General features: G+C 41.6%; 39 protein-coding genes and 3 pseudogenes (1 of these 42 only partly in view). 14 read left to right on the plus strand and 28 right to left on the minus strand.

Annotation, left to right across the window (positions count from 1 at the left end; genetic code table 11):
• On the plus strand, positions 1-5,340 hold the 3' portion of the coding sequence (locus V7K48_RS17370) for an ATP-binding sensor histidine kinase (RefSeq protein ID WP_335074516.1). Its footprint begins 99 nt before the window's first position; 5,340 of the gene's 5,439 nt are visible here — the last part of the coding sequence; the start codon falls outside the window, past its left edge; it ends in the stop codon at positions 5,338-5,340.
• 5 nt (positions 5,341-5,345) lie between these two features.
• Here the strand turns inward: V7K48_RS17370 and fabD are convergent, their stop codons facing one another.
• The 4 genes from fabD to V7K48_RS17390 form a co-directional block, all read right to left on the minus strand.
• Positions 5,346-6,227, minus strand: coding sequence for an ACP S-malonyltransferase (fabD, locus tag V7K48_RS17375; RefSeq protein WP_335074517.1), 882 nt, complete (start codon positions 6,225-6,227; stop codon positions 5,346-5,348).
• Positions 6,228-6,394: 167 nt separating this feature from the next.
• Entirely contained in the window at positions 6,395-7,387 is a 993-nt protein-coding gene (locus V7K48_RS17380) for a beta-ketoacyl-ACP synthase 3 (protein WP_335074518.1), read from the minus strand.
• Positions 7,388-7,499: 112 nt separating this feature from the next.
• On the minus strand, positions 7,500-8,522 hold the full coding sequence (gene plsX, locus V7K48_RS17385) for a phosphate acyltransferase PlsX (protein ID WP_335074519.1): 1,023 nt from the start codon (positions 8,520-8,522) through the stop codon (positions 7,500-7,502).
• A 239-nt stretch (positions 8,523-8,761) separates the two neighbouring features.
• Positions 8,762-10,243 carry a leucyl aminopeptidase gene (locus tag V7K48_RS17390; protein WP_335074520.1) on the minus strand — a complete coding sequence of 494 codons (1,482 nt, stop codon included), beginning with the start codon at positions 10,241-10,243 and terminating at the stop codon, positions 8,762-8,764.
• 416 nt (positions 10,244-10,659) lie between these two features.
• On the opposite strand from V7K48_RS17390, the pseudogene V7K48_RS17395 reads away from it, so the two are divergent.
• Positions 10,660-12,259, plus strand: a pseudogene (locus V7K48_RS17395) (protein kinase domain-containing protein).
• 393 nt (positions 12,260-12,652) lie between these two features.
• On the opposite strand, the gene V7K48_RS17400 reads toward V7K48_RS17395, so the two are convergent.
• The gene (locus tag V7K48_RS17400) at positions 12,653-13,822 is read right to left on the minus strand and encodes an EcsC family protein (RefSeq protein WP_335074521.1); all 1,170 of its coding nucleotides are present in this window, start codon (positions 13,820-13,822) and stop codon (positions 12,653-12,655) included.
• A gap of 708 nt (positions 13,823-14,530) precedes the next feature.
• Between V7K48_RS17400 and V7K48_RS17405 the strand changes: the two genes are divergently transcribed.
• A complete protein-coding gene (locus tag V7K48_RS17405; protein ID WP_335074522.1) occupies positions 14,531-15,439 on the plus strand; it encodes a hypothetical protein in 909 nt (302 codons plus the stop codon).
• A 146-nt stretch (positions 15,440-15,585) separates the two neighbouring features.
• Here V7K48_RS17405 and V7K48_RS17410 read toward each other — a convergent pair whose 3' ends face one another.
• Positions 15,586-16,413 carry an alpha/beta fold hydrolase gene (locus V7K48_RS17410; protein ID WP_335074523.1) on the minus strand — a complete coding sequence of 276 codons (828 nt, stop codon included), beginning with the start codon at positions 16,411-16,413 and terminating at the stop codon, positions 15,586-15,588.
• A gap of 72 nt (positions 16,414-16,485) precedes the next feature.
• A complete protein-coding gene (locus tag V7K48_RS17415; protein ID WP_335074524.1) occupies positions 16,486-17,211 on the minus strand; it encodes a lysophospholipid acyltransferase family protein in 726 nt (241 codons plus the stop codon).
• A gap of 380 nt (positions 17,212-17,591) precedes the next feature.
• Here V7K48_RS17415 and metG point away from each other — a divergent pair, with 380 nt between their 5' ends.
• From metG to menH, 5 genes are all read left to right on the plus strand, one after another.
• The gene (metG, locus tag V7K48_RS17420; RefSeq protein ID WP_335074525.1) at positions 17,592-19,196 is read left to right on the plus strand and encodes a methionine--tRNA ligase; all 1,605 of its coding nucleotides are present in this window, start codon (positions 17,592-17,594) and stop codon (positions 19,194-19,196) included.
• 167 nt (positions 19,197-19,363) lie between these two features.
• Positions 19,364-19,993 carry a LabA-like NYN domain-containing protein gene (locus tag V7K48_RS17425; protein WP_335074526.1) on the plus strand — a complete coding sequence of 210 codons (630 nt, stop codon included), beginning with the start codon at positions 19,364-19,366 and terminating at the stop codon, positions 19,991-19,993.
• Entirely contained in the window at positions 19,993-21,201 is a 1,209-nt protein-coding gene (gene lptC, locus V7K48_RS17430; protein ID WP_335074527.1) for an LPS export ABC transporter periplasmic protein LptC, read from the plus strand. The genes V7K48_RS17425 and lptC overlap by 1 nt, the downstream gene beginning before the upstream one ends.
• 81 nt (positions 21,202-21,282) lie before the next feature.
• The gene (locus V7K48_RS17435) at positions 21,283-21,684 is read left to right on the plus strand and encodes a metal-sensitive transcriptional regulator (protein WP_335074528.1); all 402 of its coding nucleotides are present in this window, start codon (positions 21,283-21,285) and stop codon (positions 21,682-21,684) included.
• Between the two features lie 346 nt (positions 21,685-22,030).
• Positions 22,031-22,849 carry a 2-succinyl-6-hydroxy-2,4-cyclohexadiene-1-carboxylate synthase gene (gene menH, locus V7K48_RS17440; protein WP_335074529.1) on the plus strand — a complete coding sequence of 273 codons (819 nt, stop codon included), beginning with the start codon at positions 22,031-22,033 and terminating at the stop codon, positions 22,847-22,849.
• Positions 22,850-22,863: 14 nt separating this feature from the next.
• Here the strand turns inward: menH and V7K48_RS17445 are convergent, their stop codons facing one another.
• Positions 22,864-23,514: a glycoside hydrolase family 24 protein gene (locus V7K48_RS17445; protein ID WP_335074530.1), complete on the minus strand. Its 651-nt coding sequence runs from the start codon at positions 23,512-23,514 to the stop codon at positions 22,864-22,866.
• Positions 23,515-23,851: 337 nt separating this feature from the next.
• Between V7K48_RS17445 and V7K48_RS17450 the strand changes: the two genes are divergently transcribed.
• Positions 23,852-24,193, plus strand: coding sequence for a hypothetical protein (locus tag V7K48_RS17450; RefSeq protein ID WP_335074531.1), 342 nt, complete (start codon positions 23,852-23,854; stop codon positions 24,191-24,193).
• Positions 24,194-24,325: 132 nt separating this feature from the next.
• Positions 24,326-24,475: a hypothetical protein gene (locus V7K48_RS17455; protein ID WP_335074532.1), complete on the plus strand. Its 150-nt coding sequence runs from the start codon at positions 24,326-24,328 to the stop codon at positions 24,473-24,475.
• Between the two features lie 310 nt (positions 24,476-24,785).
• Here V7K48_RS17455 and V7K48_RS17460 read toward each other — a convergent pair whose 3' ends face one another.
• Positions 24,786-25,442 (minus strand): NAD(P)H-binding protein, encoded by a 657-nt coding sequence (locus tag V7K48_RS17460; protein ID WP_335074533.1) that lies wholly within the window; start codon positions 25,440-25,442, stop codon positions 24,786-24,788.
• Between the two features lie 178 nt (positions 25,443-25,620).
• On the opposite strand from V7K48_RS17460, the gene V7K48_RS17465 reads away from it, so the two are divergent.
• Positions 25,621-26,295 (plus strand): DUF1997 domain-containing protein, encoded by a 675-nt coding sequence (locus tag V7K48_RS17465; RefSeq protein ID WP_335074534.1) that lies wholly within the window; start codon positions 25,621-25,623, stop codon positions 26,293-26,295.
• A 58-nt stretch (positions 26,296-26,353) separates the two neighbouring features.
• On the opposite strand, the gene V7K48_RS17470 is transcribed toward V7K48_RS17465, so the two are convergent.
• Positions 26,354-26,824, minus strand: coding sequence for a DUF4079 domain-containing protein (locus tag V7K48_RS17470; protein WP_335074535.1), 471 nt, complete (start codon positions 26,822-26,824; stop codon positions 26,354-26,356).
• A gap of 410 nt (positions 26,825-27,234) precedes the next feature.
• Here V7K48_RS17470 and V7K48_RS17475 point away from each other — a divergent pair, with 410 nt between their 5' ends.
• Positions 27,235-28,518 carry an ankyrin repeat domain-containing protein gene (locus tag V7K48_RS17475; protein WP_335074536.1) on the plus strand — a complete coding sequence of 428 codons (1,284 nt, stop codon included), beginning with the start codon at positions 27,235-27,237 and terminating at the stop codon, positions 28,516-28,518.
• Positions 28,519-29,093: 575 nt separating this feature from the next.
• Here the strand turns inward: V7K48_RS17475 and V7K48_RS17480 are convergent.
• From V7K48_RS17480 to metH, 17 genes and pseudogenes are all read right to left on the minus strand, one after another.
• Positions 29,094-30,485 carry a PP2C family protein-serine/threonine phosphatase gene (locus tag V7K48_RS17480; RefSeq protein WP_335074537.1) on the minus strand — a complete coding sequence of 464 codons (1,392 nt, stop codon included), beginning with the start codon at positions 30,483-30,485 and terminating at the stop codon, positions 29,094-29,096.
• 1,236 nt (positions 30,486-31,721) lie between these two features.
• Positions 31,722-33,395 carry a signal recognition particle-docking protein FtsY gene (gene ftsY / locus V7K48_RS17485; protein WP_335074538.1) on the minus strand — a complete coding sequence of 558 codons (1,674 nt, stop codon included), beginning with the start codon at positions 33,393-33,395 and terminating at the stop codon, positions 31,722-31,724.
• Between the two features lie 113 nt (positions 33,396-33,508).
• Complete coding sequence (nusB, locus tag V7K48_RS17490; RefSeq protein ID WP_335074539.1) at positions 33,509-34,150, minus strand: transcription antitermination factor NusB; 642 nt, start codon at positions 34,148-34,150, stop codon at positions 33,509-33,511.
• A 122-nt stretch (positions 34,151-34,272) separates the two neighbouring features.
• Positions 34,273-35,037, minus strand: coding sequence for a DUF502 domain-containing protein (locus V7K48_RS17495; RefSeq protein ID WP_334979163.1), 765 nt, complete (start codon positions 35,035-35,037; stop codon positions 34,273-34,275).
• 999 nt (positions 35,038-36,036) lie between these two features.
• Complete coding sequence (locus tag V7K48_RS17500) at positions 36,037-36,945, minus strand: glycosyltransferase family 2 protein (RefSeq protein ID WP_335074540.1); 909 nt, start codon at positions 36,943-36,945, stop codon at positions 36,037-36,039.
• Positions 36,946-37,070: 125 nt separating this feature from the next.
• Positions 37,071-37,907 carry a hormogonium polysaccharide biosynthesis protein HpsJ gene (gene hpsJ-B / locus V7K48_RS17505; protein WP_335074541.1) on the minus strand — a complete coding sequence of 279 codons (837 nt, stop codon included), beginning with the start codon at positions 37,905-37,907 and terminating at the stop codon, positions 37,071-37,073.
• Between the two features lie 518 nt (positions 37,908-38,425).
• Positions 38,426-39,044: pseudogene (locus tag V7K48_RS17510) on the minus strand (TIGR04282 family arsenosugar biosynthesis glycosyltransferase).
• 32 nt (positions 39,045-39,076) lie between these two features.
• Positions 39,077-39,610, minus strand: a complete 534-nt coding sequence (locus V7K48_RS17515; RefSeq protein ID WP_335074542.1) for a GspH/FimT family pseudopilin — start codon at positions 39,608-39,610, stop codon at positions 39,077-39,079.
• Positions 39,610-40,641 (minus strand): glycosyltransferase, encoded by a 1,032-nt coding sequence (locus V7K48_RS17520; RefSeq protein WP_335074543.1) that lies wholly within the window; start codon positions 40,639-40,641, stop codon positions 39,610-39,612. The genes V7K48_RS17515 and V7K48_RS17520 overlap by 1 nt, the downstream gene beginning before the upstream one ends.
• Positions 40,634-41,632 (minus strand): hormogonium polysaccharide biosynthesis glycosyltransferase HpsE, encoded by a 999-nt coding sequence (gene hpsE, locus V7K48_RS17525; RefSeq protein WP_335074544.1) that lies wholly within the window; start codon positions 41,630-41,632, stop codon positions 40,634-40,636. Before hpsE (V7K48_RS17525) ends, V7K48_RS17520 begins: the two co-directional genes overlap by 8 nt.
• Before the next feature lie 16 nt (positions 41,633-41,648).
• Positions 41,649-42,617: a hormogonium polysaccharide biosynthesis glycosyltransferase HpsE gene (gene hpsE, locus V7K48_RS17530; RefSeq protein WP_335074545.1), complete on the minus strand. Its 969-nt coding sequence runs from the start codon at positions 42,615-42,617 to the stop codon at positions 41,649-41,651.
• A gap of 195 nt (positions 42,618-42,812) precedes the next feature.
• Positions 42,813-43,514 carry a prepilin-type N-terminal cleavage/methylation domain-containing protein gene (locus V7K48_RS17535; protein WP_335074546.1) on the minus strand — a complete coding sequence of 234 codons (702 nt, stop codon included), beginning with the start codon at positions 43,512-43,514 and terminating at the stop codon, positions 42,813-42,815.
• Between the two features lie 73 nt (positions 43,515-43,587).
• Positions 43,588-44,610, minus strand: coding sequence for a hormogonium polysaccharide secretion pseudopilin HpsC (gene hpsC / locus V7K48_RS17540; protein WP_335074547.1), 1,023 nt, complete (start codon positions 44,608-44,610; stop codon positions 43,588-43,590).
• Between the two features lie 286 nt (positions 44,611-44,896).
• Positions 44,897-45,634, minus strand: a complete 738-nt coding sequence (gene hpsB, locus V7K48_RS17545; protein WP_335074548.1) for a hormogonium polysaccharide secretion pseudopilin HpsB — start codon at positions 45,632-45,634, stop codon at positions 44,897-44,899.
• 30 nt (positions 45,635-45,664) lie between these two features.
• A complete protein-coding gene (gene hpsA, locus V7K48_RS17550; protein ID WP_335074549.1) occupies positions 45,665-50,290 on the minus strand; it encodes a hormogonium polysaccharide biosynthesis protein HpsA in 4,626 nt (1,541 codons plus the stop codon).
• A gap of 705 nt (positions 50,291-50,995) precedes the next feature.
• Positions 50,996-51,304: pseudogene (locus V7K48_RS17555) on the minus strand (endonuclease domain-containing protein).
• A 259-nt stretch (positions 51,305-51,563) separates the two neighbouring features.
• The gene (metH, locus tag V7K48_RS17560; protein WP_335074550.1) at positions 51,564-55,097 is read right to left on the minus strand and encodes a methionine synthase; all 3,534 of its coding nucleotides are present in this window, start codon (positions 55,095-55,097) and stop codon (positions 51,564-51,566) included.
• 736 nt (positions 55,098-55,833) lie between these two features.
• On the opposite strand from metH, the gene V7K48_RS17565 reads away from it, so the two are divergent.
• On the plus strand, positions 55,834-56,463 hold the full coding sequence (locus V7K48_RS17565; protein ID WP_335074551.1) for a DUF4126 domain-containing protein: 630 nt from the start codon (positions 55,834-55,836) through the stop codon (positions 56,461-56,463).
• A gap of 6 nt (positions 56,464-56,469) precedes the next feature.
• Positions 56,470-56,628 carry a hypothetical protein gene (locus tag V7K48_RS17570; protein WP_335074552.1) on the plus strand — a complete coding sequence of 53 codons (159 nt, stop codon included), beginning with the start codon at positions 56,470-56,472 and terminating at the stop codon, positions 56,626-56,628.
• A 315-nt stretch (positions 56,629-56,943) separates the two neighbouring features.
• Here V7K48_RS17570 and V7K48_RS17575 read toward each other — a convergent pair whose 3' ends face one another.
• Positions 56,944-57,555: a TetR/AcrR family transcriptional regulator gene (locus V7K48_RS17575; RefSeq protein WP_335074553.1), complete on the minus strand. Its 612-nt coding sequence runs from the start codon at positions 57,553-57,555 to the stop codon at positions 56,944-56,946.
• Between the last annotated feature and the right edge of the window lie 116 nt (positions 57,556-57,671).

Here is a 57,671-nt window from a genome sequence, read left to right on the forward strand (position 1 = left end):
TCCTTAAGAGTAGTGATTAAACTGCTGAAAAATCCATATCCGGGTTTTGGCGAATTGGTGCAGTTTCGCAATCAGTACACCATTGCCAAAAATCTCAACTCACCCCTAATCATCCAAACCTACTATCTAGAACCTTACCAAAATGGCTATATGTTAGTCATGGAAGACTTTGGGGGAATTTCCTTGAAAGAATGGGGAGTAGGCTTCGGCTTCTCTACGAGACGCTACGCGAACTCTCAGCTGAACGGAAGTAGGGAGTGGGAAGTGAGGGGAAGCGTAGAATCTCTGATCGAGTTTTTACAGATAGCGATCGCACTATGCAATATCTTAGATATACTATACCGCGAGCGGATTATTCATAAAGACATCAAACCCAGCAATATTTTAATTAATCCCAAAACAAAAGAAGTAAAATTAATTGACTTTAGTATTGCATCTTTACTACCACGAGAAACTCAAACGCTGATCAGTCCCAATGTGTTAGAAGGGACACTCGCTTATATTTCTCCAGAACAAACTGGAAGGATGAATCGGGGGATTGATTACCGCACAGATTTTTATTCTTTAGGTATAACTATTTACGAATTACTAACAGGAAAATTACCCTTTCAATCAAACGATGTGATGGAGATGGTGCATTGTCATATTGCAAAACTTGCCGCCCCTTTGGAGCAATTCCAAATTCCGCAAGTGATTTCAGATATCGTCATTAAATTGATGGCGAAGAATGCTGAAGATAGATATCAGAGTGCATTAGGAATTAAATTTGATTTAGAAAATTGTTTAACTCAACTTCAGTTAACTGGCAGAATTGAGAGTTTTTCAATTGCCCAAAGGGATGTGTGCGATCGCTTTATTATCCCTGACAAACTTTATGGACGAAAAACAGAAGTAGAAATTCTACTGCAAGCATTTGAAAGAGTTAGCCTCGGCGCAACAGAAATGATGCTGGTTGCGGGTTTTTCCGGTATTGGTAAAACCGTTGTAGTTAACGAAGTTCATAAACCGATTGTGCGTCAACGGGGTTATTTTATCAAAGGGAAATTTGACCAATTTCAGAAAAATATTCCTTTTTCGGCATTTGTACAAGTTTTTCGGAATTTGATGGGGCAATTGTTAACTCTAAGCGATGCAGAAATTCAACAATGGAAAAGCAAGATTTTAGAGGCGATAGGTGAGAACGGACAAGTAATTATTGAAGTAATTCCGGAATTATCAAGAATTATTGGTCAACAATCAGCTGCTCCAGAATTATCAGGAAGTGCGGCCCAAAATAGATTTAATTTATTGTTCCAAAAGTTTACCCAAGTTTTTACAAGTAAAGAACATCCATTAGTGATATTTTTGGATGATTTGCAATGGGCAGATTCGGCATCGCTGAAATTGCTACAATTGTTGATGGAACAGACAGGACATTTATTAATCTTGGGTGCGTATCGGGATAATGAAGTATCACCAGCTCATCCGTTCATCTTAACTGTAGATGAGATCGTCAAAACTGGGGCAGTGGTCAATACCATTAGGCTGCAATCATTAAGTCTAGTTGATATGAATCAATTGGTGGCGGATACGTTGAATTGCGATCGCTCCCTGGCTCAACCGTTGACCGAACTGGTATACCAAAAAACCAAGGGTAATCCCTTTTTTGCGACTCAGTTTCTCAAGGCACTCTATGAAGAGGAACAAATTACTTTTGACTGGGAAGTACGGCATTGGCAGTGTGATATTGCCCAAGTCAGAGCTTTAGCGATCACCGATGATGTTGTTGAGTTTATGGCACTGCAATTGCAGAAGTTGCCGACACAAACTCAGGATGTATTGAAGTTGGCGGCTTGTATTGGAGCAGAGTTTGATTTAGCGACATTGGCGATCGTGTCCCAGCAGTTTCCTGAAGATACGGCTGCTGCACTGTGGAAAGCATTACAAGAAGGTTTAATTATTCCGAATACGGAAATCTATAAGTTTTTTATTCAGTTTGACAGTACGTCGGTTTCTGATGCAGCAGCTAATCCAACTTATCGCTTTTTGCACGATCGCGTTCAGCAAGCGGCGTATTCCCTGATTCCAGAAGAGCAAAAGCAAATCACCCACCTCAATATTGGACGTTTGCTGCAACAAGCAACCAGTGCAAGTCAACAGGATAAGCAGATTTTTGCGATCGTTAACCACCTGAACAAGGGGATATCTCTGATTGAGGATGAGACAGAGCAACACAAACTCGTGCAGTTAAACTTGATGGCTGGACAGAAAGCTAAAAGTGCAACGGCTTATGGAGCGGCTTTAAACTATTTCAACACGGGCATTTCTTTATTGAGGAGCAATTGCTGGCAGAGCCACTACACTCTTGCCCTCGTTCTGTATGAAGGTGCAGCTAATTGTGCTTTCTTGGGCGCTAACTTTGAACAAATGGAGCAGTTCGCTGAAGTTGTACTCACTCATGCCTGCTCTTGGCTTGATCGGGTTAATGTTTACGACACGAAGATTCGGGCTTGCATGGCTCAAAACCAGCTTTTAGAAGCGTTGCAGTTGGCGCGGGAAGTACTAGAAACTCTGGGGGTGCATTTGCCAGAACAGCCTACCCCGGCAGACATTGGGCAGGCACTCCAGCACACCCAAATCCAACTCAGCAATAGATCGATGGAATCTTTGCTGTATTTACCGGAAATGACTGCGCCGGACAAAAAAGCCGCAATGATAATTCTATCCACCATCATGTCGCCTGCCTATCAAGCTGCCCCAAACCTGATGCCCTTGGTGGTTTTTGCCCAGTTCGATCTATCGGTGCAGTATGGAAATGCTCCAGACTCAATTCATGGCTACAGTCTGTATGGGTTAATGTTGATTGCCATATTAGGTGATATTGAAGCGGGCTATTGCTTTGGGCAGCTGGGGATAAACCTTGTGCAACACCTTCACTCACCCAAGCTTGTTGCTACAGCCCTTTTTGACTTTAACTGCTTCTTCAAACACTGGAAAGAACCTGCAAAAACCTCCCTGGCAGGACTACTGCAAGCTTATGCCAGTGGATTAGAAGTTGGTAATCTCAATCTTGCAGCACTCAGCCTGCTAGTGTATGACCATAATACTTATTTTACTGGTTACGAACTATCTTCGCTGAAGCTAGTGATGGAAGAACATCGCAAGGTAATGCAGCAACTGCGCCAGCATACCTATCTCCACACACAAAGTCTTTACCATCAGGTAGTCGTGAATCTGTTGGGGGCGTCAACAGAGCCAGCTCGGTTGGTTGGCGAATACTGCGATGAGCGTGAAATAATTCAGCTTTACCAGAAAACGGGTGAAGTAACGGCACTGCACCAAGTTTATTTGAATAAGCTGATACTTTGCTACCTGTTCCAAGACTATGAACAAGCGTTGGAAAATGCCAATAAAGCAGCCCAGTATTTGCGTGGAATGGCAGGACTGATGAGTGTTCCGCTTTTTTACTTCTACGATGCGCTAGTACAATTAGCGCTTTATCCAGATGCCAGCGAAACAGACCGATCAAGCATTCTAGAAAAGGTTGCTACCAACCTGGAAAAACTCAGTGGGTGGGCAGCTTATGCACCGAGTAATCAGGCTCACCGCTGCGCCTTGATTGTCGCCGAACGGTGTCGGGTCTTGGGGGCTAAAGCCGAAGCAATAGAAAACTACGATCGCGCGATCGCCCTTGCCAAAGAACACGAATACCTTAACGAAGAAGCTCTCGCCAACGAACTCGCCACCAAATTCTATCTCGAATGGGGCAAAGAACGTATTGCCAAAGATTATTTGATTGAAGCCTATTATGCTTATTCTCGGTGGGGAGCAAAAGCCAAAGTTACTGATCTAGAACAACGCTATCCCCAATTACTTCAAGTCATTTTGCAACAGCAACGACTCAACCTCAACCCTCAAGAAAGTCTTGGCTTTCATGAGACTTTCTCATCTACTCGCACGAATACCACTGGCAGCACTAATATTTCTGACGTTTTAGATTTTACCTCTGCCCTGAAAGCAGCTCAAGCTATTTCTAGTTCTCTGGAATTAGATACACTCATTGCCAGTCTCACCCGGATTATCTTAGAAAACTCTGGTGCCAAAAAAGCTGTACTGCTGCTTCCTCAAGAAAACACTTGGCAAGTCCGAGCAATTACCTTGATTCATCATCAGAAAATACAAACCATACTTGACCCACAATTACTAGATACTTGTCAAGATATTCCCATAAAAATTATTAATTATGTCAAACATACTCAAGAAACCATTGTTATAAATAATTGTCAAACAGATATTCCTGGGGTGATTGAGGAATATATGCTAGAGCATCAACCCAAAAGTATTTTATGCACACCAATTATTAATCAAGGGCATTTGGCAGGTATTCTCTACTTAGAAAATAAACTCACAAGCGAGGTATTTACTAACGAACGTCTGCAAGTTATCAATCTACTTTCTTCCCAAACTGCAATATCCCTAGAGAATGCTCGACTTTATCAACAAGCTGGGCAAGCATTACAAGATTTACAACAGGCACAATTACAAATCGTCCAAAGTGAGAAAATGTCGGCACTGGGTAACTTAGTAGCAGGGGTAGCACATGAAATGAATAATCCTTTAGGATTTATTTATGCCAGCCTTCAACAAGCGAAACCTAGTCTTACGGATATTGTTGAACACTTGAAACTCTATCAAGTAAGTCTTCCCAATCCCGATGCTCAAATTATCAGCCATGCCAAAGAAATCGACTTGGATTATAGCTTAGAAGATTTACCAAAGATGATTGATTCTATGACAATGGCGTGCGATCGCCTTCACAACATTAGCACTAGTTTAACAACTTTCTCTCGCGCTGATAAAGATTACAAAGTGCCGTTTAATATCCATGAAGGCATTGATAGCACAATTTTAATTCTCAAACATCGCCTGAAAGCAAACGAACAACGTCCAGCAATTGAAGTGATAACTGACTATGGCAATTTACCTAAAATTGAGTGTTTTGCTGGACAATTGAATCAGGTATTTATGAATATTCTGGCAAATGCCATTGATGCGCTGGATGAATCAAATATGGGACGGAGTTTTAAGGAAATTAAGTCCAATCCCAACCGAATTACAATTAAAACTTCAATTGAAAATGAAGGCGTAAAAATTGCTATTGCTGATAATGGCAAGGGAATGAATGAATCAGTGAAAAAAAAGGTTTTTGACCACTTATTTACTACAAAAGGTGTGGGTAAAGGGACAGGATTAGGATTAGCGATCGCTCGTCAAATCGTTGAAGAAACCCACAATGGCAAATTGAGTTTTAACTCTGTTTTAGGTCAGGGTACAGAATTTTTAATTGAAATGAAGTCCTAAAAAAACTAAACAGATAAATCAGCAGCACTCTGGATATTTTTTAATATTAAGTCAGGGCTACTACGTTTAATCAAACCAGTTAGGACTTTACCAGGGCCAATTTCCACTACTTGCTGGATGCCGTTAGCTGGTAATTGCAGAGAAATTTCTCGCCACCTTACAGAACCAGTCATTTGTTTATTCAGGCGCTGCTTTAAAATCTCGGCATCAATAGACGGAATTGGTTCTACATTAGACAACACAGGCACAATAGCTGGTTGAAATTTCACAGATTCTAGAATGTTTTGAAATTGGGCAGCCGCTGGTGCTATTAAATGTGAGTGAAATGCTCCAGAAACTTTTAGAGGAATAGCACGCTTTGCTTTAACTTGAGTCATCACTGCTTGAACAGCCTCAGTCGTACCTGAAATTACCACCTGAGTCAAACTATTGTCATTTGCTAACACCACATCAGGCGTTTGGGCAATCACTTTTTCCAACTGTTCGCGGTCAAAGTTCATCAAAGCCGCCATCATCCCACCGACGGCATTATCCATAAGTTCTGCACGACGCTTTACTAGATATAAACCAGCTGACCACTCAAAGACACCCGCAATGTAAAGGGCAGTATATTCTCCTAAACTGTGTCCAGCAACTAAATCTGGCTGGTGTCCTCGTTCTCGAAGAAGGTCAGCAAGAATGCTTTCTACCACATAAAGAATTGGCTGGGTATATAGCGTCTGTGATAACTTCTCTTCTTGAGTTTGACAGATTTCTGTTACAGACCAGCCCAAAATTGCCTCAGCCTGAGCAAATTTGTCTTTAGCAGCGGGTATATCTAATAAATCCATTCCCATTCCCAGCGCTTGAGAACCTTGTCCAGGAAACACCCATGCAGTTTTAGTCATTGGTCAAGAGTCAGTGGTCATTGGTCATTAACAAAGAACAAAATATTCATCGAATTTTAGATTTTAAATTTTAAATTTTGGATTGAATAATCCAAAATTTAAAAAGGTCTAAGAGCAAGCAAATTTAAACGCGAGAACAAATATAAAATCTAAAATCCAAAATTGAGTCACCTTCCCCATTTAAAAATTGCCGCACCCCAAGTAAGACCGGCACCAAAACCGGATGTAGCAACGATGTCATTGGGTTTAATTTTACCTTGCCGCACTGCTTCATCTAAAGCTAAGGGGATGGAAGCAGCAGAGGTATTGCCGTACTGGGCGAGATTACTTATAACTTTATGCTCTGGGACATTCAGGCGTTGGGCAACGGCATCGATAATCCGCTGATTGGCTTGATGCAACAGCAGCCAATCTATTTGGTCAACACTGAGGTTGGCTTGAAACAAAGCTTTATCTATAATTTCTGGCACTTTTTGGACAGCAAAGCGGTAGACTTCTTTGCCATTCATAGTAATCGGTTGGTAAGTACCTTTAGTAATATTTACACCAGTGAACAGTTCTTGAGAAGCACCTGCATAGGCAAGGTTGAGGTAATGGTTTTGAGTGCCATCACTTTTGAGTGCAAATCCCAATAAGCGATCGCTTTTGTCAGCCTGCAATACTACTGCCCCTGCGCCATCACCAAACAATACACAAGTGCCCCGATCTTCCCAATTTACCCAGCGAGAGAGGATATCTGCCCCGATCAAAAGTACATTTCGGTAAACGCCTGTTCTAATATATTGGGCTGCTGTAACCAGACCAAACACAAAGCCGGAACAGGCAGCGGTCAAGTCAAAGGCCACTGCGTTGGTGGCTCCTAATTGAGCCTGTACTTGACAAGCACTACCAAATAGATCATCAGGTGTGGAAGTGGCTAGTAGAATCAGGTCTAGGTCTTCTGGTTTAATTCCTGAAGCTGCGATCGCCTGACTGCTGGCGGCAGTAGCGAGTTCACTCAAGGACTCAGATGGCAGCGCTAATCGCCGTTGACGAATTCCCGTTCTTGTGGTAATCCACTCGTCTGATGTTTCAACTATTTCACTCAATGTCTGGTTGTGTAGGGAAGTTGCTGGTACTGCCGAGCCGCTTCCGGTAATTGCTATGCCTAAATTTTGCACTCCTAATCTCCCAAGCTATCAGCTTTTTGTCTTTTGTCCCTTGCCCTTGTCTTTTGTCTTTCGTCCTTGCAAATGACAAATGACAAATGACTCATGACTTATAACTGAATCGCTAACCGCTCTCGCGCTCTAGGATATATTGGGACTGAATTCGTTGTAGTACCTGGTTGTCAACAGCTTCTTTTGCCATCCGAATTGCATTAAAAATTGAAGGAGCTTGTGAGCTACCGTGACCGATAAAACAGACTCCTGCCACGCCTAACAGCAAAGCACCGCCATGTTCTGCGTGATCCATCCGCTGCTTTACCCGCTTCAGGTTGGGTTTTAAGAGTGCTGAACCGATTTGACCGTGCAATCCTTGGGGTAATTCTTCCCGCAGAATTTGCAGAATCACTTCTCCAACGGCTTCGGCAAATTTTAACAATACATTACCCACAAAGCCGTCACAGACAATTACATCAAAGCGACCGGAAAGCACATCACGCCCTTCGGCATTGCCAATAAAATTAATTTGGGAATTTTCGCGGAGCATTTGGTGGGCGCGGACGGTTGTATCATTGCCTTTAGAGTCTTCTTCACCGATATTCAACAAACCCACCTTAGGTTCGGTTGTACCCAAGACATACTGACTGTAAGCCGAACCCATGACGCCAAACTGCTCTAAAAACTTGGGACGGCAATCTACATTCGCGCCGACATCAAGTACCAGCACTGGCTTCCCAGCAATAATCGTCGGAAAAACTGTCCCGATTGCTGGGCGGTCAATTCCCGGCAATCGTCCTAAGCGGAGCAAAGCGGATGCCATAGCTGCCCCAGAGTGACCGGCAGAAAATACGGCATCTGCTTGCTGCTGCTTGACTAAATCCATCGCCACATTGATCGAAGCCTTGCGTTTGCGTCTAACTGCGTTTAAAGGCTCCTCATCCATAGCGATCGCTTCCTCAGCAGTCACGATCTCCACCTGCCCTAAATTCGTTTTTGGCGGCAAGGCAGCTTCTATTTGTTGGGGATCACCAACCAACAATACATCTACACCCAATTCTTCCCGTGCTCGCAGTGCGCCAGCAACAATTTCACCGGGTGCGTGATCCCCTCCCATTGCGTCAATTGCGATCCTTACACGAGTCGATCCCATTGCTCAGAGCTTTTAGAAACCTTACAAATTTTACCAGATGGCTTTGCCGAAAAAGCTTAACTTTCAACAGAGCCAAATTATTTCTGTTACTATTGCAACAATTTTTGCTGGCAAGCTCAAGATAGCACGAATTGTTTAGGCATGGGGGATGGGGCATTGGGCAATTCAATTTTGGATTTTGGATTTTAGATTTTAGATTAAATTTCAATCCAAAATCTAAAATCTAAAATCTAAAATTCTTACTCTCCACTCTCCAGTACCCAGTTAACTAGCGTCCGAACGCCATAGCCAGTTGCCCCCGCGCCGTTGTAGCCATTTTCTTTATCTGTCCACACTGGGCCAGCAATATCCAAATGCGCCCAAGGTGTTTCTTTGACAAATTGCTTGAGGAAAAGGGCAGCAGTAATTGCACCACCCGGACGCGGGCCTGTATTCTTCATGTCCGCGATCCCAGACTTTAGACCTTCAAAATATTTTTCTTCCATTGGCATCCGCCAAATCTTTTCCCCTGAAGTTTGGGCAGCTTTCTCTAGCTGGGAAGCTACAGCATCATCGGGAGTGTACAAACCAGCAATATCGTCACCCAAGGCAATGACATTGGCACCAGTCAGGGTGGCTAAATCGACGATCGCATCTAATCCCAATTTGTCGGCATACACCAAAGCATCTGCTAGGGTCAAACGTCCTTCAGCGTCGGTGTTGTTCACTTCAATTGTTTTGCCGTTTGATGCTGTGAGAATATCTCCAGGGTGCATGGCGTGACCGCTAATCATGTTTTCAGCCACCGCCGAGATAAAGTGAACCTCGACATCTGGCTTAATTTGAGCAATTGCTTTTGCCGCGCCCAAGGTAGCAGCTGCACCGCCCATATCCATTTTCATGGTTTCGATGCCGCTACCAGCACCTTTAATGTTGAGTCCCCCGGAATCGAAGGTTACACCTTTGCCAATAATTGCTAGTTTCTTTTTGGGTGTACCTTCTGGTTTATAAGTCAGGTGAATGAATTTAGGTGGCAACTCGGAACCTTGCGATACTCCCAAAAAAGCACCCATACCCAACTTTTCACAGTCTTCTTGCTCCAGAATTTCCACTTGTAAACCGTGATCGTTAGCGATCGCTTGAGCAGTTTCTGCTAAAGTAAGCGGTGTTACTGCATTAGCTGGCGCTGCTACTAACTGCCGTGCCATATTTACCCCGGAAACGATTTGATTGGCGCGGGTGATGGCTGCTTCTTGTCCAGCGAAACCTAGTAAATCTACGGTTTCAATTTGTGATCCGTTCTCTTCTGGTTCTGATTTAAAGCGAATATCTTGATAAAGCGCCAATTCGATACCTTCTGCGATCGCTTGGACACTTGGAGCTGGATCGTTATTCCATAATGGAAAACTCAATCCCAGAATTTTGCTTTTTTGCTTTTTTCCTACTCTGGCTACAGCAGCAGCAGCGCGTCGCAAAGTGTCGAGGTTTAGTGCATCTGGTTTACCCAAACCTACCAGAATCAATTTACGCACTGGGCTACCAGCATTTACACGAGTGAAGATGGTGCTGTTGACTTTAGCTTTAAATTCCTCTTCAGCAATTAGTTCTTTTAAGACCCCGGAAAACTTTTGATCTAAAGTAGCTAGTTCTCCGGTTAACTCTACTGCATCTTCAAATAATCCAATTGCCAAACTATCGCCTGCCCACTCTAGCAAAGGCTTATCACTAAGTTGAATTGTCATTTTGGTGGAGATTTTGTGTAAATATTCCTTCTTGTACCAGTATTGCTCAAAATTCTTGTTTCATGGTGAGGGGAGTGAGGGAGATAGGGAGCAGAGGTCAGTAGCTATAGTTTAGCGAATTAGTATAAATGGGACTTGTTAATAAGTCTTAAAAAACAAATATTTAGTACTGTTTCTTTAACAGACGCTGCACATAGCTTTATTTTCAGTATTGGTACGCAAAATTCAAAAGTCAAAAGACTTTTAGTATGGTTATTTACACTGTTTTAAGTAATAAAGTGATTGACGCATAATATACTAGCTATAGCAAAATTAACTCAGTAATGTTTAGATTGCTGCTAATGAAAAAACTTAATTGCAGAGAAAATAAATGGGACAACACCACAAAACCCCCTTGTCTTTACCAGCACTAATTTATGCAAACACTGCTAAATAACCGCTATCGAATAATCCAGACTTTGGAAAGTGGCGGATTTGGTGAGACTTTCTTGGCAGAAGATACTCAAATGCCTTCTAACCGCCGTTGTGTAATTAAACAGCTTAGACCAATTCAAAATAATCCTCAGATTTACCATTTGGTGCAAGAGAGGCTCAAGCGGGAAGCGGCAATTTTAGAAAACTTGGGCGGTGCAACTAAACAGATACCCACCTTGTATGCCTACTTCCAGCTAGATGGTCAATTTTACTTAGTTCAAGAGTGGATTGAAGGTGATACCTTAACTAGAAAAGTTAATGAGCAAGGCTCATTAAGTGAAAATACGGTAAAAGAAATATTAGTAAATTTATTAACAGTAACGGAATACGTACACAATCAGCGGATTATCCATCGAGATATTAAGCCAGATAACATCATTTTGCGTCATCGTGATCGTAAGCCAGTGCTGATTGATTTTGGCGCGATACGGGAAACGATGGGAACAGTGGTAAATTCCCAAGGAAATCCTACCAGTTCGATTGTGATTGGTACGCCTGGATATATGCCAAGTGAACAAGCAGCAGGTAGACCAGTTTATTCTAGTGATTTATATAGTTTAGGAATCACAGCAATTTATCTCCTCACGGGGAAACAGCCACAAGAATTAGAAACAGATCCATCTACCGGGGAAATTGTCTGGCACAAATACGCTCTCAGTGTGAGCCAGACAATGCTAAGAGTGATAGATCGGGCGATCTCGCCTACCATCCACGCGATCGCTTTGCCACTGCTAAAGAAATGCTTGAAGTCTTGCAATTTAGTACAGAAACCTTCCCGCCTACGGTAGCTCATATCCAACCCCCAGCCGTAACTGCAATTCCTGCAACACTTCAAAACACAGTTTCTGTTAGCCCAGCGCCTTCGTATCAACCTGCCCATCAAAATAGGGGGCACAGAGAAATATTTCTCGCCAGTCTAATTGCAGGTGGTTTGATTGGTGGTTCTATAATCATTGGTTTTGCTCTTAGTAAATCGCCTCAACCAGTGGTACAGTCAAGCGTTTTATCTGAATCTTCCCCAACCCGCGATGATGTGCAAAATACGTCGACACCTGCACAATCCCCAGTTTCCATCACTCCAGAACCTATCACAAGTAAAGAACCACAGGATCAAGAAGTATCACCTGTGCGATCGCAATTTCCCAGCAATAACGTTCCTAGCCCCACCCAAGCTGCTCAACTGTCTTCTTCAACACAGCCTCAAATCGATAGAATAACACCAGAAAAAGCTGTGCAAAATTATTTTGAGACTATTAATAAACGTGATTTTCAAACTGGATGGAATCAACTATCTCCTAGCTATCAAAATAATAAACGTCTACATCCAGATGGCTATCTTTCATATATTGACTGGTGGGGGGAAAGGTTAAAAGCGTAGATATCGAACAAGTTAGTTTGGTAGAAACAACTGCACAAACAGCTACAGTAAATGCTAAATTCAAATACTTGATGAACACTGGAAAAGTAATTCCTGGTTCTGTACGCTTTTTCCTTTTATGGGATGCCCGAAATAGCAGATGGATTGTTAGTGATACCAAATAGTTCCATCTACTTAAGTATATTGTTTTTTCCACGCCCACCTACTTATTACCTAGAGATAGATTCCTTTAGTCTCAGAACTAGCCCTTTCAAGGTGACTCATAAAATCTCTGTGTTCTTTGTACCTCTGCGGTTTAAAAGTGATTTATTGAACCGCTCCAGGCGCGGAGAACACACAGAAATGAGGAATTATTGTCCAAAAATTTTATCCACCTTGAAAAGGGCTAGTTCTGTCTTTGATACTTGTGAATGGAGCTACAACTTTTTTACCTCCTGCTTCCCAATGCCCAATTCCTAATACTTCTCTACCAGAGGCTGCGCCCTAAGCGTAGCTATGCCGCAGGCTTTACGGCAATGTCTCACAGTGAGTCTATTGAACTGCTCAGTACAAGTGCCCTATGCCCTAATTGCATTTGTATCAATGTCAAATTTGCTAGTGATCGCCTCTATTATCTGTTGCTCTGCTGGCGTAGTCTGATTGTCAAGTTGGGCAATTTTGTAACACTGAGTCAACAAGGGTATGGCAAAATCACGATTTAGCTGATTCAGCAGTATATCAAAAGACTTAACTGATTTGATATTTTGGGCAATGGTATCCAACGAGTTATGACTGAGGTTTATTGCTTGTAATTCTGGCAAAATTTCTTCCAAAGTTTTTTCTGGATGACTAGCTAGGATCATGTGAACTAAGATTTGATCCATGACGGCTTCTTGAGCGATCGCACTTTCTAGATACTTTTCACTTTCGGCTTTTAATGTTGCTAATGTCTGTGGTGATGCCAGGGAAGTTGATTTATCCAGCTTGGCTTCGTAAAATCGACAAGCAGCATACCCCAATGAATAGATCATCGTTGCATTTGAACTAGCTGCGATCGCTGCACCCGCCAAGGGTACATTTCGCAGCAAGCCTAATCCCGCAGCTTTCAACAGACGGCCTCCACCCAAAGCTAAACCAAAAATTGCCAAAATTTCACCTTTACGGGCAGGATCTTTTAAATTTAGCCCGTAGACAGATGCAATTTGATAAAGCATTTCTGACTGCAATTTGGTTGTGGCTGTTAAATCAATTGCCAACAGCGCCACTGCTACTCCTGGCAAAATACTAGTGGCTAGTCCAACTGTGCCTGCTTGAGTTGCTTTTTCTACCATGATTCGGTGAGCAATCTGGCTGGGTGATTCATTTGGATACTTTTGCTTGAGCTTGTTTACCGCCGCTTCTGCTTTTTCCAAATCAACAAGGTTCGTATCACTAATTAGCCAATTTAGATTTAACACTCCAGATAGTTTTCTAATCAGCCAATTTTCGCTGAGGCGATTCACAACCTGACCGCTGGTTTGAGTTGTTTGCTCAATTAACTTGTGTGTTTCTTTCGCTGTTGCTTCTCCCACCACTACTGCTGTATCTAAAACTGCTTTGCCAGTTTGAGCAACAGTTTCAACAAAAGACTCTAATACAGACGGTTCATTTTTTACTGATGATTGAGCCTGAATTCCTACTTCTGAAGTTTCTCTGGGTGAATTAACTAATTTGTTCGCTTCTATTTCCTGTTGAGGTTTGTTTGCCATTGCTTGATCCCATCCTGTAAAGCCTCTCTCTTTAAAGTTGTAGCGAAGTATGAGCAGCTTGACATCTCCCAACAAGTACAAGTCATAGATTAATAATTCGTGTCAGGGTTTTACAGAAAGTGATCTCATTCCCATAAAATCATCGCGTTGAGTGTGGCGTTTAAATGGTGAATCTGTACACAGACACTGTGTTTGCATTTATTTCTGAAGGCTCACCTGTCTGCTATCAACTACGACAGTATGTATGAGGACAACAAATGGTAATGACTCAAACAGCCTTGAAAGAAGTCACTGATATTATTCAATAGTCAGGCGGAGTATCAGAACAAGCAAGAGCAAATAGATTACTGCAAAGATTAAACATCATATCTGACAATCCCTCAACTGTAGCCCTAAACTTACAGCCAACTAGGAGTTTAGGGACAAATGATATGATCATTCTAGGAACAGGGGAGTAGTTGGGCATTGTGACAATCACAGCAGATGCTAAAGCCGTCAGAGCAGCACTTTCTCAGGGTGTCAAGTTCAATGTATATATCCATATACCTTGCCCTTTAACAGGAAACTAACCATGCAAATTACTATTGCACCTTGAGAACCACTATAAAAACAAAAAAGTTATGTTGAATTTTAGCTATTATCCATTCGAGTTTTCGTATGAAAGTGTTTATAAGTTGGTCTGGTAGAATGAGTTATAAGGTTGCTAGTGTGTTACGTGACTGGCTGCCTTATGTAATACAGGCTGTTAACCCTTTTGTTTCTTCTGGAGATATTAATAAAGGCGAACGTTGGAGCGATGTGCTTGCTAAAGAGCTAGAAGATACAGAATTTGGCATTATCTGTCTAACACCCTATAACGTTAGAGCACCTTGGCTAAACTTTGAAGCTGGAGCATTATCAAAGTCTATTGATCGCTCATTTTTGTCACCATTTCTCTTTCGTGTTGAGCTTTCTGAATTACAAGGACCTCTGTCACAGTTTCAATCCACAATTTATGAAAAGGAAGATGTATTCAACTTGCTATCCAGTATCAACAAGAAGTTAAGCATTGAGAGAAGGTTGGAGCATGAAATTCTCAGAAAAACGTTCGATGTTTGGTGGCATGAACTCAAGGAAGCATTAGATAGAATTGAGGAGAGTGAAGAGGGTGAAACTGAAACTGGGTATAAATGGTTATACACTCCAGGCGATCTTGATAAAATTGAGGTAAATGCTGATTGCAAGTCAATTTGGGTTATTACTCCCTCTCCATACCAAGATTTACAAAATACCTGCGTCAAAAACGTGGTGCAGAAAAATATAGGGCGTGGAATAAGATATACATTTATCCTTCCATCTTCTGATACAACAGAGGAAGTCAAGGAAACACTTCAGCACACTTTTTCATCACACTCAGAGCAGCTCACTATAAAGGAAATATCTCATCAAAAATTTCACAGTTTAGCTGTTACGCATTACCTTGTCTTGAATCCTGAAGAAGATGAGCATTATACCCTAAGGGTATTTCTTGAGTTGCCGCTTAAACAGCGTGATTATTGGATAGAAGTGGAAAATGAAGCAGCTTTCGATTTTGCTGCTCGTTTTCATAAGATGATAGAAGAGGAGATAACTATTTAGCAAGGTGTATTACAAGGAACTGACGGAAGTTTGAAAGCCCAGCGCTAATACAAGTTTTGAAACCAGATAGCTCTGAGTAGTTAAAGTACTAATGCTTGTTGGCGATTTGCACTTCATAGCGATCGCCCTTACCTTTAATCTTCACCTTATCCTTTCACCTCTAGCCCCGTACTTATATCAGCTTTATTTTCTAGAAAGTTGTTAGCCTTGAGAATGTCATAGAGATTAATATCTTGCTCTAGCAAGCAAGCGTGTCCACAATGGGGCAACACCACAATCTTGGTATTTGGTAAGATATTCGCTATCCGCTTCACTTCAGTTACAGAAGGCAAAAGGCGATCGCTAGCACCGGCAATCAACAAAACTGGTTGAGTTAAGCGACTTAACTGCTCGTCATCAACATCAAACTCTCGCAGTAAAGACAACCGCCAATGAACGGTTTCTGAGGGGATAGAACGCATCGTTTTCAGTAGCTCATGGCGATCGCTCCCAGATATGCGTGGCAAAGATGCTAGAAACGGCAACAACCCCAGTGCACCAACATCATACAACTCTGATGGCACTAAGTAAGTAAGTTGGGATGCCCAATTCAACCAAGGGCGAAGATGAAAGGACGAAGCTGGGTTAATTAGGATAATTCGCTTAAATAACTGCGGTGCTTGGATCGCTACTTTCATTGCCAAGCAACCACCAAAGGACTCACCACACAGGTAGACTGGCCTCTGAGAGCTTTTTTTTAATTCAGCATCGATCAAGTCCAATACACTCTTAGTTAGCACATCCCAAGTATTCAGGTCTTTGCGTGGGAGCGCCAAACAACGGACATCAAAGCCAGTTTCTAATCCAGCGGTTTGCGATCGCAATAATTGACCTGTTCCATCCATTCCTGGCAAATATACCAACAGCGGATACTCTGGCTGTACTCGTTCAGGAGTCAGGAAACAAGGGTTTAGCTCAACTTCTCTTATAGTCATTGGTCATTAGTCAATGGTAGATAACTTTTGGACTGCTAATTGTTGGTTATAAAAGTTTCGGTGCTTTTGATTCTAATAGCAACCTTGACGCAGTAAATTGCTAATTTCGCCGTGACAGTGTTCTGTCAGTTCAGTCACAACAGTTCTGGCCTGTTTCCCGTGATATTTTTTCTGGTGTTGGGGCGTAATCCAATAAGGGCGACCGATTAGCACAGCAACCCGCCGATAAATTACCAGAGGATGCCAACCACCTTGGTTAAATAAAGGTTCTGAAGGGTCAAATACACTCAAAAGCTTTAAGGGGAAGCCAGAAGTGTTCACCTCTTCTAAGGAGGCGATCGCGATCGGCAAAATTGCTAGATTCTGCACATTAGCTCGCAATGCCAAATGAGCAAATCCGCGCTGAAATTCACCCATTTGGTTTGGCACAGTAAATTTCACCATTGGTTGAGTTCCTTCTGGAAAGACTCCCACCATCTGCCTGGACTGCAACAGCATCTGTGATTGCGAAAAAAAGTTTTGCTGGCGGTTTTGAGTTTCCTCCAAAGGAAAACACCCGAATTGTCCGATGACAATCTCCCGCATTACTGGCACTTGTCCCATGTAGTGATGGCAAGCAAAGCGAATCGGACTCGATAACGCCGCCATTAAAATCAGTGCATCCATAAAGCTGCGGTGATTGCTGACTACCAATACGCTGGCATCCTGGGGAATCCGATCCTCATAATAGCGAAACATTTGCGTTGAGAGTGCCGCCACCAAACCGCGAGAAATCTCCAGGGGGCTATTTAGACTCATAGCTAATCAATATATTTTTCTGGTAAATATAGCAGTTTATCTTAATTTAATTTTTACATTTCTTTACTATTGCCATCACCGTCTTAAGATAGAAATATCTAATTCACAAAAGCAACTAGATTTTCTGCTTTTTGGATTATGTATTCTTGATCACAATAATATCTAATACTAACTATAAAAAAAAACTATGATTAGTTGATTTCCATCTTTTAAGTAAAAATGAGTCGAATTGATGCATATTACCAAACAATTTTTGACCTGATAAATTTGCTAATATTAAGGTGTTATGGGAAAAAATGAGAATAATATTGTATAATTACGTGGTTTTGCCGACCAAAGCTAAAATGTGAAAGGTTTTAATAAGTTAATTTTTATTTTGCATGAATTTAGTGAATAAAACAGAAAAGACATTTGCATTGACAACACCGTTATATTATGTAAACGATGTCCCCCATATAGGCAGTGCTTATACAACGATCGCAGCAGATGTAGTCGCGCGATTTCAGAGGCTGCTGGGGCATCAGGTATTACTGATTACAGGTACAGATGAACATGGGCAAAAAATTCAGCGATCGGCAGAAAGTTTAGGGAAAGCACCACAAGATTTTTGCGATGAAATTGTCCCTAGCTTCGTGAGTTTATGGCAGTTACTAGACATTGAATATGATCGCTTTAGTAGGACTACTGCGCCTCGTCATCAAGCGATCGTTAAAGAATTTTTTGAGCGAGTTTGGGAATCTAGTGATATCTACCAAGGACAACAAAAAGGCTGGTACTGCGTATCCTGCGAAGAATTTAAAGAAGAACGGGATCTCCTAGAAGACCACTGTTGCCCGATTCATACTAACAAAGAAGTTGAGTGGCGAGACGAGCAAAACTATTTTTTCCGCTTATCCAAATATCAAACTAAGCTGACAGAATTTTATCAATCTAGACCGGATTTTATTCAACCAGAAAGTCGACGTAATGAAGTTCTCAGCTTTGTAAATCAAGGGCTGCAAGACTTTTCTATTTCGCGGGTGAATCTCGATTGGGGTTTTCCAGTACCAGTTGATCCCAAGCACACCCTTTATGTTTGGTTTGATGCGTTACTAGGTTATATAACGGCATTACTAGAACCAGATGCAGAACCGACTTTAGCAAATGCTTTAGGAACATGGTGGCCAATTAACTTGCACTTAATTGGTAAAGATATTCTGCGCTTCCATGCAGTTTATTGGCCCGCAATGTTGTTGTCAGCTGGCTTACCCTTGCCAGGGCGAGTATTTGGGCATGGCTTTTTGACTAAAGATGGTCAAAAAATGGGCAAAAGTCTGGGTAACACCCTTGATCCTGTAGCGTTAGTTCAGCGCTATGGTAGTGATGCCGTTCGTTATTACTTCCTTAAGGAAATCGAATTTGGCAAGGATGGAGATTTTAATGAAGTAAGGTTCATTAATGTTCTGAATGCAGATTTGGCGAATGATTTAGGTAATTTGCTCAATCGCACCTTGAGCATGGTGAAGAAATACTGCGCTGACAATAATGTCCCATCAATCGGCAATGAAGGAATTCCTGACGAAAATCCGTTGAAAGCAATTGGTTTACGTCTAGGGGAACAGGTAAAACAAGCCTATGAAGAACTAGCTTTCAGTCAAGCCTGCGGGGCTATCCTTTCACTAGCACAAGCTAGTAATAAGTTTATTGATGAACAAGCTCCTTGGTCATTATATAAACAGGGACAGCAGGAGTCCGTGGAAAAAGTTCTCTACGCAGTTCTAGAATCAGTTAGACTAGCAGCTTATCTGCTTTCCCCAATTATTCCGAATATTAGTAGCGATATTTATCAGCAACTGGGCTTCGGAATAAACTTTAACGATCAAATACAAAGTTCAGTTACTGCTCCTTTTGCCACTCATGCGGCATGGGGGACACTATCTAGTAAGCAACAGTTGGGTACACCTCAACCGATTTTTAAGCGAATAGAACTACCGAAAAACGATTAGTCCTTATCAAACTCTGATTTTGTTCAATTTCTAATTCTCTCAAAAAATTTATCGGGGCTTAACTTAATATTAGCCCCGGAACATTATCATAAGCCGCTGTGACTAGCATCTAAAAGTTGGTAATTTGTATCAAAAATAACAAGGATAAGAATTGAGGTATGAGAACGATGTTGAATAATTTGGAAAACGATTCAATATTTACGCCAGAACAAGTTTTGGAGAATCGGGGCAGGGTCGCCATATTTATTGATGGCTCAAATCTATTTTATGCTGCACTGCAACTAGGGATTGAAATCGATTACACGAAGCTGTTGTGTCGATTAACAGGAGGTTCTAGACTACTGCGTTCTTTTTTCTACACTGGTGTAGATCGGACAAACGAGAAGCAACAGGGGTTTCTTCTGTGGATGCGTCGCAATGGTTATCGAGTCATTGCGAAGGATTTGGTACAGCTACCAGATGGCTCTAAAAAAGCCAACCTGGATGTAGAAATAGCAGTCGATATGATGGCGTTAGTAGATTCTTATAATACCGCAGTTTTAGTCAGCGGTGATGGGGATTTAGCATATGCGGTAAATTCAGTCAGCTATCGCGGCGTGCGGGTAGAAGTGGTAAGTTTGCGTTCGATGACCAGCGACAGTTTAATTAATGTAAGCGATCGCTACATTGATTTAGAAGCCATCAAAGAGGATATTCAAAAAACCCCTCGCCAAAGCTATCCATACCGGCCGTTATCTGGTATCGGTTTTTTGGAAGACCCCAGAACTAGTGACGGACACCTAGAAATCCAAGAATAATGGCGCATCAATTTCATCAAAGGGGGAGACAGGGGGAGGGAAAAATTCCAAATTACTCCCCCACTCCTCCCTTCCTTTTTTTCCCTTTGATTTTTTTCTTGATATTTGGTTTAGTAAGTTGTGGCAGTAAATCTCCCCCAGCTTCTCAACAAAATACAGCGGGTTTATCTGACCAAGATAGTAATTTAACTTTCTTTGATGTCACCCTAGAACAGGCAGATGAAGTGGGACGACCGATTTGGAAAGTCAGGGCTAAAACTGCAAAATACACCAAAGAAAAACAAATCGGTCAGGCTGAAAGTCCTTATGGTGAACTATATCAAGATGGCAAAGTAGTTTACCAAATCAAGGCAGATGTCGCAGATATTGAACAAGATGGGAAACAGTTGTTTCTTAAAGGTAAGATATTTGCCACAGACCCTACTAATGGTGTTGTATTGCAAGGCAATGAATTAGAATGGCGACCCAAAGAAGATTTGTTGATTGTCCGCAACCACATTAACGGCACTCATAAACAACTACAAGCAGTGGCGCAGGAAGCACGAGTTAAAACCCGCGAACAGCGCATGGAATTTTCTGGAGGAGTAGTAGCAAATTCTATTGATCCCCAGTTACAAGTAAGAACCGAGCATTTAATCTGGAATATTAAAGAAGAAAAACTGATTGGCGATCGCCCTTTGCAAATTGACCGCTACAAAAATAATAAAATTAGCGATCGCGGCAAGGGAAATTCTGCTGAAGTCAACTTAAAAACGAAAATTGCCACTATTCAACAGAATGCTCAATTAGAATTACTAGACCCACCAGTGCAAATAGCTAGTAACTTTATGATCTGGAATATGAATGCAGAAACTGTCACTACAAATTCCCCCGTGCGGATGTTCCAGCGAGTCGAAAATCTTACTGTGACCGCCAATCAAGGTGAAATGAAAATACCACAAAAAACTGTTTATTTAACAGGTAACGTCAACGCCATTGGTCAGCGTCGCCAGTCTTTGAAATCTAATACATTAACTTGGTATTTAGACAATAAATTAGTTGAAGCTCAGGGAAATATAGTTTATCGGCAAGCTGACCCACCATTAAATTTTACGGGTGAAACAGCTGTTGGTAATCTGCAAACAGAAAATATTGTTGTCAAAGGTGGGAGTTCTAGCGGTAGGGTAGTAACAGAGATTATTCCCCAAGAAAGAGCCAATCGTCAGTAGAGTTAAGGACTTTCACTCAGAAATTTTGGGTTGGTCAAGTACTAGGCTAGGATCTTAGTACTACAAGTCCTTAGATAACCCATGAATGGATCAAACCGATTAGGCAAAGAACCCTTGCCAATATCCCAGCAAGCAGAACATTCCCACCATCACGATACAGACCACAAGCATATAGATCATACTCATGGAACTGGAGAGTCGGCTCATCCTCACGTCCATAGCGAAGAGTCTTTACGGCGAATTGTCAATCGATTATCGCGCATAGAAGGGCATGTTCGTGGTATTAAGGCAATGGTGCAGCAAAGTACCCCTTGTCCTGATGTCCTGCTGCAAATTGCCGCAGTGCGGGGCGCATTAGATCGGGTAGCGCGAATTGTTTTGGATGAACATTTAACTGAATGTATTGGTAGAGCCGCACAAGAGGGTAATATTGATGTTGAAATTAAACAGTTAAAAGCTGCTTTAGATCGATTTTTACCTTAAGAATTAGAAAAATAAAAAATTAACTAGCACTACAAGACATTTTGTAGAGGTGTGAGATTTGGTGTATTGGCTCAGGCAGAGGTTCTTTATGCCAAAATTAATATAAGTGTCTCACAGTCATAGTTAATGGTCTGGGCAGTTCCAAAACAGTTCTAGGGCGGTAAATATACCCTCGAAAGTATATTAGGGGAAAGACATATTGACATTACCTATCTTGGCAAAGCTCAAAAAAGCGATGCCTACAGCGGTAAGCTACGCATTCTCGTCAAAACCCTGGACAATCAAACTTTTAACCAACCAGACTTTAATATGATGATATGCAGCTGCAATAGTGATTAGTTACACTGTGATCCTAGAAAAATATCATTTTAACTATTCTTTAATTGGCAAATTAAACAAACCACTAATTCTTTTTCTGCACGGTTTTATGGGTAACATTAATGAATTTGATGAAGCCATCAAATTACTATCTGATGATTTTGATTATTTAAGACTTGACCTACCCGGACACGGCAAAACTCAAGTTTTAGGTGAGGACGAGTACTATACAATGGCAAATACTGCTCATGCTTTAATCAAGTTGTTAGATGAGTTAAAAATTCCCAAATGCTTTTTAGTTGGTTATTCAATGGGTGGAAGATTGGCTTTATACCTCACCCTACATTTCCCGGAACGTTTCTTAAAAGTTGTGCTGGAGTCAATTTCCCCTGGTTTAGCAACAGAAGCAGAACGATTAGAACGATTTAAACTTGATACGCAAATTGGCAGAAAGTTAACAAGAAGCTTTGAAAAAAGCGATTTTGCCGTTTTTCTATCAAATTGGTACAATCAGACTATTTTTGGTTATATAAAAAATCATCCAGAATATGACCGAATGCTAGAAAGTCGGTTACAGAATAATCCCAAGGGATTAGATAAATCACTGCGTTTCATGGGGACTGGCTGCCAACCTTCTTTATGGGAAAAACTTAAAGAAAATAAAATCTCTATGCTTTTACTAGCCGGTGAATATGATGAAAAATTTATATCTATTAATACAGAAATGGCTAAAATATGTGAATTTGTCCAGCTAAAAATAATTAGTAATGCTGGACATAATATTCACTTTGAAAATACCTTAACATTTGTGGAAAATATCAAAGATTTTTTGGTTGCAGCAAGTTAAAAATTAGGATAAACTCACTGCTTCTTTACTGCCTTGCGAGAAGGAGTTGGAGATGGTGTCAATTTCGGGGCTGTTCGTTGATTCGCTGCGGTTAATTCCTCTTGCAACATTTTCTGATAAATCTTAGGTAAAGAACTACTAACATAATTAGTTTCTATACCATATCCTAGACTTGTCCAAGTGGGAGAGAGTCGCCGCAAAACATCATTTAACTTTCCCTGATGCAACAGTTGAGAAATATCAGTTCCCCAAACTTTAGAATCATTCAACCAACGGTAAACTACTACATCTTGATATTCTGCTTCAAAACTATAAGCAGTCCAAAACATCATTTGCATCGGCTTTGGGTGATAACGGGGGGCTAAACGATACCAAGTAATGTTGATAATTTGATATCTGCCAGCAGCAGTGGAACAATTACCTGTGTTGGGGCCTGTAATAATTGTGACGCATATCTCAGGATGTCGGCTGAGGTCGTTGACTTGCTGTCCACCATACAACAGCGAATAGGGACGGTTCCCACTTGCTTCACTCGCAGAGATGGTTCGCATTAAAGCGCGGATATAGGGGTCGCCCTGTTTCATCACCAAAGGCGGCTGTTTATCTTCAAAGATGGGATCGGAAGGCGATCGCAAGTCTCCAATATACCATTGCAACAAATACACAAAGCCAAGAAGCGCAGCTATTGGCCCAATAAGTTTTTCAACACCTTTGAATTCAAAGCCTTTCAGAGTCCAACTCCTTCAAATTCGCTCTCTTTGCTAACAAAAATCATCGACGAACTTATTTTAGTAAAGTTCATACCTGATTGTTAGTTACATGGTATCCGTTATTTCTGAGTGCTGTAAATTAGAACTATATCAACTCATGCCCTATGAGTATGGAGCAGAAGATGCAATGATAATACAGATAGATGAAGATAAAGTTGAACTTAAAAAAGAAATATATCAAATCTTGTTTAGGTATTTGACAATTCTATAACAATTAAATTAGGTGGGTTATATGTCTGAACTCACAGATGAACTCAATTATATTTGGGGTTGGTTACAATCTACCAACCTTGATGTTGACTGCTACAATCCGGGCTTGACTCATCAGCAAATTGATCAGATTGTCAAAGATTTACCATTCCAATTATCCGATGAAGTCTATGAACTTTATCAATGGCGAAATAGAATAGCCGATAACAATTATTATCTATTGGTCAAATTCTTATTTCCAGAACAATTTCTGAATCATTCATCTATTTCATTCTATCCTTTGCAGGTCTCAGTTTCAAATTATCATGATTTATGCCAGGTTTCTCAAGAAACTATGAATGCTAGTTCCAATTATGAATTTTGAAACCAGAAATGGTTTCCGTTTTTCTCATTTGAAAACAAAAGAATACTTTATATAGTTGGCGATCTCAATCCATCTCCGGTTTATCTTTGGGATGTTGGTTGTCGTGATAATCCAGTAAGAGTATATAAAAATATGACGAGCATGATATCTGTGATTGCAGAATGTTGTGAGTTGGGTTTATATCAACTTATCCCAGATGAATACGGTGAAGAAGATATGAGAATACGGATAGATGAAGAAAAGCTAGAACTTGAAAAAGAGATATATCGAAAATATAACTGATAATTAAAGATCATCTGAATAACCGAAAATTTTCTTTTTAATTGGGATAACGATCTCGTATATTTCGATGTTGTGACAATCGCTTGTCTATCGTAAATGAGTGTAGGGTTAAAGCGCCGTATCAGCAATGCGTTTTAACCCTACGTTTTGGGTGTGGGATGGAGCGATCGCTTTAGAAAGTGGAATCAAGGGCAGTCAATTTAGATGAAGCCACCTATTTAACAAAGTGCCGCAGCTACGCCCGTCGTAGACATCGCTTTTCCATGAAGATGTTAGCCGATCATGTTGAGGAATAGAATCCTCTGGGATATCAACACTGTTGAAATAGCTCCTTAAAGCTTTTTGAGGCTGCTTCAGGTTTGGCAACAATTTCGACAATTTTATTGCGTGCATCTGCTTCCAAGAGCGCCTCAACAGCAACTTGGGCGACTTTTTGCCTGGGGATGCTACCGTCGAACAGTGTATCAGCAGTCTGCATCACGATCGCGTCGGAGTTATCTTCATTCTTCAACCCACCAGGTCGCACAATCGTATAGGTAAGACCACTTTTCTGGATGTATTCTTCAGCTTGCTTTTTCCACACCAAAATCAGCCAAAACAAGTTCAGCGGATGGAAAAGCTGCGAAGTACACATTGAAGAAACGAAGACAAAATGCTCAATTCCTTTTGCCTTAGCAGTATTTACTAAATTTTTAGTCCCTTCAAAATCCACTTTATAGGGGCCAGTGGGGTCAAAGCTAGGTTTTGCCCCAGTAGCAACCAACAAAACTGTGCTATCTCCTAACGCAGCAGTTAAACTTTCTGGTTGTAATACGTCGCCTACTACTAATTCGGCTTCCGGAGACAGAATACCCCTAGCTTTCTCTATATCACGCACCAAGGCTCGGACGGGAATATTCCGTGCTATCAACTCTTGCACAATCCGGCGACCTGTTTCACCTGTTGCCCCTGCTACAAATGCTTTCATGAGAAATGCTATCCTGGGAAACTATTGTGTGCTTGTTCAATTCTTTATTTTAGTAATTCTATGGAGTTGATGGCAGATTAATGAGGTTTCGGTCAAAATGTTATCTTAGTGCGAAATCACCCAGGTATGTGGGGAATTATTAATATAGACGAACGCCAAAGTATACAGTAATGCATTTATGCTCTCAACAAAAGGCGAATATAAATCCTGGGAAATAACAGAAGCAGTTTTACCTGTAGCGTCCAGCCAAGAAGAAGCTGAAGACACATTAACAGAAGCAAATGTAGCGACGCTCACAAAATTTTCCGGTCGTTATCAAGATTTTATGGAAATGCCTGCCCCAGCAGAGAAGGTTGCTGAGTATCTTAATGCTCATGCCTCATGGTTTTGTCGTTGCGCTGAACCCATGAAGGTGCAATTACTTGGGGAAAACGGCTATGCTTTAGTAATTGGTCGTTTTGGTGCTTTTGGTTATGATGTAGAACCAAAAATTGGTTTGGAATTGTTGCCTCCAGAGGAAGGTATTTACCGCATCCGTACAATCCCTATTCCTGATTACCAACCGCCTGGTTATGACGTAGACTATCGGGCATCTCTACAATTAATAGAAACCGATGCTTCTACTAGCATTAGCGAGGTTACCAGAGTTGAATGGGAATTGGATTTAATGGTTGATTTGCACTTTCCCAGGTTTATTCAGCGCTTACCCAAGTCTATAATTCAATCTACAGGCGATCGCTTACTTAACCAAATCGTCCGCCAAGTCTCCCGCCGCTTAACTCGCAAAGTTCAGAAAGATTTTTATAAATCTTTGGAAATACCCTTTGATGCCAATTCCAAGCAAAAGCGGTAAGTCAACAGTTATTTGTCAGTTGTCATTAGTTTATGACAACTGACAAAGGACTACTTAACTATGCTTGAGTCAGAATTCTTTGAACAATTTGCACGCCAGTAACAGCCTGCCAAGCAAAAAGTCCCAAAAGGATAGAATTCAACAAAATGTGAGTTGCACGCGCCCAATTTGCCCCTTTCTGCATATAAGGAGACAAAGCAGCAGAAAATGCAATCAAACTCATCATACCTAGCCCTGCAAGTAGGTGAGACCCGAAAAATAACTTACCATTATTGATGTAAGTGACAGCCATAGCACCGATTGCACCTGCCACCATCAAAGCTAGGAGTATAGACCCCATTTGGTAGTGTCTGACGTTATATCTACCTTTTATCAGTTCTTTCTTTTCTTCCCCCCGAGCATTTCTGGTACGCTGTACTTGCAGTCCCAAATAGGCAGCATAAATTGAGAGTGCTAATAGCGCCCACATGAGCACCGGATGAATGAAGTTCAGCCAATATTTTACCGACGTAGAAAGTTCCAGACTCATCGTGTTCTCGCCCAAGTATTAAATCTTCATAAAAATTAGCATAACTCTATTTTCTGTGCTTAAAGTTGCACAAATTATAAGAGACTGAGGGAGACCAGAGAAGAAAAGAGTAAAGCCTCCCTTACTTTAATTTACATCAATTCAATAGCCAGAATGCTTGCCAAAACTACATTTATTAATTTTTAATTTTGCGGAAAGTCTGAGCGTCAGCTTCCTTTGTTGGCATAGCTCACCACAGGCATCAGACGCCACTTCCTTCAAGTCGGCAGAGCCGCCCAACGGAGTGGCTCAACTTTCCCAGACGAATGAGTGAATTTTGAATTGGATAACCCTCTTGCCAAAGTGGATAAACAATCTCAGACTGAATTTTAAGGGTAGACGAACAAAACCCCCTGCGTGGGATCTCATCCATGACTGAAAACAACGATACTTTGCTGCTAAAAGCTGCTAAAAGTGGTGATATTAAGCATCTGTGTGCGCTACTGGCTGCTGGTGCGAGGGTGGACGCGTGCGATCGCCTTGGCACGACAGCGTTAATGTTTGCTGCCAATTTAGGCTACACCGAAATTGTGCGATCGCTGCTGGATGCTGGGGCAAATATCAACTTGAAAAGAAAACTCTATGGTTTGTCGGCTTTGATGTTGGCAACTAGTGCCAACCAGCTTGATATTGTGCAGCTTTTACTATCCAAAGGTGCTGATGTAAATGCTACTAATGAAGATGGCAGTACAGCTTTAATGGTAGCGGTACTCAAAGGCCATGTAGATGTAGTGCGAGTCTTATTGGCTGCTGGTGCGAAGGTGAATATCGCAGATAAAGATGATGATACGGCATTGAAACTCGCCGTTAAGCAGGGAGAAATAAAAGTTCTACAAGCAATTCTCCAAACTGGTGTCGATGTCAATATCCGAGATCAGGAGGGTGAGACACTCTTAACATTAGCGGCAGACTTGGGACATCTGGAGATTGTGGAAGCACTGCTAGCAGCAGGAGCTAATGTGAATGTAAAAAACGCCGATAGTGGAACTGCCCTATCGGCAGCAGCAGCAGCGGGACACAGTGCGATCGCGACAGCTTTACTAGATCGAGGTGCCGAGATTAATCTCCAAGATCAAGATGGTGAAACTGCCTTACACCTTGCCGTTGTGGAAGGCTACATTAATGTGGTGCAAGTGTTACTTAATAGGGGTGCAGATGTCCAAATTAGAAACCACCTGGGTGATACGCCACTGCTTGTAGCAGCATTTCAGGGACATAGCCAAATTGTCGAGGCATTGCTGCATTCTGGGGGAGATATTACTGGAAAAAATCTTGGTGAAGTACCTTTGACGCTGGCTGCATCACAAGGACACACCCAAACAGTGAAAGTGTTGCTAGAGTATGGTGCTGATGCCAACACTCCGGGGGATGATGGCAAAACTGCTTTAATCAAGGCAACCGAACGCAAGCACACAGAGATCATACATTTGCTGCTGGCAAAGGGAGCAGATGTGAATTTTCAAGACTCAGCAAGGGCAACATCATTGATGTGGGCTGCTTCAGCAGGTTATGGCGAAATTGTGCAGTTATTACTTCAAGCTGGGGCAGATGTGAATTTGAAAAACCGGGGTGGTTATACTGCTTTGATGATTGCAGAATTTAATGGTTATAAGAATGTGGTGCGGAGTCTGCAAAAAGGTGGGGCGCAAGAATAGCGATTTGAATTCTTCATCTAAAATCTTTCCAGAAATATCTTGACAAATCATTAAATGAAGGTTATTGACTTAAATACCAAGAAAGTTTAAAACAACCAAGTCTAGACCTGAGAAACAAACAAAGCAAAACTCCGTCGTAGCTGTTGTGAACTTGCTACGGCGGAGAAAAGAAAAATTAAAACGCCAAGAGGGATCAGGCTAAATGCTTGCGTGACAAGGATAGAAAGAAAGCAAAAATGAAGAAGTAAATTTACCTTTTACTTTTTACCTTGTACCTTTTACCTTTTACCTGGTCTCCCCCTGAACGTTTCCTACTGTGCTAGATGTGCAAAATATATAGTTTTTACTTGAACAGAAAAGTATTCTAACGATCATTTTTTATGTATCATCCTAAAGGCTAAACACGAACAATTCACCAAAAAAGGTTGATGTACGACCATTTGGGCGATCGCTACGAAAAATCAAATAAAAAATAAATAAAAAATTAAATTTTAGTATAATCACTGTAGTAAATTCCCAGTTATCATAAGCTTAAGCATTGACTGATGACTTGACCAAGCAAAAATGGCTAATGACTATAAAATTTGCAGAACAACTAATGTCATATCATCAGTGTTTTGCTTATCAGCACCGATGAATTGTTGAACTTGGTCAAATAGGTAATCCACAATTTCCTCTGGGCCATTGCAGTATTTACAAGCCGTATTGAAGCTAGTGACAAAGTTATCTTCATCGAAGCGATCGCCACCAGCAGCAGCAGCATCGGTCAAGCCATCTGTATAGTAAATAATTGTATCTCCAGGCTCTAACTGTGCCTGGGCATCTTCATATTGGCTGTTAGCATCCAAACCGATTAACATTCCTAAAGTATCTAAACGGCTGACAGTTTTCGTGGCTGCGTGCCACCACAAGGGAGGATTGTGTGCCGCATTGCTATAAGACAAAATTCGGTTATGGGGATTATATTCTGAGTAAAATAGCGTTACAAAGCGGTGGGAATTTTCCAAATCCGCATACATAACTCTATTTAAGTTTTGCAGAATTCTTGCTGGGGAATTACCATGTAGCACTTCTCCCCGTAGCATTCCCCGCATCATCGTCATAATCAGCCCAGCGGGGACACCTTTGCCCATGACATCTCCAATAACCAAACCCCAGCGACTAGTTTCCGTGCCGCCTTTGGTCTTGGGCTGAATCTTATTGTGATTGGTAGCAATAAAGTCGTAGTAGTCTCCGCCGACACGATTGGCAGGTTTACAGCGTGCCGCCAAAACTGCACCAGGGATTGTGGGGCATTGACGTGGCAGAAGTCGCCGTTGAATTTCTGCACCAATTTCTAATTCTTGGTCTAGGCGTTCTTTTTTTCTTAGTTCTACAGCTAGTTCATCGTTTTCGATCGCTACTGCTGTTTGGTCTGCTACTAACCTAACTAGCTTTTGCCTAGTTTCTGTCCAACTATATTCTGGATCGCGGCTCAAGACATAGAGCCATCCCCGTTCTGTATGCTTCACCAGAATCGCCGTACCAAAGATTTGGACATCTGGCCCCAAATAGCGATGCATTTGGTCATCCAAAATCCCCGTGGCATTTGCTAGAGGGGCAGTATTGGGCACAAGTGTGATTTGACTACTGGCTATTTCTAGCGCTTTGCGGATATTCTTTCGCTGGCGACTATCTTGCCAATGTAACTGCTCTAACCTGACTTGACCATTAGGTTTGTAGAGAAACAGGGCGCTACCGTCTGCATCTGTCACTCTTGTTGCCATCAGCGGGATCAGTTCCAAAAACTGATTCAAATTATTGAAACTTCTCAGGGCAAATCCTAAAGAACTTAGCAAATCTTGAATTTTGTTCTGTTCCCGGTGCAACCTTGCCACGAGTTCTTTGAGTGCCACGACTGGTGTGACATCCGTCGCGGCACTACTATTGTTTTCAGTGGGTTGAGAGGGCAGTTGAGACACAGGCACAGGTACTATTGCACTTTATATTGGCAGATTTTAGATTACTTATAAATCTTTTGGCTTTGGCATTGCTAAACCATATTTAGACAAGACTTGTCATTTTAGCAAGAGTATAAAGACGTAACAGGCAAATTTTATCGGTATTTTATTTGCTTATTGGATTTTTGATTGAATATTAGTAGTTTCAAATCATGTATTTTTAGTCAAAACCCAACCCGTAAAAATTACTAGTTTCGGTGATAGTTGAGAAAGCTTTTCATCTTTTCATAACTTAATTCCCAAAGCATATCTCTAAAGTCATAAAAATACTTTGTTGAAAAAATAGTTTATAAGGTTTTCAGAGTGACTGTTTAGGTAGAGAAAACTAGGAGACTAGAAGTCTTTTAAGTGAAAACCTCTAGAAGTGCTCAAATCGAACTTAGGTTTGGAAAAAAACAGACTTACACTCATTCCCAAATCTGAGAATCTGTAAATAAGTCTGCAAATACTTAATTTGTATACCATAATTGCCGGGATAATCGCCAAGATTGAGCTTTTCCATTTTGAATTTCTCGTTTTCCGAATTTTGAGTTGCTGAATATGCAAAACTAAAACCCATTCAAACGGGATAAAAGTGAGACAATCCAATCTTTTGAGTCAGCGGTAACAGAATTAAACCATTAGCCTGTAATTTATTTTAGGGGGGAGTCATTTGGTAAGTGTAAGATATGAATAGAAGAGATGACACTAAATCTAGAAAAAATATCCTCCAGCAACTTTAAGTCAAAAGCTAGAAAGAGTGTTGTAGTTTAACCATCAGAGTTAAAACCTCTCAATTTCCTACAGAAAATATTTGTGGATACTTTCGCAAGTAGGAGCTGAGAATACACCTGGGAGTGTTGAACCAGCTTACTTACACTAATTCACTTTTTGAGTCCACTGTGGACGATTCTCCGAAGTTTTGATGGTCATAAGCCATCCTTTTCCTGAGGTCGGTTCTGGGCAAACAACTGACGCTCGTACTCCTACTTTTAAGTAAGTTAGGACTTACACAAAAAACCCCTCAAACTTTTATTCCTCCGTGTCACGCCAGTTGCTACCTTACGGGAACGCTAAGAGCGTAGCTTGCTTCCCCGGAGAGGTACAAGTCTCTTAACCCGCCCAATGCACTGGCTTCTCTGCGGACTCTGTGGTGGGATTTTCCGTTGCTTGTGCGTAAGTCCTAAATTTGTCAAGAAAAATTTTTAACTCCAAATTTTTCAATTAGCCACTCAAGAGAGCTTCGACAAACTCATAGCTAGAAAAGGGGCGCAGGTCTTCAATTCCTTCGCCAGCACCAATAAAGCGAATGGGTAAACCTAGCTGTTGCACAACGGCAAGGGCAACCCCGCCTTTGGCGGTGCCATCTAGCTTGGTTAAGACAACGCCACTCAGTTGGGCAGCTTGGGAAAAAATTTCGGCTTGCCGCAGTCCATTTTGACCTAAAGTGGCATCTAGAACCAACAGTGATTCTACTTTGGCATTTGGGGCTTTTTTGTCGATAATTCGCCGGATTTTGCTGAGTTCGTCCATTAAATTTTTCTTGTTTTGCAGTCGCCCAGCTGTATCTATCAGAAGTAATTCTGTTTGACGCGCTTGGGCAGCAGCGATCGCATCAAATACAACTGCTGCTGGATCTGTATTTTTCCCAGGATTGGCAATTACTTCCACACCACTTCTGCTAGCCCAAACCTTCACCTGTTCCACAGCAGCGGCGCGAAAGGTGTCTGCTGCCCCAATCAAGCATTTATAACCAGATTTTTGTCCCAGGTGGGCAATTTTGCCGATGGTGGTGGTTTTCCCGGCACCATTCACCCCAGTAATTAACCAAATATTTAGGGTTTCTTTTTCTGGGGTAAAGGTAGTTTTGTGGGATGTTTTGCTCGGCGCATCCAGCATATCCCGAAGGATTTTTTTCAGGTAAGCGATCGCTTCTTCTGGTGCAGTGACTTCTTCTCGAAGTTTTTTCTGTAGGGCATTGATAATAAAATCCGTCGCCTCAACACCCACATCAGCTTGCAAGAGCAATGCCTCAATTTCCGTCACTGCAGCAAGGTTTAGCGGCCCTTGACCGACGATCGCCTTCAGTTGGTTGAGGATACTACGGCGAGTTTTGTCTAACCCTTGCCGCAGCTTTTTCAGCCAGGTAATTTCTTCAATAGAAACGTCTTCCGGACTTCTACCTTGAGCTGCTAGGATTTTCGCTGACCAGACAAATCCATCATCAAATACCAGTCCAGGAATTTCCTCTCCTGTCTCTGAGGTTGCAGCTACTGGCTGTACTACCTCCGGTTCAGGAACTTCAATGGCAGTGGCTATTAGTTGTTCCAGCTTTGCTTGCCGTTCTGCTGCTGCCCGTTCTAAGAAGGATAAGGGGGTTGGTGCTGTTAGCTGTGTTGCCTCTGGCGTAGCTAGTGGTTCGGTAGGTGTTGGTTCAGCTTCATTTGCGTTTAGTTCTGGGCTTTTGACATCTGGCGGATCAGTAATTGCAGCTACTGAGAAATCTTCTGTAATTTCTTCCTCAGTAGCTGCTTGGATAACTTCTGGCTGTGCAATTTCTCCGGTTGTACTAGCAGGTGACTCAGTTGCTTCTGGTTCGGTGATTTCCGCAGTTGCCATTTCTACGGTTTCAGGTTGTGCTGATGGTGGTGAGGTATCTACTGAATCAGGCGGGGTTTCTACTACCTCGGCTTGTTGTTTTTGCTGGATATTTTTGTAGGCAGCTTTAGCAAACGCCAACAAGTCTGCCGTTGTGTCTGATGCCGTTTCAGCAGTTGGTGTTGATGTTTTGGCTGGCTCTGGTTGGGGTTCTTGTGCAGGAGGAGTTTCTTCCTGCTTCTGATCAGAGGGAGTGTCAGAGGAATCGTTATATTTACGACGGAACCAATTAAAAACCATTGCAGCAGTATTGGTTATATGAGTTATGAGTTATAAGTTATGAGTTTAATTTAACTTGGGGCATGGCTTATTTCTCCCTTGTCCCCCTTATTTGGGTAAATAAGTATAAAACACTACGCACTTTTTTTCTGGTCACTGACTCGGCGCAAAACACCGTTAATAAACCGGTAACCTTCGTCTCCACTGTAGCGTTTGGCTAGTTCCACAGCTTCGTTGATGGCGATACTGTCTGGAACTCCTAAGAACTTCATTTCTGCCACAGCGATTTGCAGGATATCCCGGTCAATTTGAGCGAGGCGAGTTACTTGCCAATCTACTAAGGCAGTAGAAATAAGTTTATCTATAATGTGTCGATTTTCGTTGACGGTAATCACAAGCTCTTTAGCGTAATTCCGAACTCCCTTATCCTGATTGGCTAACTGAATTAATACTGGGAAATCAACTGCCGTACCCAACTGATTGATTGCTGTCTGGGTGCAGACGATCGCTTCTTGCAGCATTGTTCTAGCAGTATTGATGTCGGAGGCCCGAGTTTGGCTACTTAAGAGGCGATCGTTACTGCGTTGCAGTTCACCTGCGGCATTATCGAGGGTATCTTGGACTTCTGAAGTTAGGGTACGTACCGCTCCTAGCACCAACTTGGATACTAGTTGATCGTCTTCCAATTTATCTAATTTCTTTGGGTTGACTGGCAATTGGCTAAGGCTTAAAAGCGCCAATTCACGAGCAATTTGCTGGGGTTTACGAGGTTGCATAAAACTGAGGGGTGATTGTGCGAGAACTGATTAACTAGGTGGGACAAACTTATAAGTCTATCAATTTTGGTACAGTCATACAACAACATTACGCATTTGCTTGTGACTATGCCAGATTGATTTTAAGTTTCTTCAACGAAAATAACCTGCTGCTTGATTTCGTCGTGTTTCATTTCCAGTGCGGACTCTTTGGGGAAAACCAAGGGCGTATTGGGAGCGACAATGCCACCTGATACAACTATTTTAAAGGCGTCTTCAATCGACATGGAGAGGTTTACCACCTCGTCTTCCGGAACGACTGCGTACCATCCGGTAGTTGGATTTGGGGTGGTGGGGATAAAAACACTTAGTACGGGGCGAGATATCTGGGCTTGGATATCACTGCTGATTGCACCAGTGACAAAGGCGATCGCCCAAATTCCTCGGCGAGGATACTCTACCAAAATTACCCGGCGAAACTTGCCATTAGAATCTTTTAGTATTGTTTCTAAAAGCTGTTTTAGAGTTTTGTATACCTGCCCAGCTAAGGGAATTGCCTGTAATAACCGCTCACCAAAATCTAGCAACCAGCGGCCAGCAATATTCCGAGCCATCAGCCCCATCAATAATATACTTAGCAATGGGACAGCCAAACCTACTAGTAAATTCAGTAAATTTACTAAAATCGGGTTTAACCCATCAAAGGGATTCAGTTGTTTGGGAATTTGGGTGAGGAAGTTGATTACCCAGGTAGCAATAGTAATTGTTAGCCAGATAGTGGTTGCTAGGGGAATTACTACCAACAAACCAGCAATCAGGTCGTTTTTTAAGTCCTGTTTTAGGCGATCAATTACCAAGCTTCGATTCTCCTGTTTTAAGCTAGAGGAACTTTTGTTATTGGTATCCATACCAGCAGATTCGTCAAATTCCGAAGACTTTAACTTTGGCAGTTTCTGCCGCAAGTAACTGTCCAAAACGCTAGTATACTGTGGCGTCAGTTTACCTACCTTTCTTTAACAAGGGGATTTTGCCTCTTGTTTAGTTAATTGAGATGGTAGCTGGATTTACGCGTCCGCTGCATTAGCAGCTTGGATGCTGCCGCAAAAACACGTATTTGTTGTTGGAAATCAGCTATTTTCCTACAAGCATACACATAGACATTAACCAATCCGATGGCAACTGGTTATTCTCAGAGGATGTTACTTTTCTTTGTAAGACTTGTAAACGATTGTTGCAAGTCCTTAGGTATTACTAATCTACCGCGCTCAATCAAAAGCTGCTCATGATTGTGAAAGTACCACCAGGTAAACTGAGGAATTATTTTACTTACATCTTGCACCTAGCCCTAGCAATTAGAAAGATACTGTAGGTCAATTCTGGCGGGGTTAAACCCCTCACCCCTAAAACCCTAGTTTAGTGTTGCTTTCCCGCCCTGCAATAAATTGCGGGCTAATAGCTAAAGTGCGTTTCAACGCACTGAAATTGCAGAAATTAAGATGAATTGGGGTTGATGGGTTAGACCCCCGATCAATTCGCCAACAGTATTTTAGAAATCGCGGTTATACAAACGAAGTCCGCCTGCGTGAACTAAGGTCAAATCAAGGTTTTCAAGCTGCGGAGGCGAGTTTTGCCTGTGTAGCCGCGACTTTCAGTTACCTGGTGCAAGATATAAGTTATCTGGTGAGTTATTCACATTTGAGCAGGAGCGGCTTTTATAAAAATGTTCTGTTAAAAATATTAATTTATTATGGTGGTTATCGTTTAGGTGGAACATCCGATAGGGGCGCACAATTATCTAGCTGTGCGCCCCTGCTTCTGAATTCTGATTTTGCGATCGCGTAGCCGCCTATCATAGGCGATCGCTGCTTCAAATTGTAGTACGTAATCCTTCTAATCTCCAGTCCCCTTTACGCCGCATCAGCCTGTGTAGTTTCAGAATCCGCGCACTGCACCTGTTGTGTACTGTCTTGTGCCAGAATTGCTGTTGCGTCTAAATTAGGTTTTGGTAGATACTTCATTTCCCAGACTTTGAGCAAAATCAGGTATTCGTAGAATGCCTGCAATGTACACCAAGCAAGACCGGCGCGTCCATCTAAACAACCGCCTAAGATAAAATACATATATACAAACCGTAGCAACGGTCTGGCGGGTAAACGCAAAGACAAATCTTTCAGGGCACGGCGTTTTTCAATTTCCGATTTGCCAAAAAATAAATCTTGCCAGTTAACTTTTCCTTGTTCTAGTTGACACAATGTTTCTTGAGCTTCATCTGTAGAATAACGGTTGTGCTTTTCAATCCAGCGGCTCAAGCCTTTGCTGCAAGTGTAGTGAGGGTATGTTTCTTTTAAAAAGCTAGTTGCACCCTTACAAACTTCCCGTTCAGTATGACCGTAGTCTGTAAACCACACTTTCCCGTAGCAAAAGAGGCGCATTTGGTAACGGGGATACTGTGTGCTGTAGCGAATCCAACGATCCATGAACATGACACGTTCAGCCACGTAGTAACCGATGTAGTCTGGATTCTGACTTACCTTTTCGCATTCTGTGAAAAGCTCTGGTGTCATCCGCTCGTCAGCTTCGAGAATGTAAACCCATTCGTACTTTGGGGGAATAGACTCTAACATCCAGGTGCGTTGGCGTCCGTGGCTTTCAAAAGCGTGTTGGACGACGCGGATGGGATAGCAACTGGCAATCTCCATAGTGCGATCGCTACTGCATGAATCCACAACAATGATGTCATCGGATAGCATTGCCGATTCGATACAAGCAGCAATATCTAGCTCTTCGTTATATGTCAGTATGTAAATTGAGAACATTACCCAAGTTTTATAGCGATTTTACTCAGTGATAATTGCCTTTTTATTATTATTAGCTGTTAGGCACATGGCAGTATAAGCCGTCAATAATTTTTGGATACGTCCTACTGCCATGCCAATAGGAATTAGCGTGCGGTAGCTCTAGGTTTACCACCAGCACCCCTACCTCTTAAGCCTGTCCAGCCGATGATAATGTAACCAATAGACAACAGCAAACTGCTAATCCCAATCCGCAGTCCAGACTTCCAAGCAGCATCTTTAGCTTGTGTCTCTGCTTCGTCTCTGCGCTGGCGAAGTTGGCTCAGTTGTTGATTTCGCAGTGTCTGAAGATCTGTTTGTTGTTCGATAGCTTTGTCAAGTACTTGCGGATCTGTTTTAGCCTTCTTCAGTAACTCTTTGATATTTGCAGGAATTTGAGAGCTTTCAAGTGCTTGCTTATATTTTTGATCATCTTTGAGGATTTCACTAAACTGAGCTTTGGTTTGGTTTCGCAGCTGCTCTAGTTGAGCTTTTCCTTGCTCAGTATTCAGTTGTGCTTGCAATTGCGATAACCGAGTGTTTAGTTGATTTTCTGCTTGATCTGCTTCTTGGGTGATGCGGTTGAGCGTTTGAGTCTTAGCTTGATTGACGTTATTCAGGTGCAGAGGAAAAATTAGCAAGAACATCAACCCTAAAATACTTGAGAGGATCAGGGCGGGAAATCTTAAATCGATACCTTGGGGGCGATCGCTGACTGTATCAGTATTCTCAATCCAATAGGCAGCAAACAGAAGCCCCAATCCTACTAAAGGAACAATTCCCCGATCAACTAGCGCTGTTGCCAAGTTGATTTGCCATACCCGATCAGTAGGTTGAAAGGGTAACAATAGAATCAAAAAGTCAACGAAAAAGGACAAAATGCAGATTATTCCAACTACCTTAAGTGTAAGGGCAGTACTCACGGAAGCAAAACGGTTAACCATAGTTTTTCAGACTGGCGGTGAATACGAGTGATTTTCATATTTCAAGTTACTTGAATATTGTGCCCATGACCGTGACTGTTGTGTAAAAACACAAAGCAGATTCAATACTGGTAAAAACTATCTGCCTCTTGGTTTTCAACTAGACCACAGTAACATTTGTTATGTGCAGTGTCTTCAGGAAATTCCTAGTATTTGAAGATACGAAGCTAATGCGGGGCTGGAGAAAAAGACTCATTAATTATCCAATCTCTCTTATTGCGGTTCTCAATCGGTTGTAATACAAGCCTTTTGTAGGAGTACACATCTGTGCATTGATGTCAAATTAAAGCCAGGGTGAATGGAATTCGCGGCTACACAAACAAAGCCCACCTCCGTGGGCTAAGAGAAAATTAAGATTTTTTAACCCACGGAGGTGGGTAAAGCCTCGTGTAAAGGTGGTTTATAACCGCCCTTTTAGCGTTAAGTTGACACCAATGATGTCTGTGCGCCCCAAGTGTCTTGAATCCATACAAAAATCGCTATATCTCCCTTATCTCCCTAATTTTTTCAGTTCCCCCCTCAAGGGCTTTTTCCCAAATCGGCAGATCCTCCGGTTGGTCAACATCAGGTAAAGGCGACAAGTTCACATGAGATTCAGTTTCTGGGCAATGTCCACGGTTTTTTAGAATACTTGAGCAGTTCCCCACTCGATGTTAACGAATAACTCGCAGAGCCAAGTACGAGGTCAAAGGCGTATAATTTCTCAAAGGCTGTTGCTAGAATCTCGGCATTCACTCCAGGACAATCTGTACCGATGATAATTACATTTTCTACACTAGATTGAAAGGCATTTCTAAGCGATCGCGCCATCTGCGAACCTAGATCCCTTTCACCTTAAGACTAGTAAACCAAATCTAACCCCAGCCAGTCTTACATGAGTTGCGAATCGCCACCTACAAACCGCACTTCCATAGAGGTGGGAATGGCTTTTTGCAATTCTTGAACCTAAAATATTGTATATTCAGTCATTTCCTGTTGAAGATTGGCAGCACCAACAGTTCCCAAAGCAGGTATCAATCGGGTTTTTGTCTTACCTGCTTCTGGATAGCGAGTGAAAATAATCAGGTGCTGTTTTGGGTTTGCTAGTAAGTTCAGCACACAATACCTTGTTTAAATAAACTAAAAATATCTTAATAGCAATACTTGTTGTCATCAATTGTAGTATGCTCTTTGGCTGTTCGCATTGCTCCTAAAATCGTCGAAACAAAAATGCAACGTTTAGCTTTACCACCAGACTTGCTAGATAGTGTTATTCGTCCTAGCGGTGGTTGCCTAACATTACCTCTGTAATCAAATTGGATTTGCCTGATGCCATTTGTTTCTTGTAGGGTTGTTTCCGCATCTAAACGCACATTAGAATGTAGATTATTCCAGTTAGCGTTAGATGGGTTAACTGTAACAGGATGAACCGCCCATTGAACAATACCGTTTTGTTCACGAAAACTAGCTTGCCAAGCTAATTTTTCCTTGATAGCTTGGCTTTGGGCTTGGCGCATAGCAAGGTGAACTTCGCTTCGGGCAGTATTGAGACGTTGAGTGTCCACAAAAGCTAGCCAGTTAGGTATTCCTAACGTAGCTAATATACCAATTAATACAATAACTACTAACATCTCTGGTAAAGTAAAACCACTGTTAGAGTGCTTATTTAAGAAATTTTTTTGCATTAATTAGAGACGGTAAATCCAGCTGAGTATTCAATTTCTATTTTCTGGTTGGTTTTCAGCCTTCTGACTTCTGTGTTTTTGCGCTGGTCAAGAATGCTTTCTAGTAAGGTAGGCAGAAAAAGTATTATAACAATTTTCAATAACAGTTTTAAGGTGAAAGTTATACCTTGAAGCCTTGAAGAATCATTAAGAACATAATTCCATAAGAATTTAGCTGCCGCTAGACCTTTTTGTTGATTAAACGGCTTTTGTAGGGCTTTACAAGTCAGGTATTTGTATAAGTTTGCAAGGCTTATATTTGAATTATCCTTAAATGCCGATGGTCTTGCCTGAGACGCTCGTTCAAGCACTTGTAAACAGGCTTTTTCCTGTCTTACAAGATTAGAAGAAACTGAATTAGCACTTATTCTGTATAAGATTTGTACAGATGGTATGCATACAAAATCGAACTTACAGGCTAATCGCAGCCACATATCCCAATCTTGAGCAGCACTTAGGGATTTATCAAATCCATCTAATTCAATTAAAGCTTCTTTCCGAATCAAAGGATTGGAACCATTCTCCAAAAAATTAGTTAACAATAGATTTTCATAAACATCTCCATTGACATTAATATGTGTACCGGAAACTACAAAATCAGCATTTTCATTAATATAATCAGTCCAACTGTAAGCGACTTTTGCATTAACGTTTTCTTGTAGCGCCTTCAACTGAGACTGAAGTTTATCAGGTGTCCAAAGATCATCTGCATCTAAGAAACTAACAAATTTTCCTACTGCATGGTGTAGCCCTCGATTACGACTTACATTTCCGCCAGCATTGGGATAAGAAAATACTTTTATTCGGGGGTCTTTAATTTGTGTAATAACATCTAAAGTTGAGTCTTGTGAACCATCATTAATTACAATTAATTCAAAATCAGTAAAACTTTGGTTCAAAACAGATTTAATTGTTTGCCTAATAGTTTTTTCACTATTATAAACTGGTATAACTACAGAAATTTGTGTCACATCTAAGGCTGATTTAATCATTTTCTACAATTGTATTTTTGAAAATTGTGTCTAACTTCCATCTGAAAGAATAAAAAGGACTTATCATACTAGCTAAGTAAAAATTAATTTCAAAAATTGCGATTAGATTAGTGGTTGATTTTCCTCTATACTTAATGATATGCTGTAATATTCTGTGTAAATTGCCCAAGATAGTTTTCACCAATATTATTGGTTTTTGCCAATTTTTAGCATTGATCAAGCGTAGCTGGAAAATACAGAGACCACAGCCACGGGCAAGCACTATTAAGTAATCTCTCTCTAGCCGCCAATGGGGAATTTGATGAGCGATATGCATGGCGGGATTATACCAAATTTCCCAGCCTGCTTTGTGTAGATATAGGAGAGCTTCTGTATCATCCCCACCAACCATCAATTTGTTCAGTCTACCCTTAAAAACCAATTCTTTAGGAACACTGCCACACCAAGCTTGCTTACGAACAACTAGTGATGCACCAGGAGGAAGTCTTAAATTATTTGCATCAAATAGATGTTCTTGTGATCCGTGTTCTCTAATAGCTAGAAAGGCTTGAATTCTTGTAAAGTCTTCTGGGGGACTGATTTCAAAGTCACCGTGAATTTGACCACTCCAAGCACCAGCTTGAGGATGCTCTTTGCCAAAAGTATAAGACTGAAAAACCCAATCAGGTGCTGGTAGATTATCATCATCTACAAATGCAATAAACTCACCTCTAGCTTCATTTACAGCCCGGATTCTTGCAAAGGCTATTCCCTGTTGTCTTTCCAGGAAATATCTCAATAAAAAGCTTTGACTACAATTTTTTTGGTAATACTGAATTACCTCCTTTGTGTTATCAGAGCTATTATTGTCAATAATAATAATTTCCCAATTTAGGTTTTCTATTCTTTTTTGGTTGAGCAATAATTCTAAAACTTTAGGTAACCGTTTTCCACCATTATATGTAGGAATAGCTACAGTAAAATCTAATTTTTTGGTTACGCATGTATTCATGAAAATTATAAAGTTTCTAATTATATTTGTTATTTAAATATCTATTTTTCCACAGGTAAAAAGGACTAATTAAGCTGCTTATAAATAGTTCCATTTCACAAGCAGCAACTAAATCAGTTTTCAAATTAGTCCGGTATTTTAGGAAATGTAAAGTAATTTTACGCAGGTCATTTATCATGTAAGCAAAAAAGGCGATTGGTCTATACCAAGGTTGTATATTAACCATTCTAGTTACATAACGGCTAAGTCCAATACCTTGAAAAAACGGAATTAAATAATCTTTTTGTAAACGAAAATTGGGTATTCTATGATAAATTTCCATTTTTGGGTTATACCAAATTTGCCAACCTGATTTTTGGATGTGAGACAACAGTTCTAAGTCTTCACCAGCAAGCATATTGCCTTTAACTCTACCAATTAAAATAGGCTTATCTGGTACACTTTTAACCCAAGCTTGTCTACGCACAACAAGTCCAGCCGAGGGGGGTAGTAATTTTTTGGCTGCTTCATATAATAGTGGTAAATTACCTCGCTCTGTAATTGCCAAGAATGGAGCAATTCGCTGAAAGTTTTCTGGTGGTTCTACTTCCCAGTCAGGGTGAATTTGGCTGCCATAAGCTCCCGCTTTGGGATACTTTTCACCAAAAGCAACAGCTTGGGATACCCAATTTGATACAGGGTAGTTGTCATCATCTAGAAAACCTATAAATTTACCTTTAGCTTGTTGCACTGCCATTTTTCGGGCATAAGCTGCTCCCTGTTGCGCTTCAAAGCAATACTTTAAAGGGTAAGGACACTGCCAATTATTTTGATAGGTTTGGACAACTTTAGCTGTATTATCAGTGCTGTTGTTGTCTACAACTATAATTTCCCAAGCTAAATTTTCGGTGTGAAGTTGGTTTTGTAGTCGTTCTAGTAGTTCAGGCAAACGACTTGCACCGTTATAAGTTGGGATAGCGACAGTAATATCAAGGTTCTCAGTCATTTGACAAAAGTTACTTTTTGATATTTTGATTAGGACGTTTTTTAGATGTTCAGCTAATGGCTAATTTATCAGTGACTTTTAAATAAATCTATTAAACATTAAAACTGCACATGATGTTTCAATTTTGCTATTAATGTGCAGTTTAATGTTCAGTATTATTGCGTATTTTTAAATAAATATTGCAACCTAAATTACTTAACTGCATTGATTGTCTTTTGCTGTGAGTATTGAGCCTAAGAGAGTTTTCACAATGACGCATCGCTTGACACTACTAGCTGATGTAGAATTTGCAGAGCTTGGTACAGCTACCACTATTTTTAACCCAGGTGGATCTGTCGAAGGGGATACAGGTGTTCCAAAGTTTGGAGCTGATGGAGATGTTGAAGTTGCTAAAGCTCCTGTAGAATCAAAGGTAATCGTTGATGGAGGTGGAGATGCTGAAGTTGCTAACGGACTTGAAGCAGGGTAGGATACACTAGAAGTAGTATTGACAATATTTGTACTATTGAGATTTGCCCCCAGCAGTAATTGATTAGAATTAGCTCCCACATCTTTCCCTAAAAGTTTCCATGGGAGGGATCTAGGGGGTACAGCATTAGTAGGATAAGCATTAGGACTATAAATAGCAACGGATATATCTTGATTTGCGCTATTTTTCTGAAAACTGACACTGTAGCTAAGTTTTGTGTTTTTAGCTTCGCTCTGTGCTTCTTGCAGTGCGGCTAAAACGGCGTCGCTAGCCTTATTTACCTGCTGTCGATTTACAAAGGCAAGCCAACTAGGAGCTGCGATCGCTGCTAGAATTCCGATCATTAGGATTACTACAAGCATTTCTATTAAAGTAAAACCAGCATCCTGTTGAGGATGAAATCGCTTCTTGGTGTCTTTATTAGACATCGTAGTATAGAATAACTTTAAAGTTAGATTGCCCATAATGCCCCATCATTAGTTGCGCTGTGTATTATCAAGTTTATTTACTAAATAAATATCCACGTCCCTGTACGCGGACGCTTGCTGTCGGAAAGTAACTTTGGTTATTTGAAGAGTAATCGAAATTGCTAGTTTGCAACCGAGCTAGTGCATTACCTCGTAAAAACACCTGTGCTGTGGTGTTAGCAACATCAACGCAAGTATAAAAGCCCATATAACTACCATAGCTAAGTGTTCCAGTGGGGCAAGTAGGAAGTGTTGAACCAATAGAGGTTTGATCGATATAATCAATTAGTACAGAAGCTTGTTGAGTGTAAACTGTTGAGGCTGTAGCTGTCCATGAATTCATTTTCTGAGTTAGACCTGCGGCACTTGCTAGATTCAGGTTAAAACGCTGAAAACCTGCATCGGGGCAGTGGCTGGTGTCAATATATGCATCATTGGGATAGCCAGTACAATTCCCAGTAGTACCAGTAGTAGTACCACTAGCAGCCAGAACTCCATCGGTAATTTCAAATCTGGCAATCCGAGCCGCTTTTGACCAAGTAGTACTACTATCTTTGATTAAATAGTAGGCAACTAGTGAGTAAACAAAAGTGTCATCTATTTTGTTTGCTGTAGTGCTGCCTGTGGTGCTGCTGGAAAGTGTAATTGCACCTGAGAGAAACTTGCGTTTCCAAAACACCAGAATTGGTTGACAAGTAGAAGAATTACATCCAGGAGCGATGTTAGAAGGTGGTATTTGGTCTTTAATTCCTGAGCTTCCTGGAACAGTGTTTGAATTGGTAGTCAGTGCAGTATTATCATATATGTAGACAGCTTGTTGTAAATCATTGGCAATGTAATCTAGTGCTGTCTGGATTTCTTGTTCAGAATTTGCCTTGGCTTGCTCCTTCTGATCTGTACTGAGAATATTAACCATAAATCCTAGCAGTGGCGTAAGCACGAGGAATGCCAGCACTAAGGCTACCAAAAGTTCTATCAGGGTAAAACCATTTACTTGCTGAACAAATTTAGAGTGTTTCAGCTGACTGCTGAGAAGAAATTTGAGTACATTCTTCATAACTACGGTTTGCCCTTTATTGATATAAATACATCTAGCCAATAGTGGTGTACAGTTATACTATGTATTCGCAAGATTAACCATTACGGTTGTTGAATCACCACCATCTTGAAAGTTATATCTTTCAACCCTGACTTTTCACGATATCTCGAAAACCTCTCTCTTCTTAGGAGAGAGGTTTTGAATTTTTCCCCTTCCCTTGTAGGGAAACGGGCTAGGGGGTTAGGTTTCGTTTTGGTTTTTTTACATAACGTGAAAAGTCAGCTTTCAACCTCACTGCACAGGATTAATTACAAGTGGTGTTAGTAGTAACAGGAGTGGTGGCAGGAATAGCAAGACGCTGACACAGAGCATTGAAGGAAGTGTTTTTAGAAGCAATTACAGTGGTCATTTCCACTAATGGGGATTGGGTATTGCCCAAAGTCCCAGTGAAAGGGTTTTGTTTTTTATTGCTACTACTGTCGCTAGCGTTGGCAGTTTTAGTAAAGTCAATATCTGACCGATAAACTCGGATTCCCAAACCGTAACCATCGATTGGTAGACCTGTTGTGGTATTAATTGGGGTACTTCCTGCTCCTATAATTTTTACAGCCTGAATGTAAAATAGGGTACTTGTACAGATTGGGGTAGTTGGGTTAGCAATAGTTAGGTTGTTGTTTGCGTCTTTTGTCACGCAATATAACGATGTTGATGTTGATGCTGTAGGAACTGGCATACTTGTGGCGCTCGTGGTAAGTAAATTGTCAGCTAAACTCCTGGTTGCATCGGTTGATTGAAGCAATGTAATAGTGGTAGCAGGTGTTGTCACTGCTCCAGTTTTCACACCATCAATGAAAGTTCTGGCAGCTTGTGTGGCTAGTTCCACGCGTTTTGATTGGACGCGAGTTGCTGTTGCAATGACGATTGTAGGCGCGATCGCTGCCAGTAAAATAGCAACTACGATTATTGCTACCAGCGACTCAATGATTGTGAAACCAGACTCACCAGATGGTTGACTTACTTGCTGTTGTTTGCGCTTAATCATAGTTACTCACCAGTTTCTAGGAATTAAAGATTAGCTACAGCTAGGACGTTGATCGGCATCGACGGCATAAGTACTGTCTGAAGCTTTTTTAGCACATAACAACGTTTGCACCCATGTATCATCTCGACCAACTTCCCGAAAGTACTCATTGGGTTTGTTATTTGGCGTTATCGCTAACTTTTGCGAAAATGCGTCTGGTGATTGTGAGAGCAAGGCGACATCATAACCCCACTGCCGGTTGGGAGGCTGGTAAAAAGGTAATTGACCATTAGAATTATTTATCGGATATGCTGTGAGAGATGAGCCATTTAAGTATGCTAGAAATGGTGCAGTAGCGTAGGCACTACGAGTTCTTTGGATAAAAGAGCCGTTAATTGTAGCTATACGAGCTGCGCTTGAGTCACTTGGGTTCCAATTTTCCAAGAGGCGGACAAAGTTGTGTAAACCACCATTGTCTTCTGTAGGACGAGCTGGGGTATCTGCCCCTGCTGCGGCTAAGTTAAAAGTGGTAGATGTTGCCCATTGAAGCCAATAAGAATTCTGTACAGCGCCAGAACCCAGTAAGTCAAATGCATTTTCATTACTAGTGCTGAAAGCAACTCTAATTTGTAACACTGGTGATAAAGCTGGTTGGGTTGTTGTAGTAGCAGTAAATGTTGCTGGTGAAAGTACTGTTGGAGGATTATTATCACTGTTGTTTGAATAAAACCATAGAGAATTAGCTGTGTTATCTGGGTGGCTAGAACTAAAAGTACTGAGTGGAAATGAAGTTATTTTGCCGCTCTTGATACCTATAATGATTGGTTTATTACTAGCATCAAGTGTGAGTTGTCCAGATGCATTACGGAGAAAGGCAACACGACGAGGATAGCCTAGATATTTAGAATTAGTCGGTGATTGTGCTGTTGTACCTGCTAAATGGGTAGTCGGAGAAAAAGTCTGTCCAATACTACCAGTAGCATCCGAGGCTCTTAGACCTGCTGGATATAAAGCAACATCACCGGGTAGTGTTACGTACCAACCAATACCTGGAGTAGCAGTACCTGGATCGCAAGCTGAAACAGGTAGTGTCAGACATACTTCCATTAAATACTCTGGGGCAGTTTTCCTTCGCTGGATGGGTGTAACAAAGTTGTTGAGATAAGAACTGCTTTTACTGCTAAGGGGCAAGCCGTTACTACCATACCAAGCAGCATTGATGACATTGGCGTTGTTGGTAGCAAACCCATTGTTCTGAAATGCGGTAATAGAAGCGTTATCCCCTAAGTTATTATTCAGGTCATAGTCTCCATCGCTGCGGTAGCCCAACTGAAAGTTACTAGAAAGAAGTGTGATTGCATCTGATAATACGCTAGCAGGTCGCCATGCGTCCCCAGTGGTACAATTTGGTAGTCTAGGATCACCAGTACGACAAGCAAAGTTTGGATTAAGGTCTGATGCAGCGCGAGAGTAAAAATTGCCCAAATCACTAGCTAGATATGTATTAAATTCTTGTTGGGTATGTTTATTAAAGTCGCCTTTAATATATACAGGCAAGTTAGAAGCTAGAACCAAGCCTTTTTCTGCATCTCTGTAAGCCTGAACACGCCAGATGCTTCCGTTGGGGTTGTTGGTAGGGTCGCCGTTGATCAACATAATGGCGTTGGGACGGCGAGTTGGGTCAAGTTTATAATCTACTGGGCTTTGTGATTTTTGAGTATCTTTTTTTGTTTGTATTTGTGTCGCTGTATCTGCTGCTAAAATTCCAGCAGGAAAACTCAAATCCGGCAGTGCATCATCACGAGTAGCGTAAATAATACCGCTATTAGGAATTAAGTATTCTTGTGGTGTTGCTGTGCCATATGATTTATTCCGCAGCGCATTATAATCTAATACAGTGGCGCGAATTTCCAGAGGTTGGCGGGTTTCTTTAGCGAGTTCATAGTCTGGAGCCGAGGAACCAGCAGATGGATTTGGTACATTTGCTACTGTCCCAGTTGCATTTCCATTTACACCATCAGCGTTGGTGAATGTTTCTCTACCTGGGATTATGTTACCACTTGCATCTGTTTGCACATCTTTATGAATTGCTTTAATCTGTCTGGCATCTAAAAAAGTAGTTTCGGAAATTGCGCCGTGAGGGATGACGCTAGTACTTGGAGCGCCGATACTACCATCTAATATTTGGATGGCACAAATAGAAGCATCAATAGCAGACTGCTCTGAGATTGTGAGTGTCCCAGAGGCAGCGACTAGCCCCATAGCGGTGTTCAGTGTTGGATTTACTAACCGCCCATTGGGATACATTAAATTAGCTTGGTATTTTAGTAAAGCTAAATAGTCAGAAACACCCTTTGTTGGAGCTGCGTAGACAATACCATTATGGGAGTTACCACCCGTATTGCCGTTATATGGAAGAGCTGCAAGGTTCTTAGCTGTAGTGCTATTTGTAGGGTCGTAGAAACTACTTATACAAGCAATAGGTTTAGGGCTTGTCGCACTGTAGCCACTCGCTTGGTAGTGATAAACTGCTGTAGCCCGCATCCGTAAATACGGCGTATTAATAATATCGGGTAATACTATATTAGTCTTGTAAGTATCTAGATTAATGCCAATAGTATTAGGCACGGGCATCATATCTGACCAAATTCTATTTGTAGCCGCCGCTGCCGTATTCAAAGCAGTTTGAGTACTACTAACAGTGAAAAGTGGAGGTAAATAAATCCCTGCACCAGTGACTACCCGTAAGCCACCCACAGGAGCCGCGACAGTAGTTGGTACTGTCGCTGCTGCTGATTCCCAATCTCCATCTCGGTCAACAGTTCCTAAATCAGCTAGTTGCTGTACACGACTACTACGAGTGCGAGTTCCACTTCCGCTATCCCAGTTAATATTTTTAATATCTTGAGTATCTTTGGTAACATCTTGACCAACAAATGCCGTTCCATTCCACCACAATGCAGGTAGGTTATTGCCAAGCAAAATGCGATCGCCAACGTATTGTTCTTTACCTAGTGCTTGTTGCGTAGTTGGTAGTGTAGCTTTAGGTAACAGCTTAGAACTACTAATATTAAGTGCTAAATTGGAATAATTAGTTTTAGTTTGACCATCACTAGCAGCAAAGGGATAAACCCAAATGTCTGGTGGACGCAGTGACTTACCACTTCCTTGTAAGACAGTAGTAGTGGTATAATCTGTACTAGTCGCAGGATTTCTTATTGCATTTCCACCAAAACCAACTTCACCATAGGGTACACGGCGGGTACGTTGTTGAAAGTAAAGTACTAACTGGTTATTACGGACAGTGGATAGTTGTGCTGCACTGGCAGTAGCTGTAGTTAGATTTAATAGTTGTAATTGCTGTGTAATTGCATCTTGAACTTCCTGTGGGTCGGTAGATGCAGCGTTACCCGTCTGTGCTAGCACCAAAAGATTGATACGCTGTGCATAAGCTAGGCTATTGTAGGCAATATTATTCGTTCCGTCAGTGACTGATATGTTAGTGCTAGTATCACCATTTTGACTAGGATTAACTCCTTGTCCTTGGAATAAATCCACTAGAGTACCGTTACTTGCATTACCAGTGAAACCACCAGCTCCTAAATTGCCACCTACAAAAATTTTGGCATTGTCCTCACTATAGAAACAGGAATTTACACTACTAATCTGATAAAGTCTCACATTATTGCTACCAGTTAGGAAGTTACTATTAGTCAAGATCCGTCCGTTTAGGTTAAATGTGGGACCAGGGGTAAGTTCTATATCATCGTTATAAACCACCGCATTGTTAACTAGCGGTAGTTGTACACGGTCTTGTTGATACTCTAAACCTGAAAAACCTTTATTTCCTTTAAAAGCTTCGTAATTACCTGCATCAATACCAGTCGTTGGTGGGTTAGTGATGGGAACATTAGCAGTGTAGACAAAAAAGCTTTTTTGGAGCTGACCAGCAATACTAACCCAGCCCGTACTCCCCACCAAAGCAGCACTTGTTGCTACACTATTTTTACAACTGTTGCTTAGACTACCAGTAGTCATGGGCGGAGTTCTTGCCTCTAGAGGATTTCTAGGGCGGCTGTATGTGCTACTAGTTATAGGCGGAGTTCGGAAGTAAATTCCATAAAGAGTATAGCTGTCAAATTTCCCATTGTTATCTGTATCAGTAGGGAACATCCATGCAGTTGTTAGATCTCCTGGCTGACTTTCTCCTGTTGGTGCAGTTGTATAAGCATAATGTAGCTTTAGTGGAGTTTCATCTCCAAAAGTAAATTCAGGCAAATTAGCAGTACTACTTAAGGTATCCTCTAAAACTTTATCTGAAGGTACGGCTCGTGGTAGTCGGCTGTCACTAAATAGCTTGTCTAATTTGGCTCTAGCTCTGTCAAGGGCTGGTGCTGCGGCATTAAGTACAGACTGATTCACCCGGACATTACTGGCGTTTTTAGAGCGTTCAAAAGACCGAAATAAAATTGCAGTGGTCAATAAGACGACTACTATTAATACCATTGATACTGTCGGCAACAAAAAACCAGCATTCTCCGAGCCGCGTCTTCTTTGAGTGCCAGAGATAGTCCGCAGGAACCAAATGATTTGCTTGTTAATTGCAGATAAAAACTGCTTGCTAATTTGTCTGAAAGTTTTTTGAATTGCCTTGACTAACGGACGTTTTCGAGACATAGCTGCTTCCCTGTCAAGTGGTTTATAGAGGATTTTTGATGTTTTATCAAAATTGGTAATTGTGCCTAAAAATTAATTTTTAGACCAAAACATGAAACTATATTTATGTAACTACTTCATCTGGTTTTACTAACTTCCAAATAAAATAGCTACAACAAAAGACAATTTATTAAAGTTATATCATTTATAAGTTGTTCATTTTATCCGGTAAACACTGATTTTTTCAAAATTATTTAATTCAATTCGATAAAAAACAAGAGCCTAATTTCACAGTATAATTGCGGTAATGTATTTTAATTGAAGGCAACTTTATGAAGATGTTGTTAACAGAGTAAGCTTATAATACCCACCTGTTAAAGGAAAGATATCAGTTGGGTGCAAAATAAGGGACTTCCAAATAAAAAAATAATCAATCACTTTGGGGAGCAGAGGGAGAAAAAATCTGATAGTCGTATTAGATACAGAAATTGAGTAATTTAATTTTTGGAATTCCCTAATCAGATATAGTGGTTCTGACTTCGGTGCAATTCTGTCAGAACCTCACCCCGCCCTTCAAGCACCCCTCTCCTTATTAAGGAGAGAGACAGGTTTTGCGTAGTATCACCAGGGTAAGGTTTTCTTAAGCTATTCGATAAACCGTAAATTGTGTAGAGGAGACTTGTATGTACACCATAGCTGCTTAGGGCTGAGGGTGAGGTTCAATTACTATCTCCTTAAATTTCGTATATTCTGAGCAATACTTTCCAGCACCCCAGACAAATTAGCATACACATCATTATTCGTAAATCTATTAAACTTAATTCCTGCTGATTCAATAAATTCTTGTCTTACCTTATCGGATTCAGCAGCACCTTCTGGGAAATGGCTTTCACCATCAATTTCTATAGCTAACTTCAATTCAGAACTCTAAAAATCTGTAACAAACTTATCCACACCATATTGTCTGCGAAATTTATAGCTTTCAAGCTGTCTATCTTTGATTTTTTCCCAAATAAGTTTCTCTGGTTTTGTGATATTTTGGCGTAATTATCGCCTTTTTTCTATTTCACTATTTTTGTTATATAGTTTAGTCATTTTAATTTTGATATCTTTAAACTGGTACAAAAAAACTGATTTATTTCCAATTCCAGTTCTCTCTCCTTTATAAGCAGAGGGTTAGGGTGAGGTAAAGCGATCGCTGTAAATGTTTATCCAGCTTTGAATTGCTTACAATATAATAACCTCACCCCGCTCTTCAGGCACCCCTCTCCTTATTAAGGAAAGGGGATATGGATTAGGCACTAAAGTATTTTGCTACTGGGTGGTAAGCAATAATCGCAGTGGTAGACTGTTCTGGATAAAGTTGTTCACTTTCATCCATATACAAGTTAATTCTGTCAGTCTTCAATAACTCCAGCTGCTTGTACTGCTCTTGGATGTTTGGGCAAGCTGGATACCCAAAGCTATACCGTGAGCCACGATAGCGTTGTGCCAATATATCCCGAATATTATCGGGTTCCTCAGCAGTAAAACCTAACTCCCGGCGAATTCTGGCATGAGTCCACTCAGCCACAGCCTCCGCTACCTGCACCGCAATACCGTGGAAATACAGATAATCTGTGTATTGATTGGCAGCAAATAGCTTTTGGGCAAACTCTGTTGCAATATCCCCTACAGTCACCGCTTGCATCGGGAAGACATCAATAATTCCCGACTCCTTCGGTGCAAAGTAATCTGCTATGCACAGCCGCCTTAACGACTTTTGTCTGGGAAACTCGAAAGTTGCAACTTGTTGTGATTGGTTCTCTGAATCATATATATGTAGAGAATTTCCTTCAGACTGACAAGGGAAATACCCATAAATCACTTGGGGATGCAACAAATTCTCTTCAATAATCCGCTGTTTCCAAGTTTCTAAAACTGGGTAAACTTTCTCAGCTAAGAAAGCCTGATATTCTTCCTTAGATTGTTCCTTTGGCTTGCGGAATTGCCACTGTCCAGCAATCAAAGCTTGTAAATCCAAGTACCAAAATATTTCCTCAATGGGAATATCACTAGGCTGCAATAACTGTGTTCCCCAGAAAGGCGGTGTCGGGCGTTCAATATCTATCGCCACAGCATCAGAACGTTTTGTATCTACTTCTTTTGGTTGAGCGGATACTGTTTCCTGAGCAGTTGTAGCTTTTGGTTCTTTATGACCATTCGTCGAAACTTCAGCAGTTTCGGCAAATTCATCCAAAAATCCCTGCAAATCATCCCAGTTACCAGCAGTCTTCGCTGGCATTAATTTATCCATGAAGTGCAAGTCAGAAAAAGCATCTTTGCCATAAACAACCTTACCTTTGTAGGTTTTTTGGCAATCTTCATGCACAAATTTGGGAGTCAGCGCCGCACCACCTAAAATCACGGGGACACTAATTCCCTTTTCGTTAAATATTTCCAAATTCTCTTTCATGAAAGCGGTGGATTTTACCAGCAAACCACTCATGGCAATACAATCAGCTTTGTGCTCTTCGTAAGCTTTGATGATGTTTTCCACCGGCTGCTTAATTCCCAGGTTAATTACCTTGTAGCCATTGTTGGACAAGATGATATCTACTAAGTTTTTACCTATATCGTGGACATCACCTTTCACCGTGGCAATAATAAAGCTTCCCTTGCCATTGTTGCCAGATTCTGACTTTTCCATGAACGGTTCTAAATACGCAACCGCCGCCTTCATGGTTTCCGCAGATTGCAAGACGAAGGGTAACTGCATTTGTCCTGAACCGAACAATTCGCCAACAACTTTCATGCCATCTAGCAGGAAGGTGTTGATAATTTCTAAGGGGGGATATTCTTCTAAGGCTTTTGTCAGATGTTCTTCTAAGCCAATGCGTTCGCCGTCGATGATATGGCGCTTGAGTCGTTCGGGGATGGGGAGACTTTCATCTAAGGAGCGATCGCGTTTTGTCGTCACCCCGGCAAACACTGTGGTAAGCTCTCCCAAGGGATCGTAAACGCAGACGTTACCCTCAAACTTCCGTTCGTCATAAATCAACTGGCGACAGATTTCTTGATGGCGTTGTTCAATCTTAGACAGCGGTAAAATCTTGTTAGCACTGACAATGGCTGCATCCATTCCCGCTGTCGTCGCCTCGTGCAAAAACACTGAGTTCAGCACCATCCGCGACGCTGGATTCAAACCAAAGGAAATATTGGAAACACCTAAAATCACATGACATCCAGGCAATTCTTGACGAATTCGCCGAATGGATTCAATTGTCGCCTTGCCATTTTCTCGGTCTTCTTCAATCCCGGTGGAAATTGGTAAAGCTAGGGTATCAAAGAATATTTCTGTGGGAGGTATGCCATATTTTACAGCTTGACGGTATGCACGCCCGGCGATCGCAAACTTTTTGTCTGCTGTCCGCGCCATTCCATCTTCATCGATAGTACCAATAACTACACCAGCACCGTACTTTTTTGCTAACTCCAGCACTTTCAAAAAGCGCGGTTCCCCGTCTTCGTAGTTAGTGGAGTTCAGCAAACACTTACCACCGGCAACCTTTAAACCCGCCTCCATCTTTTCCCATTCAGTGGAGTCAAGCATCAAAGGCAGTGTCACATTATTGACAATACGCGAAACTAATTCGTGCATATCCTGCACGCCGTCGCGTCCCACATAATCCACGTTGACATCAAGGATGTGTGCGCCTTCTTTTACCTGCGCCCTCGCCATTGAAACGAGTCCATCCCAATCTTCGGCATTTAGCAAATCGCGGCACTTCTTGGAACCACTAGCGTTGAGACGTTCGCCGACAATCAAGAAGGAATTATCTTGGTCGTAGGGCTGAGTGGTGTAAATTGATGCTGCTGCTGGTTCTAAACTTGGGTGTCTAACTTTTGGCTTCAGGTCTTTAGCGACTTCTGCCAATTGTTGAATGTGTTCTGGACGTGTCCCACAGCAACCCCCAATCACTTGGACACCCAAATCTTCAACAAAATGCATCAGCGACATCCGTAATTCCAACGGGGTCAGGCGGTAGTGTGCTTGACCGCCGACGTTTTCAGGTAAACCCGCGTTGGGAATACAGGAAACGATGAAAGGTGAATGTTCTGCCAGATACTTGATATGTGGTTTCATCAAGTCTGGGCCTGTGGCACAGTTTAGACCGAGAATGTCAATTGGGTAATGTTCCAGAATTGTCAGCACAGCACTGATTTCTGAACCAACCAACATTGTGCCCATGCTTTCCATTGTCACAGAAACCATCAAGGGACGGCGATCGCCTTTTTTGGCAAACACTTCTTCAATGCCATTCAGCGCCGCTTTAATTTGCAGCACATCTTGGCAAGTCTCCACCAGAAATAAATCGACACCACCATCCCACAGCGCTTCTGCTTGTTCAGCAAAGGTAGCTTTCATGGTGTCAAAGTCAATATGTCCCAAGGTAGGGAGTTTAGTTGTGGGGCCGATGGAACCTGCTACAAACCGGGGTTTTTCTGGCGTGGAAAATTCCGCGGCGACACGCTTGGCCAATTCTGCAGCTGTCTTGCTGAGGTAATAGGCTTGGTCTGCCAAGTCATATTCTGCCAGCACCAGGGACGTACTGCCAAAGGTATCGGTTTCAATGACATCTGCACCAGCGGCGAGAAAATCTCGGTGAACCTTAGCGACTGCTTCGGGTTTCGTGTGGACTAAGTATTCGTTACAACCTTCATACTGTGGGCCGCCGAAGTCTTCAGCAGTCAGGTTTTGAGTTTGCAGGTTGGTTCCCATCGCCCCATCGAAGACGAGGACTGGGCTATCTGGACTACGTAGGCGTTCAAGGAAAGAATGAGTCATATTTTCCGAGAATAAATGAGCAAATCAAGTGAGTCTTGTGATACTCTACTTACTTTATTATTTTCCCAAATTGTGATATTTTGGGCACTATTTAATAAACTCAGTTTTGCTGAAACTCACTATTTGCTCATTTTGACCTGATTTATTAACATTGGCGACGACAGAATTATGCAAAAGCGCCCTCATATCATGTCGCTTGATTGCTTATTAAACTCGAAGAACCCCACCCCCGCCAAAGTTGTGCTTTCTCTCTCCTCCCCGCAAGCCTACGGTTTACACGCAAGTCTGAAATAGCTGATTAACCAAGGTTACCCCACCCTAACCCTCCCCTTATAAAGGGGAGGGAACCAAATTTGCTATTTCCCCCCCTTTATAAGGGGGGATTAAGGGGGGTAATTCGACTTGTGTGACACCAGGGGGCAGAAGTTGGGGGTGGGTGTAATGACTGTGGTTAGTATAATTAATTATGCGGACATGATATCACTATAGAGGTCGCTGGCTTACAAACAAAGCCCAGATTTGTATGTTGGGTTTCGTTCTTTAATGCAACCGACATTAGAGTTATTTTTTAAGCAAAACCTACGCAGTATTGATATAAGTGGAGTTTCACTGATTCTACACATAGTCAGATGAAATATTTTCATCAAGTTTCTTATCTTGGGATCACAACTTAGAGTTGTCACTCCGTTCAGCTCAAAGATGGAAAAAACACCACAAGTATAACTTGAGTCTTACTATGGATTTAATTTCTTTGTTCAATCTAAATACATTTATTGAATTATTACTGGGAATTAGTTTGAGTGCGGCGGCTGGCTTCAGAGTCTTTGTACCACTGCTAGCATTAAGTGTGGCTTCAGTTTTTGGACATTTTGATTTGCCAACTGACTTTGATTGGCTGGAAACACCTCAAGCCGTAATTGTATTTGCAGCCGCTTGTTTGCTGGAAATTAGCGGTTATTACATTCCTTGGTTGGATCATTTGCTGGATATTGTTGCCACGCCTGCGGCATTTATCGCCGGGACAATCGTAACAGCATCTGTTGCTCCAGAGATGAATCCACTGGTGCAATGGACGTTAGCTTTAATTGCAGGTGGTGGAACCGCAGGATTAACTAAGGGATTAATGAATACATTGCGGATAAGTTCTACAGGCGTTTCAGGTGGATTAACCAATCCAGTTGTATCAACCATTGAGTTGGTGATGGCAATCGGACTGTCTGTGCTGGCGCTAGCTTTACCAGTGGTAGCAGGAATAATTGTGATTGGTTTTCTAATAATAGCTATTCAAAGAATCTGGAATTTCTTCTTCAATAAACCATTTTCTCAAACTAACGAAACCGTCTCTCCATCAAGAGAATTGGGATAAGTACTTATGGATTTGTTTCAGAACTGCGATCGCTATTATAAGCTGGTTGTAGTCTTCGGGTGTGTTAGCTCCGAGAGTACGGCATCTTCTACTATTCTATTGATTCGCCAACGAGTCTTTGATACTCGCCAACGAGTCTTTGATACTCGCCAACGAGTCTTTTAGCTCCGTTAATGAGTCTTTGATACTCGTGGACGAGTCTTTTATACTCGCCGATGACTCTTTGATACTCGTGGACGAGTCTTTTATACTTGTGAATGAGTCTTTGCTACTCGTGAACGAGTCTTTTATACTGGTGGACGAGGTAAATTGGGTTGATTCCAGTCGGCAATTCATAAGTTTAATTTATGATTTGTCAAAAGCGATCAACTTTTGATACTTTTGAATAAACGGTATCATACACTACTATTTTTTAGTGTAGGCGTAGCCCACTGTAGGCATCGCAGAACTTTTCGGTCTACTGAACTTAGCTCAACCCATTCAAGTAATCAGGTTGATTAAATTCTCGACGAGTCGATCTCCATCCATTGGCACAATATCCTGACTATGCAACATCTCCTGCGTCGTCAGCAGAAAAATCAATGTCCCCATGAACGTGTAAGCGACAGCGGCTGGATCGGCTAGATTCAAGTCTGGGCGATCCGTTAGGTACTGAGTCAGCGCATCTAGAATCGGTTTATCCATATGTTGTACAAAAGCTCTCCCTAGTTCCGGAAAGCGAGCCGATTCGCCCAATACTAGCCGAATGAAGGTAATCTTTTCAGGGTTGTCAATGCAGCTATCTAAGACATCATTGGCTAATTGACGCAGCACAACTTTGGGCGACTCCTGGGATTTCAACAAATCTTGAGGACAGGTCGCCCAGTGCGTTTTCTGCACCCACTGCACCATCAAAGCATTAAACAACCCCTCTTTATCTTGAAAGTAGCTGTAGAGCGTGGGTTTAGATACGCCTGCGGCAGTTGCGACGCGATCCATTGTGGTGCCGACATAGCCTTGCTCTAGAAAGACACGGATTGCCCTCTCTAGAATAGCAACAGTTTTTTCGGGCGATCGCTGACGGGTGGAGTGAGCAGTCTGAGACGGTTCCATACAGGTCAAAAAAATGAGCTTGACAAAAATTTTACTAAATGGTTTAGTTTAATAGCAAGTATAATTTAACTAAACCGTTTAGCTAAATACAATACCATTAAGCAAGCATCATGCAG

Origin of the sequence: Nostoc sp. (assembly GCF_036919615.1) — a bacterium.
Classification (GTDB): domain Bacteria; phylum Cyanobacteriota; class Cyanobacteriia; order Cyanobacteriales; family Nostocaceae; genus Nostoc.

What these genes read in the sequence shown, in the direction of transcription:
- hpsE (WP_335074545.1), bottom strand. Translation starts at nt 42,617, where the DNA reads ATGACTGAGAACCTTGATATTACTGTCGCTATCCCAACTTATAACGGT.
- lptC (WP_335074527.1), top strand. Translation starts at nt 19,993, where the DNA reads ATGGCGCATCAATTTCATCAAAGGGGGAGACAGGGGGAGGGAAAAATT.
- V7K48_RS17470 (WP_335074535.1), bottom strand. Translation starts at nt 26,824, where the DNA reads ATGAGTCTGGAACTTTCTACGTCGGTAAAATATTGGCTGAACTTCATT.
- hpsA (WP_335074549.1), bottom strand. Translation starts at nt 50,290, where the DNA reads ATGTCTCGAAAACGTCCGTTAGTCAAGGCAATTCAAAAAACTTTCAGA.
- V7K48_RS17390 (WP_335074520.1), bottom strand. Translation starts at nt 10,243, where the DNA reads ATGACAATTCAACTTAGTGATAAGCCTTTGCTAGAGTGGGCAGGCGAT.
- ftsY (WP_335074538.1), bottom strand. Translation starts at nt 33,395, where the DNA reads ATGGTTTTTAATTGGTTCCGTCGTAAATATAACGATTCCTCTGACACT.
- metG (WP_335074525.1), top strand. Translation starts at nt 17,592, where the DNA reads ATGAATTTAGTGAATAAAACAGAAAAGACATTTGCATTGACAACACCG.
- V7K48_RS17500 (WP_335074540.1), bottom strand. Translation starts at nt 36,945, where the DNA reads ATGTTCTCAATTTACATACTGACATATAACGAAGAGCTAGATATTGCT.
- hpsE (WP_335074544.1), bottom strand. Translation starts at nt 41,632, where the DNA reads ATGAATACATGCGTAACCAAAAAATTAGATTTTACTGTAGCTATTCCT.
- V7K48_RS17460 (WP_335074533.1), bottom strand. Translation starts at nt 25,442, where the DNA reads ATGAAAGCATTTGTAGCAGGGGCAACAGGTGAAACAGGTCGCCGGATT.
- V7K48_RS17575 (WP_335074553.1), bottom strand. Translation starts at nt 57,555, where the DNA reads ATGGAACCGTCTCAGACTGCTCACTCCACCCGTCAGCGATCGCCCGAA.
- V7K48_RS17410 (WP_335074523.1), bottom strand. Translation starts at nt 16,413, where the DNA reads ATGACTATAAGAGAAGTTGAGCTAAACCCTTGTTTCCTGACTCCTGAA.
- V7K48_RS17515 (WP_335074542.1), bottom strand. Translation starts at nt 39,610, where the DNA reads ATGCAAAAAAATTTCTTAAATAAGCACTCTAACAGTGGTTTTACTTTA.
- plsX (WP_335074519.1), bottom strand. Translation starts at nt 8,522, where the DNA reads ATGGGATCGACTCGTGTAAGGATCGCAATTGACGCAATGGGAGGGGAT.
- V7K48_RS17475 (WP_335074536.1), top strand. Translation starts at nt 27,235, where the DNA reads ATGACTGAAAACAACGATACTTTGCTGCTAAAAGCTGCTAAAAGTGGT.
- hpsB (WP_335074548.1), bottom strand. Translation starts at nt 45,634, where the DNA reads ATGATTAAGCGCAAACAACAGCAAGTAAGTCAACCATCTGGTGAGTCT.
- hpsJ-B (WP_335074541.1), bottom strand. Translation starts at nt 37,907, where the DNA reads ATGGTTAACCGTTTTGCTTCCGTGAGTACTGCCCTTACACTTAAGGTA.
- V7K48_RS17570 (WP_335074552.1), top strand. Translation starts at nt 56,470, where the DNA reads ATGGATTTGTTTCAGAACTGCGATCGCTATTATAAGCTGGTTGTAGTC.
- hpsC (WP_335074547.1), bottom strand. Translation starts at nt 44,610, where the DNA reads ATGAAGAATGTACTCAAATTTCTTCTCAGCAGTCAGCTGAAACACTCT.
- V7K48_RS17495 (WP_334979163.1), bottom strand. Translation starts at nt 35,037, where the DNA reads ATGGATACCAATAACAAAAGTTCCTCTAGCTTAAAACAGGAGAATCGA.
- metH (WP_335074550.1), bottom strand. Translation starts at nt 55,097, where the DNA reads ATGACTCATTCTTTCCTTGAACGCCTACGTAGTCCAGATAGCCCAGTC.
- V7K48_RS17535 (WP_335074546.1), bottom strand. Translation starts at nt 43,514, where the DNA reads ATGTCTAATAAAGACACCAAGAAGCGATTTCATCCTCAACAGGATGCT.
- fabD (WP_335074517.1), bottom strand. Translation starts at nt 6,227, where the DNA reads ATGACTAAAACTGCATGGGTGTTTCCTGGACAAGGTTCTCAAGCGCTG.
- V7K48_RS17565 (WP_335074551.1), top strand. Translation starts at nt 55,834, where the DNA reads ATGGATTTAATTTCTTTGTTCAATCTAAATACATTTATTGAATTATTA.
- V7K48_RS17425 (WP_335074526.1), top strand. Translation starts at nt 19,364, where the DNA reads ATGTTGAATAATTTGGAAAACGATTCAATATTTACGCCAGAACAAGTT.
- nusB (WP_335074539.1), bottom strand. Translation starts at nt 34,150, where the DNA reads ATGCAACCTCGTAAACCCCAGCAAATTGCTCGTGAATTGGCGCTTTTA.
- V7K48_RS17520 (WP_335074543.1), bottom strand. Translation starts at nt 40,641, where the DNA reads ATGATTAAATCAGCCTTAGATGTGACACAAATTTCTGTAGTTATACCA.
- V7K48_RS17450 (WP_335074531.1), top strand. Translation starts at nt 23,852, where the DNA reads ATGTCTGAACTCACAGATGAACTCAATTATATTTGGGGTTGGTTACAA.
- V7K48_RS17415 (WP_335074524.1), bottom strand. Translation starts at nt 17,211, where the DNA reads ATGAGTCTAAATAGCCCCCTGGAGATTTCTCGCGGTTTGGTGGCGGCA.
- V7K48_RS17400 (WP_335074521.1), bottom strand. Translation starts at nt 13,822, where the DNA reads ATGGCAAACAAACCTCAACAGGAAATAGAAGCGAACAAATTAGTTAAT.
- V7K48_RS17435 (WP_335074528.1), top strand. Translation starts at nt 21,283, where the DNA reads ATGAATGGATCAAACCGATTAGGCAAAGAACCCTTGCCAATATCCCAG.
- V7K48_RS17455 (WP_335074532.1), top strand. Translation starts at nt 24,326, where the DNA reads ATGACGAGCATGATATCTGTGATTGCAGAATGTTGTGAGTTGGGTTTA.
- V7K48_RS17465 (WP_335074534.1), top strand. Translation starts at nt 25,621, where the DNA reads ATGCTCTCAACAAAAGGCGAATATAAATCCTGGGAAATAACAGAAGCA.